Source organism: Rhodopirellula sp. MGV, from assembly GCF_002251265.1.
Taxonomy (GTDB): domain Bacteria; phylum Planctomycetota; class Planctomycetia; order Pirellulales; family Pirellulaceae; genus Stieleria; species Stieleria baltica_A.
In genome coordinates, this window is the sequence record NZ_NPDI01000063.1 from 1 (window position 1) to 57671 (window position 57671).

Annotated in this window: 48 protein-coding genes and 1 pseudogene (1 of these 49 running past the window's edge); 30 read left to right on the forward strand and 19 right to left on the reverse strand. The window is 55.7% G+C overall.

Translation table 11 applies throughout. The annotated features are described in order from the left end of the window. Positions 1–463 precede the first annotated feature (463 nt). Both CGZ80_RS21690 and CGZ80_RS21695 read right to left on the reverse strand, forming a co-directional pair. Positions 464–3499, reverse strand: a complete 3036-nt coding sequence (locus CGZ80_RS21690; RefSeq protein ID WP_233148578.1) for a PVC-type heme-binding CxxCH protein — start codon at positions 3497–3499, stop codon at positions 464–466. Beyond that, on the reverse strand, positions 3496–5049 hold the full coding sequence (locus tag CGZ80_RS21695; RefSeq protein ID WP_198953761.1) for a hypothetical protein: 1554 nt from the start codon (positions 5047–5049) through the stop codon (positions 3496–3498). Before CGZ80_RS21695 ends, CGZ80_RS21690 begins: the two co-directional genes overlap by 4 nt. Positions 5050–5123: 74 nt before the next feature. On the opposite strand from CGZ80_RS21695, the gene CGZ80_RS21700 reads away from it, so the two are divergent. Together CGZ80_RS21700 and CGZ80_RS21705 are read left to right on the forward strand one after the other, a co-directional pair. Beyond that, positions 5124–6134, forward strand: a complete 1011-nt coding sequence (locus CGZ80_RS21700) for a DUF3500 domain-containing protein (protein ID WP_094417784.1) — start codon at positions 5124–5126, stop codon at positions 6132–6134. A 71-nt stretch (positions 6135–6205) separates the two neighbouring features. Beyond that, the gene (locus tag CGZ80_RS21705; RefSeq protein ID WP_094417785.1) at positions 6206–6766 is read left to right on the forward strand and encodes a peroxiredoxin; all 561 of its coding nucleotides are present in this window, start codon (positions 6206–6208) and stop codon (positions 6764–6766) included. A 25-nt stretch (positions 6767–6791) separates the two neighbouring features. Here the strand turns inward: CGZ80_RS21705 and CGZ80_RS21710 are convergent, their stop codons facing one another. The 4 genes from CGZ80_RS21710 to hpnC form a co-directional block, all read right to left on the reverse strand. Next, positions 6792–9296, reverse strand: coding sequence for an FAD-dependent oxidoreductase (locus tag CGZ80_RS21710; protein ID WP_094417786.1), 2505 nt, complete (start codon positions 9294–9296; stop codon positions 6792–6794). Between the two features lie 221 nt (positions 9297–9517). Continuing rightward, positions 9518–10984, reverse strand: coding sequence for a hydroxysqualene dehydroxylase HpnE (hpnE, locus tag CGZ80_RS21715; protein ID WP_233148579.1), 1467 nt, complete (start codon positions 10982–10984; stop codon positions 9518–9520). Beyond that, positions 10981–11961 (reverse strand): phytoene/squalene synthase family protein, encoded by a 981-nt coding sequence (locus tag CGZ80_RS21720; RefSeq protein WP_094417788.1) that lies wholly within the window; start codon positions 11959–11961, stop codon positions 10981–10983. The genes hpnE and CGZ80_RS21720 overlap by 4 nt, the downstream gene beginning before the upstream one ends. 17 nt (positions 11962–11978) lie before the next feature. Next, positions 11979–12926 (reverse strand): squalene synthase HpnC, encoded by a 948-nt coding sequence (gene hpnC / locus CGZ80_RS21725; protein WP_233148580.1) that lies wholly within the window; start codon positions 12924–12926, stop codon positions 11979–11981. Positions 12927–12955: 29 nt separating this feature from the next. On the opposite strand from hpnC, the gene ispH reads away from it, so the two are divergent. After that, a complete protein-coding gene (ispH, locus tag CGZ80_RS21730; protein ID WP_094417789.1) occupies positions 12956–13885 on the forward strand; it encodes a 4-hydroxy-3-methylbut-2-enyl diphosphate reductase in 930 nt (309 codons plus the stop codon). Between the two features lie 16 nt (positions 13886–13901). On the opposite strand, the gene CGZ80_RS21735 is transcribed toward ispH, so the two are convergent. Both CGZ80_RS21735 and CGZ80_RS21740 read right to left on the reverse strand, forming a co-directional pair. Next, on the reverse strand, positions 13902–15245 hold the full coding sequence (locus CGZ80_RS21735) for a DUF1080 domain-containing protein (protein ID WP_094417790.1): 1344 nt from the start codon (positions 15243–15245) through the stop codon (positions 13902–13904). Positions 15246–15486: 241 nt separating this feature from the next. After that, positions 15487–15705 carry a DUF2945 domain-containing protein gene (locus CGZ80_RS21740; protein ID WP_094417791.1) on the reverse strand — a complete coding sequence of 73 codons (219 nt, stop codon included), beginning with the start codon at positions 15703–15705 and terminating at the stop codon, positions 15487–15489. 222 nt (positions 15706–15927) lie between these two features. On the opposite strand from CGZ80_RS21740, the gene CGZ80_RS21745 reads away from it, so the two are divergent. Further along, positions 15928–16824 (forward strand): PP2C family protein-serine/threonine phosphatase, encoded by an 897-nt coding sequence (locus CGZ80_RS21745; protein ID WP_094417792.1) that lies wholly within the window; start codon positions 15928–15930, stop codon positions 16822–16824. Positions 16825–16916: 92 nt separating this feature from the next. Further along, positions 16917–17249, forward strand: a complete 333-nt coding sequence (locus CGZ80_RS21750; RefSeq protein WP_094417864.1) for a ferredoxin — start codon at positions 16917–16919, stop codon at positions 17247–17249. On the opposite strand, the gene CGZ80_RS21755 is transcribed toward CGZ80_RS21750, so the two are convergent. Next, positions 17246–18433 (reverse strand): sulfotransferase family protein, encoded by a 1188-nt coding sequence (locus tag CGZ80_RS21755; RefSeq protein ID WP_233148581.1) that lies wholly within the window; start codon positions 18431–18433, stop codon positions 17246–17248. The genes CGZ80_RS21750 and CGZ80_RS21755 overlap by 4 nt on opposite strands. A 110-nt stretch (positions 18434–18543) precedes the next feature. Between CGZ80_RS21755 and CGZ80_RS27745 the strand changes: the two genes are divergently transcribed. The 5 genes and pseudogenes from CGZ80_RS27745 to CGZ80_RS21775 all read left to right on the forward strand — a co-directional run bounded on the left by CGZ80_RS27745 (position 18544) and on the right by CGZ80_RS21775 (position 24676). Beyond that, positions 18544–18762: a hypothetical protein gene (locus tag CGZ80_RS27745; RefSeq protein WP_143544085.1), complete on the forward strand. Its 219-nt coding sequence runs from the start codon at positions 18544–18546 to the stop codon at positions 18760–18762. Beyond that, complete coding sequence (locus CGZ80_RS21760) at positions 18749–19066, forward strand: MazG nucleotide pyrophosphohydrolase domain-containing protein (protein ID WP_094417794.1); 318 nt, start codon at positions 18749–18751, stop codon at positions 19064–19066. The genes CGZ80_RS27745 and CGZ80_RS21760 overlap by 14 nt, the downstream gene beginning before the upstream one ends. Next, positions 19063–21438: a hypothetical protein gene (locus tag CGZ80_RS21765; RefSeq protein ID WP_094417795.1), complete on the forward strand. Its 2376-nt coding sequence runs from the start codon at positions 19063–19065 to the stop codon at positions 21436–21438. Before CGZ80_RS21760 ends, CGZ80_RS21765 begins: the two co-directional genes overlap by 4 nt. Before the next feature lie 21 nt (positions 21439–21459). Next, a pseudogene (locus tag CGZ80_RS21770) lies at positions 21460–22397 on the forward strand (ABC transporter ATP-binding protein). Positions 22398–22480: 83 nt separating this feature from the next. Next, a complete protein-coding gene (locus CGZ80_RS21775; protein WP_094417796.1) occupies positions 22481–24676 on the forward strand; it encodes a suppressor of fused domain protein in 2196 nt (731 codons plus the stop codon). A gap of 34 nt (positions 24677–24710) precedes the next feature. On the opposite strand, the gene CGZ80_RS21780 is transcribed toward CGZ80_RS21775, so the two are convergent. The 4 genes from CGZ80_RS21780 to CGZ80_RS21795 all read right to left on the reverse strand — a co-directional run bounded on the left by CGZ80_RS21780 (position 24711) and on the right by CGZ80_RS21795 (position 28456). Continuing rightward, positions 24711–25748 carry a hypothetical protein gene (locus CGZ80_RS21780; RefSeq protein ID WP_094417797.1) on the reverse strand — a complete coding sequence of 346 codons (1038 nt, stop codon included), beginning with the start codon at positions 25746–25748 and terminating at the stop codon, positions 24711–24713. A gap of 4 nt (positions 25749–25752) precedes the next feature. Then, positions 25753–26874, reverse strand: coding sequence for a hypothetical protein (locus tag CGZ80_RS21785; RefSeq protein ID WP_143544086.1), 1122 nt, complete (start codon positions 26872–26874; stop codon positions 25753–25755). 99 nt (positions 26875–26973) lie between these two features. Next, a complete protein-coding gene (locus CGZ80_RS21790; protein ID WP_094417799.1) occupies positions 26974–27324 on the reverse strand; it encodes a hypothetical protein in 351 nt (116 codons plus the stop codon). 106 nt (positions 27325–27430) lie between these two features. Next, positions 27431–28456 (reverse strand): YheT family hydrolase, encoded by a 1026-nt coding sequence (locus CGZ80_RS21795; protein ID WP_158222806.1) that lies wholly within the window; start codon positions 28454–28456, stop codon positions 27431–27433. Positions 28457–28528: 72 nt separating this feature from the next. Here CGZ80_RS21795 and thpR point away from each other — a divergent pair, with 72 nt between their 5' ends. The 8 genes from thpR (at position 28529) to CGZ80_RS21835 (ending at position 34498) form a co-directional block, all read left to right on the forward strand. Further along, positions 28529–29101, forward strand: a complete 573-nt coding sequence (gene thpR / locus CGZ80_RS21800; RefSeq protein WP_094417801.1) for an RNA 2',3'-cyclic phosphodiesterase — start codon at positions 28529–28531, stop codon at positions 29099–29101. A gap of 164 nt (positions 29102–29265) precedes the next feature. Beyond that, on the forward strand, positions 29266–30216 hold the full coding sequence (locus tag CGZ80_RS21805) for a hypothetical protein (protein WP_094417802.1): 951 nt from the start codon (positions 29266–29268) through the stop codon (positions 30214–30216). Then, on the forward strand, positions 30213–31259 hold the full coding sequence (locus CGZ80_RS21810; protein WP_094417803.1) for a type II secretion system F family protein: 1047 nt from the start codon (positions 30213–30215) through the stop codon (positions 31257–31259). Before CGZ80_RS21805 ends, CGZ80_RS21810 begins: the two co-directional genes overlap by 4 nt. 13 nt (positions 31260–31272) lie before the next feature. Further along, positions 31273–32328: a type II secretion system F family protein gene (locus tag CGZ80_RS21815; RefSeq protein WP_143544087.1), complete on the forward strand. Its 1056-nt coding sequence runs from the start codon at positions 31273–31275 to the stop codon at positions 32326–32328. Beyond that, positions 32328–32753 (forward strand): hypothetical protein, encoded by a 426-nt coding sequence (locus tag CGZ80_RS21820; RefSeq protein ID WP_094417805.1) that lies wholly within the window; start codon positions 32328–32330, stop codon positions 32751–32753. Before CGZ80_RS21815 ends, CGZ80_RS21820 begins: the two co-directional genes overlap by 1 nt. After that, complete coding sequence (locus CGZ80_RS21825; protein WP_143544088.1) at positions 32750–33280, forward strand: type II secretion system protein J; 531 nt, start codon at positions 32750–32752, stop codon at positions 33278–33280. Before CGZ80_RS21820 ends, CGZ80_RS21825 begins: the two co-directional genes overlap by 4 nt. Further along, on the forward strand, positions 33277–33672 hold the full coding sequence (locus CGZ80_RS21830) for a hypothetical protein (RefSeq protein WP_094417807.1): 396 nt from the start codon (positions 33277–33279) through the stop codon (positions 33670–33672). The genes CGZ80_RS21825 and CGZ80_RS21830 overlap by 4 nt, the downstream gene beginning before the upstream one ends. Continuing rightward, positions 33659–34498 (forward strand): DUF1559 domain-containing protein, encoded by an 840-nt coding sequence (locus CGZ80_RS21835; protein ID WP_094417808.1) that lies wholly within the window; start codon positions 33659–33661, stop codon positions 34496–34498. Before CGZ80_RS21830 ends, CGZ80_RS21835 begins: the two co-directional genes overlap by 14 nt. A gap of 34 nt (positions 34499–34532) precedes the next feature. Here the strand turns inward: CGZ80_RS21835 and pyk are convergent, their stop codons facing one another. Further along, entirely contained in the window at positions 34533–35960 is a 1428-nt protein-coding gene (pyk, locus tag CGZ80_RS21840; protein WP_094417809.1) for a pyruvate kinase, read from the reverse strand. Between the two features lie 242 nt (positions 35961–36202). Between pyk and CGZ80_RS21845 the strand changes: the two genes are divergently transcribed. The 5 genes from CGZ80_RS21845 to xylA all read left to right on the forward strand — a co-directional run bounded on the left by CGZ80_RS21845 (position 36203) and on the right by xylA (position 44900). After that, the gene (locus CGZ80_RS21845) at positions 36203–37030 is read left to right on the forward strand and encodes an SDR family NAD(P)-dependent oxidoreductase (protein ID WP_094417810.1); all 828 of its coding nucleotides are present in this window, start codon (positions 36203–36205) and stop codon (positions 37028–37030) included. A gap of 400 nt (positions 37031–37430) precedes the next feature. After that, positions 37431–39977 carry a secretin N-terminal domain-containing protein gene (locus CGZ80_RS21850; protein ID WP_094417811.1) on the forward strand — a complete coding sequence of 849 codons (2547 nt, stop codon included), beginning with the start codon at positions 37431–37433 and terminating at the stop codon, positions 39975–39977. An 18-nt stretch (positions 39978–39995) separates the two neighbouring features. After that, a complete protein-coding gene (locus CGZ80_RS21855; protein ID WP_094417812.1) occupies positions 39996–41864 on the forward strand; it encodes a proprotein convertase P-domain-containing protein in 1869 nt (622 codons plus the stop codon). 126 nt (positions 41865–41990) lie between these two features. Then, entirely contained in the window at positions 41991–43412 is a 1422-nt protein-coding gene (locus CGZ80_RS21860; RefSeq protein ID WP_199180691.1) for a sulfatase, read from the forward strand. A gap of 168 nt (positions 43413–43580) precedes the next feature. Continuing rightward, complete coding sequence (gene xylA / locus CGZ80_RS21865) at positions 43581–44900, forward strand: xylose isomerase (RefSeq protein ID WP_094417866.1); 1320 nt, start codon at positions 43581–43583, stop codon at positions 44898–44900. Positions 44901–44990: 90 nt separating this feature from the next. Here the strand turns inward: xylA and CGZ80_RS21870 are convergent, their stop codons facing one another. Then, positions 44991–45959 (reverse strand): ROK family protein, encoded by a 969-nt coding sequence (locus tag CGZ80_RS21870; protein ID WP_094417867.1) that lies wholly within the window; start codon positions 45957–45959, stop codon positions 44991–44993. Between the two features lie 218 nt (positions 45960–46177). On the opposite strand from CGZ80_RS21870, the gene CGZ80_RS21875 reads away from it, so the two are divergent. The 6 genes from CGZ80_RS21875 to CGZ80_RS21895 all read left to right on the forward strand — a co-directional run bounded on the left by CGZ80_RS21875 (position 46178) and on the right by CGZ80_RS21895 (position 52224). Beyond that, positions 46178–46759, forward strand: coding sequence for an RNA polymerase sigma factor (locus CGZ80_RS21875; RefSeq protein ID WP_094417813.1), 582 nt, complete (start codon positions 46178–46180; stop codon positions 46757–46759). A gap of 37 nt (positions 46760–46796) precedes the next feature. Further along, complete coding sequence (locus CGZ80_RS21880; RefSeq protein WP_094417814.1) at positions 46797–47312, forward strand: hypothetical protein; 516 nt, start codon at positions 46797–46799, stop codon at positions 47310–47312. Next, a complete protein-coding gene (locus CGZ80_RS21885; RefSeq protein ID WP_094417815.1) occupies positions 47305–47964 on the forward strand; it encodes a hypothetical protein in 660 nt (219 codons plus the stop codon). Before CGZ80_RS21880 ends, CGZ80_RS21885 begins: the two co-directional genes overlap by 8 nt. 54 nt (positions 47965–48018) lie before the next feature. Next, positions 48019–50643 carry a DUF1549 and DUF1553 domain-containing protein gene (locus tag CGZ80_RS21890; protein WP_233148583.1) on the forward strand — a complete coding sequence of 875 codons (2625 nt, stop codon included), beginning with the start codon at positions 48019–48021 and terminating at the stop codon, positions 50641–50643. A 5-nt stretch (positions 50644–50648) separates the two neighbouring features. After that, positions 50649–50810, forward strand: a complete 162-nt coding sequence (locus CGZ80_RS28815; protein WP_233148584.1) for a hypothetical protein — start codon at positions 50649–50651, stop codon at positions 50808–50810. Positions 50811–50919: 109 nt separating this feature from the next. Next, positions 50920–52224 carry a DUF1501 domain-containing protein gene (locus tag CGZ80_RS21895; protein ID WP_094417816.1) on the forward strand — a complete coding sequence of 435 codons (1305 nt, stop codon included), beginning with the start codon at positions 50920–50922 and terminating at the stop codon, positions 52222–52224. Positions 52225–52659: 435 nt separating this feature from the next. On the opposite strand, the gene CGZ80_RS21900 is transcribed toward CGZ80_RS21895, so the two are convergent. The 4 genes from CGZ80_RS21900 to CGZ80_RS21915 all read right to left on the reverse strand — a co-directional run bounded on the left by CGZ80_RS21900 (position 52660) and on the right by CGZ80_RS21915 (position 57341). After that, positions 52660–53424, reverse strand: a complete 765-nt coding sequence (locus tag CGZ80_RS21900; protein ID WP_143544089.1) for a hypothetical protein — start codon at positions 53422–53424, stop codon at positions 52660–52662. 181 nt (positions 53425–53605) lie between these two features. After that, entirely contained in the window at positions 53606–56245 is a 2640-nt protein-coding gene (glnD, locus tag CGZ80_RS21905) for a [protein-PII] uridylyltransferase (protein WP_094417818.1), read from the reverse strand. A gap of 59 nt (positions 56246–56304) precedes the next feature. Beyond that, the gene (locus CGZ80_RS21910) at positions 56305–56643 is read right to left on the reverse strand and encodes a P-II family nitrogen regulator (RefSeq protein WP_094417819.1); all 339 of its coding nucleotides are present in this window, start codon (positions 56641–56643) and stop codon (positions 56305–56307) included. A gap of 122 nt (positions 56644–56765) precedes the next feature. Next, complete coding sequence (locus CGZ80_RS21915; RefSeq protein ID WP_094417820.1) at positions 56766–57341, reverse strand: cob(I)yrinic acid a,c-diamide adenosyltransferase; 576 nt, start codon at positions 57339–57341, stop codon at positions 56766–56768. A 174-nt stretch (positions 57342–57515) separates the two neighbouring features. On the opposite strand from CGZ80_RS21915, the gene CGZ80_RS21920 reads away from it, so the two are divergent. Further along, positions 57516–57671 carry the start of a bis(5'-nucleosyl)-tetraphosphatase gene (locus CGZ80_RS21920; protein ID WP_094417868.1) on the forward strand. It continues 300 nt past the right edge of the window, so 156 of the gene's 456 nt are visible here — the first part of the coding sequence; the start codon lies at positions 57516–57518; its stop codon lies beyond the right edge, outside the window.

The window sequence follows — 57671 nt, forward strand, 5'->3', positions numbered from 1 at the left end:
TTTCGGCAATGTCACCACAACCGATCAGTCCCCAACGTATCGCCATCACTCTCAAGTGGGTTGAAATGAAAAACACAAAGTGGCATCCGCCAAGAATCAACGCATCATCCGCATCAGCCGAAACGCGATAGCGTGCGGTTAAGTGGTCCATCCAGCTCGAAAACACCTAACCGCTGGCTAGCGCCAATGCGGCTGATTGAAACTCAAACCAGCGTAGCAAAACCCATCAGCCGAAACGCGATAGCGTGCGGTTAAGTGATCCATCCAGCTCGAAAACAAACAACCGCTGGCTAGCGCCAATGCGGCTGATTGGAACTCAAACCAGCGTAACAAACCCCATCAGCCGAAACGCGATCGCGTGCGGTTAAGTGATCCATCCAGCTCGAAAACAAACAACCGCTGGCTAGCGCCAATGCGGCTGATTGAAACTTCAACCAGCGTAACAAAATCACACAAACGCTACCTATCGCGATGCGGCGGTTAAAAATGCGATCAGGTCTGCCATCTGTTCTGGGGTGATCACCTTCTCCAACCCCTCTGGCATGATCGACACGCCTGTGTCACGTATCCACTCGATCTCGTTTCGTGGTACCGTTTGCTCAACCGCTTCGGCAGCTCGCAATGTGATGCTCGCCGAATTCTCCGCCGCGATCATTCCCGCAACCGTTCGCCCGTCCGACAATAACACGATGTAATTCCGATACTGCGGATTCACTTCGCGGTTGGGATCCAAAACATTCACCAAGATCGATTCGCCGCCCCGTGTTGCCGCCGACGACAAACTGGGCCCCACCGCGTGCCCGAGCTGCCCCACCTGATGACACCCGGCACACTGTTCACGAAACACCGCCCTGCCCCGCTCCACGTCGCCCTCATCATCCAATTCGGACTGATATTGATCGATCACCGACTGACGCGGCTTGGATTGAAACTGCTTGACGACTTCCTGTGCCCTCCTAGAAATTGACTTATCGCGACGTTCGGCCAGAATCCGCCACTGTGCGATCGGAAACTCTTCGACGTCACAACGCCCTTCGTCAATCGCATCAAACACAACCAGCGTCTGCGCTGAATTCGAAAACAACACTTCACACGCCACTGCACGCAATCGTGGACTCCATCGTTTCATCCGCGCAAGAATCGTTTCAATCACTGCCAACGATGCGTCGTCTCCAATGGCCCGCAACACCGCGGCGGTTAACGCTAGCGATTCGTCGCCTTCGATGATCCCCAATAACTCCAGTTCCAATTCGCGTGTCGGCGTCCGCGAGAGCTGCTGCAATGCGGCCAGTCGATCATCATCAGGTAACTCGCGATCGCCAAGTCGCCGTGATGCGGCGAGCAACAGTCGCTGCCTCTTCTCATCAAATTTGACCGCAAGAACCGAATCCATAGCAGACACCCAACCTGCGTTTCTGACCTGCTCGATCAAAGGCAGCCAAGCGGTATCGTCCGCCGCATCCACCAACGCCTCAACGATCGTCTGCGATGACTCGCGAGTGGGATCGGGCGTTGACGCCGCCAAAAGCGAATCGAACACCGGCATCAAATCTGAAATCAACTCGGAATCGTCAAGGCCATCGAGCAATCGCAGCAGCAGTCGCTCCGCCGTCTTGTCGTCACAGACGGCAACCGTCGACATGATCGCCGCCTGCATCCACCGGTCACTCGGGTTCCGCATTAAGATCTTCCCCAACCACTCGGGCCGCTCAGCGATGTCGAAAACGGCCAGCGAAAAAGCAAGTTGATAACGGACATCAATCGACGCATGTTTAACAAGCGGCGCGAGCGACTTCACCACTTCCGTATTATCTGCAAACGATTCCGCCAACCGAACGGCATGTCGAACGACTTGCGGATGCGAATCTGCAAGTCGCGCGCGTACGTCATCCGCCGCCAATGCCGAGAGCCCATCGAGCGCTACCATCGCGTGCAGACGCCCAAGGCTTTTCAGTCGCCCCGGATCGTTGTCACCAAGCATTTTTCGCAGCGATGGCACGAGCGATTGATCCTGTCGCTCGAAGATCAGACGCGAGGCGGTTTCACGATGCCATGCATTGGGATGCGACAGCAATCTTACCAGCGTCTCGCCGTCAGCATCTTGCAAATTCGGCGTCAGACGATGCCGGAAGCCTTCCGGTACCACCCGGTACAAGCGGCCACGATCTCGCCCCGCGGTTAAATCGAGATGCCGTTTAATATCGGGCGGCAAACTCTTGGGATGCTCGATGACTTCACGGTAAACGTCGATCACCGTCAACGCCCCGTCAGGGCCACAAGCGAACTGGGCAGGCCGAAACCAATTGTCAGTCGATGCGACAAACTCGCGTTGCTGATCGATTCGACTTCCAACGAACGGCAAGCCAGACGGCGAGGCCGTACCGGTGACATTCGCGACTGATGACTGGATTCGATGCAGCCGTTTACTATGAACCAAATTGCTTCCCACATCACCGATGATCGCGATCATCTCGTCTGGGTCGCCGCGTTCATCTCGCGTCCAAGCGTCACCGCGATAGATCGTCACACCGGTTGCACCAGTGAAGTATCCGGCCGCTCGCCCGCCACCTTCGACAGGCCCACCCACCAGACCTGCAACACGCAATTTCGTCCGCAAGACACGCCAAGGTTCGACCGGACTGATGCGAAAGACTTCCGCTTGAGGTCCGTCGTCGGCGATTGAGACTCGCGCTGCTGGCATGGCGTAAGACGTTGTCCCACTGACATACCGATCCTCATACATCACCTGTTGCAGATGATCGCTATTGGAGCAAACAAACTTGCGTCCCCAATCGTCGAAACACATCCCGTGCTGGGCACCGCCGCTGGTCCGTTCAAACTGAAACGTCTCGGGATCAAACGCCAGATCAAATCCACGAACCGAAACGGCAGCGGATTCGGGCTGATCAGGGCGCCGTACTTTGCCGCCAGCCGTACCGACCGCGACGTGAATCCGATGATCCAATCCCCAGCGAAAGGAGTTCAACAAGCCCTGCACATTGTCTGTCGAAAACCCAGTCAACACGATGCGCTTTTGGTCAGCCACACCGTCATCATTGGTATCAGACAGGCACCAAATATTCGGTGCATCCGCGACAAACAAGCCGTCACGATACGGAAAAATCGCGGTTGGCCAAAGCAACCCGTCGGCGAACACGATCGCTTCGTCATACACGCCGTCCTGGTCAACATCGGTCAAACGCGAGATCCGAGAGAGCCCCGCCTCGCGGTCTTCGCTGTAGCCTCGCATCTCGCAGACGTACAACTCACCCGATGCCGACCATTCCGCGGCGACAGGACTGTTTATCAAAGGCTCGCTTGCGATCAGTTGAATTTCGTATCCGTCGGCAACCTGAAACGTATCCATCACCTCCGACACCTCGGTCGGCTTGATTCGTGGCAACAGATTCGCGAAGTCGTCAGCCAAGGCTGGATGAACATTCCAAAACATCACGCCAAATAATCCGCCGCACGCAGCCAGCGCTCGCACAATGCTCATCGCGAGTCTCCTTTTGCGGCGTCGCTTGCCCGATCGTGCGACGGCCCGAGTAGCAATTTGATCGCATCCATCAAGACTGACTCGACTTCCGGAGCCACACGTGACGCCCGAGCGCTCGTTTCATAGCCGCCCTGCCCGTAAGCGACTTGCGTACCGATGTATCCGGGACCGTAATCACCATACGCGGCCATGGCGACCGACAAATCCTTACGCATTGCCTTGGCAGCCAACTGGTATTCGACAAACAATTCGCCCGGCAGGTGCAACACTCTTACATCGCCGATCGTCAAACACCCCAGTTCGACTTGGTGCCCTGCCTTGCAACGAAGCAGCCACGCCAAATCTGCTGGCGCCGTTTCGATCACCTCCGGAGTCGGACGCGTCAACAGTTCTCGCAACTCGTCTTCATGCAAGTGCGCCGCTGGCGGCAGCGATACCTTGATCGTATTCCAACCGCAGGAGGAAGCACTGACTGGAACACGCTCGGCCGAATCGAACGCTTTTTCCATCGCGTCCGCAACGCGATTGGCCAACGTTAACCGGTTCGACTTGTCACCATCGTTGTACTTTCCGGCGCCGATGTTTCCGCCCGCACCATTGAAATGAACATGGAACGCTTCGGGGCGATCCTGAGACCGAAAGATCCTGGCGATCCCTGGAAAGTCGGGGCTGGGAACACCGGTTCGATAATAGCTTTGTGGGTGACAGGCATAGTAAGTCAGCGAAACGATTGGCTGGTCGCGTTCATAGAACACCAGACAACTGAGTTCCGGATCGATGATGCCTTCCGGTGCGGCACGCAACTTCGGGTCAGTACAGGTAGTGTAGCGTGTTGCGTAAACCAAACCGTCCGGCCCTTGCAATCTTCGGTTGCTTGCGACTCGGTCTACATTGGCTGTTCCAAACCCAACGTGTGTGATAGGCCTGGAGCGATCCAATTGTGCGGCGACTTGGCTGGCAAGCTTCTTGATCACCTGGCGTTGAAATGAACTTTCGAATGGCCCCAAATTCGTCGCCCCGGCGTGGTGCAGCAACCGCTCCGCCGTAAAGTCACAACGCGGTGCGTCATGTTGATGAAGTGCATGAACGGCAACATGAGAAGGATCCGTTTCGGCGGCTTCAGCCAATGCTTGCCGGAACTGGTCATGTGCCGCATTCGAAATACCGATCCAGTCGATCGCGCACAACACAACGGGCTTGTCCATTCCGCTGATCACGATCCCGCGACAGCGCAGCCCCAACTCACCCTGCCGGCTGACCACGTCATACGCCATCATTGATCCGACAGGTGGTGTCACATCCAAATCAAACGTCGACACGCGCAAACCGGTGCTTTCATCGCCGCTTTCATCGCGACGTGTAACAGCATCACTGGCGTCAGGCTCCTTCGCCACAGCAAGACAGCCGTACAGAACAGTTTGAAGAACACTTTGCAGCGCAAACAGCAACACCATGCGGCAGGCCGTTTTCCAAACCAACCTCCGCTTTCCCGATCCGCCAGATTGCGGGGATTGGGAGGGAATGAATCTGTCGCAAAGTTGATCGATCATTTCGTTTTCCCTGGGCAGAATCCGGTAGAATCGATTCCATCATAGCGTCAACCTCCCCTCCCCAAGGCAATGCAATGAACTCGCAGCAGCATTTGGATCGTCGCTCGTTTTTGAAAACTGCTTCCGCAGCCGCGGCGGCGACCTCGGCGATCGGCGGCTTGGCGTCATCGCTTCATGCCGAATCGGCCACGACTGGCACCACTGCCGAATCGCTCGTCGGCAAGCTGTACACAACACTTTCAGACAAGCAGCGCAATGACATTTGCTTTGACTGGAACCATCAAGATCCCAAACGTGGATTGCTGCGTACGTTCGTCGCGAACAACTGGAACATCACCTCACACGAAATCATGGATGATTTTTACAGTGATGACCAACGTGACCTGATCACCCAGATTTTTGAATCGATCGTCCATCCAGATTGGCATGAACGCTACTACCAACAACTCAACGATGATGCCGGTGGCTTTGGTATCGAACAGTCGATCGCGATCTTTGGGAAACCCGGCGAAGGCAAATTCGAGTTGGTGCTAACCGGTCGGCACATGACGCTTCGCTGTGACGGCAACTCCGCCGACCATGTCGCGTTCGGCGGACCGATTTTCTATGGCCATGCACCAACGGACAACGAATCGGCAAATCACACCGACAATGTGTTCTGGCATCAGGCGGTCGCCGCCAACGGCCTCTACAAAATGCTCGATGGAAAGCAACGAAAAGAAGCTTTACTCAGTCGAACGCCTCGCGAACAAGCTGTCGCGTTCCGAGGTCAACAAACCATCCCCGGACTGCCAGTCACGGAGATGTCTTCGGACCAAAAGGAACACCTGCAAAAAACGCTGGGACTGTTGGTCGAGATGTATCGCGAAAACGATCAACAAGAAGCGATGCAATGCTTGAAAACCCAAGGCGGTCTTGATGCGTGCTCACTGGTGTTCTACCAAGACTCCGACATTGGCAACGACGGCGTCTGGGACAACTGGCGTCTCGAAGGCCCGTCGTTTGTGTGGCACTACCGTGGCAAGCCACACGTTCACGTCTGGGTCAACGTCGCTGACGATCCAAACGTCAAATTGAACACCTAATAGCACGCCGTGTTCGGCTGTCGCCTATCAACCTTGCTCCCCCTGTTACCTCCCTCTCCATCGTTCCCACCATGAAAACATTGCTGGCCGCATTGGTCCTTTCCCTCAGTTGTTCTGTCACCGCTTCTGCAATCGACGTCGGCGATGCGGCACCTAAGTTCCAGGCGAAAGACGACTCCGGTGAAATCTGGAAATCGGAAGACCACGTCGGTAAAAAAATCTTGGTGGTGTACTTTTACCCGGCGGACATGACGGGCGGCTGCACCAAACAGGCCTGCGGTTATCGCGACAAGATGAAAGACTTTACCGACGCCGGCGTGGAAGTCGTCGGCGTTAGTGGCGACACGGTTGAAAACCACAAAATTTTCAAAGAGGTCCATGACTTGAACTTTGCCCTTCTGGCTGACACCGAAGGCAAAGTTGCGAAAGCGTTTGGCGTGCCGGTCACCGTCGGCGACAAATCGGTCGTCAAGATGATCGAAAATGTAGAGAAGGAATTGGTTCGCAAAGCTACTGCGAAACGCTGGACATTCGTCATCGATCGCGAAGGCAACGTTGCCTACAAGGATTCGCAGGTCAACGCGGCGCAAGACCCCGAAAAGATTGCTGCTGTGATTGCGAAGCTGAAATAGCCAGCTCGCCAAGTAACGCAATCGCTCAGACAAACAGCCTTGGCTGTGAAGCTCGCCCCGCACGTGCTGCGGGGCGATCGATGGTGTAGCGTCTCAGGATCGAACCGGCCAGCGCAACACCGCTGGTAAACGCCGATTCCAATCGTCGCCCGCTGCACCAATCACCGCAGACGCCGATCCCGGTGGTGAAATCGAACAAGCTATCAACGTCCAGCGGTTCGATCGCTTCACTGTCGCTCCAATAAACCGCATCGGCAAATTCGACATCTTTTAAAGGCCGATCGATCACGGACGCAAACGCGTCCAGCAAAGTCTTCATGACTTCGTCTTTCGGCGTATGCGAATGACGCAGTGACCAATCGGCAGACGCATGAGCAATCCAACGTCCCGAGTGCGGACGTCCCGGCTTGGCACCATCCGACGCAACCCAAGCGATCGGGCCGCCTTTGACGAACGCCGCGTCGTAAACCATATCACGCAAGGTCGAATCGGCAACCATCAGCGCCCAACACGGACGCATCACCGCTTTACGAACTTTTTCTGCCAGCGACGTTAGACCGTCGACCAATTTCATCGCTGCTCGGGGCGGGCAATTGCAAAGCACCAAATCGAAAGGTTCGCTTTCGAATGTCGCGGCATGCGTCCCATCTGAAACACTCAGCCGCCATCGCTCCGCATCCGAAACCAATTGCTCGACCCGATGCCCCAACCGAACGTCCAGGTCCGCTGCCAGGTGCTCGGTGATCGCATCCATACTCGGCACACCGACGTAGCGTGGCTTGTCGCAATGGCGGTCAAGTACAGTGCCCTGGCCGCAAAGCGAAACGACCTTACCCAGCCAAGGCTGCACAATCCCATCGTGAATCCAACTATTCACGTGACGACAGAATGTCGGCCCACACGCGGTAAAGTACTGCGCACCATGGTCGAATTGGTACGAGGCGTGAGAGCCGTTGTTTGAATCAGTCACCGACATCGCATGATAAGTCGCGATCCGCCCGCCTACCTGCTCCGCCTGTTCGAACACCGTCACATCGATACCGTGATCTTGCAAAACACGTGCGACGGAAAGACCAGCCATCCCGGCGCCAACAACGGCAACTTTGGGCAAGGTTGCGGCAATCGGCCGATCGACTTTTGCCCCGAAGTGCTTGACGTCTAAACGCTCCGCATGTGTCGACAGTTCACGCGTTCGAACGGTTCCGTAGATTGGCTGCTCGGGTTTGAACGGTCGATCAAATTGGCCGAAGCACCACAGTACGCCACCATACGACGACGGGTTCCGGCCATCGAGTGCATAGCGATGATTCAAATCAAGCGTCAACTGCAACGCTCGGTCGGGGCTGCCGGTCCAACTTAAGAACGCCTTTCCCCAAGTCATCCGAATATTGTTGTGAAGCTCGCCGTGCTTGATCAGGCTGCGTTGTGCCGCGTTCCAAAGCGGGTGATCCGCCTTGGCTCGCGCCAGCGTTTCCCAACTGCAATCGCTCGAGCGTTTGTCAGATTCATGTTCGTACAGAGTTTTGCAAGCCCAGTCCGGAACGGCGTCCAACGAATCAATCAGATCCGTGTGGTGGAAACAAAAGTGAAACGCCAGTTCGCGCCAAGTCAGCAGCTCGTCCAAATACTTCGTCGCGCCGAATTCGGCAGCTTCACGAGCGATCCGAAACGGGCTGACCATCCCGTAGTGCAAATAGGCACTCATCCGGCTTGACCCGCTGGGGTTCAACGGATCGTTTCGCGTTAATTCATAATCGGCAAGCCCCGACGCCTTGAACGCTTCCCAACGTGCGTAGCCGGCCTTTGAACCACCAGGCGTATCGGCAACCGGCGCGACGGAATGATCAATACGACATTGACCGATTAGCGATGCCAAATCGGCATCTTGAAGCGACAGTGGGTGAAGCTGAAATTCCTGTTGCAAGAATTCCAAGTCACACATCGCGACATCGACTGGCTGTTCAACATAGGGTTGCTGCAGTGCTTGATCATGAACCGACTTCACGGCATCACGAAACTCGAACGCCCGAGTCCACGCGTGATCAAATTGCGGCACCGGCGCCAAGCAAGAGCAATCGACGGATGCGATTGGCGTTTTGCAGGTCGCACTCAGACGCTCCATCCAACCCAAAATTGGCTGAACCGGCATCTCTTCGGTTACAAGGACCGCAGCACTACGTGCCAGATTGCGCAGGTAAGGGCCGCGCTGCCCATGCCGTTGCAAATGGAACGCGGCAACAATGCCGCGATCATCCAATTCGCGTTGCACGTCCCGATGGCCTTGCAACATGAATGCATGGTGCCGATCGGACGCATACGGATATTGTTCGCTAAGCCCGTGATAGACCAACAGCGGCAGTCCATTTTGCCGCGCAAAACAGATCGCCGTATCGAGTGCGGGGTTCTCATGTGCCCGCAGCGCATTGTGCATCCAGTACAGAACAAACTGACCGGGACCGCCGCAACAATCACTGGGCGCCTGCACCCAGCGAAGTCGTTGTTGAAGGTTTTCCGGAAGCGAAATATCCACGCTAGGTAACTCGTTGCGCCAAGAAACAGACGTGCCATTGATCGTAGACGGGCGGCAATCCACCAGCCAGTCGCCACCGACGAATGGGTGGTCTGTCGCAGTCGACTTGTTGATAACGTCTCAGCCGTCGCCATCAATCCTGCGATCGGCGTTCAACGGTGACGACATCACCTGATCTTTCCTGATTGCGATAATGAAAAGCAAATGCAAGCTTTTGCCGCCTATTTTCGAATCAAAAGCTTGGCCAACCAGCCCGGACTTTGCCCCCGCGGGATCGCTTCGTCAGCCTGAATCCCCAACTGCCGCAGCACCCCTGCCGCCGCCATCCGGCCGCTGATCACCGCCCCTTCCATCGTCGCCGGCCAACCCGTTTGCACCCAATCACCGGCCAAGAACAACCAATCGAGAGCGGTTCGGGACGGCGGTCGCTTCGCATCCATTTCGGGGGAAATCGAAAAGACGCTTTCTGGGTCCGTCACCACGCGATAGCGCAGCAGATTGGCCGAGCGGGCGTCAGGAAAAAATCCCCGCAGTTCGTCCAACACCTGACTGACTAAAGCCTCCTTTCCAATCCCAATCGCATCGGCAGACGCACTGATGATGACTTGGTAGTACCAACCCGAATCGCGTTGGTCTGGCCGAGATTGTTCGCACTGCGGTGAATCGCGGAGCTGTGGCTCGCGGAGCAGACGCGGATCACGAAACAGCCACTGGGAAATCGTCCCCACCATCACGGCGTGGTCAAGCTCCGTGATTGGGCGATCGAACCACAAATGGATCCCCGTGATCGGCGAACTCGGAAACTGATCGAAGGATGAAAGGTCTGGCAAAGACGCTCGCGTCATTTCATCCCAACCGCCGAACAGCGACTTCACGCGAAACCAAGGCACCGCACTGACCACCGCTGACGCGGTTACGAATTCGCTTTCACAACCGACTTGCCGCAACAACACGGTCCGATCCGGCCGTATCTCTTCGACTCTCGTTTCCGTCAACAGCTTGATGCCTCGTTGCCGCAGCACCTCCGGCAGTCGCTGCCCAAATAACTCCGCCAGCGGCAACATTGGGATCAGTACATCGCTGGCACCGCGAGCGATCGCGAACCCGTCGATCAACACCTTTCGCGCCGCCGCCATCGAAACGCGATCACACTGTTCGCCCAGCGCACTGACCAGAATCACGTTCCAAAATGATTGGATCGTTGTTTCGGTTTGCCCCACCTTGCGCAGCCAATCGGTCGCAACGACACCGGACAAAGCATGACTTGGCGTTCGCGCCAATTTCACCAAACCCGAGCGAATCTCACGGCGTTCTGAATGCGACAGGAACTTCAGTGCATCCAAGAAAGGCAGCATGTGAAACGGTGCCAGCAACCACGGGTGTGGACGAAATCGACTTGCCGCGACGCCGGGATGCAAGAACGTGAGCGATTGATCGCGATGCCAGTGTTGCAGTAGCGATGTTCGCTCCATCAAGTCCAGCAGGTTCCCACAACATCCCATTGCGACGTGCTGACAATAGTCGACTTGACCACCTTGGGGATCATCGAACGAACCGGCCCGACCGCCGGTCCGCCGCTTGGCTTCGACCAACGTAACCGGAACGTTGGGCGCAAGCCGGGAGATCGACTCGGCAGCTGCCAACCCGGCCAAACCGCCACCGACGATCACAACAGGCTCCACCTTCACCGGCGAACCTCGGCAACTTCCAAGGGCGGTACAGGCAAACGTCGGAAAAGTGGCGGAAAGAAGTGCTGCGAAACGAGGCCCATCCGTTCCTTGCGCGACAAGCGAATGCGTTTCGTCGCGACGGCACGCGGGTCGTCGGCAATCCGATCGAGTAGTTTTCGATACGTCCGCCACATCATGGAAAACATTGGACGACCGTCTGGCCCCAAGGATTCCCACACCCGCCATCCGCTCGCGTAAAGCACTTTGGCGCGGCGAATTTCGTCTTCGACCAAACATGCCAACCGGTCATCGGCCCGCGGCCGCAACAAGTCATCTTCGGCCAACCCATGCTGCGAAAAGTGCTGGCGAGGCAAATAGATTCGGCCGCGCCGAGCGTCTTCGGAAATGTCACGCAAGATGTTGGTCAACTGAAACGCCAGACCACAATCGATTGCAGCTTCGGAAGGCAGCGGCTCGTCAAACTCCCAGATGTGCAAGCACGCCAACCCAACCGCCGATGCGACCAAGTAGCAATAATGCTCAAGCTGTTCGTAGGTATCGAAACGGGTCTTTTGTTGGTCGGCCAACACGCCGTCAACGATTTCGAGCAGATACCGACTTGGAATTCGAAACCGATTGACGGTGTCATGGAGTGCCGGAAAGATCTGCCGAGCTCGCGCGACCAAATCGATCGGCCAATCGGCGGTGCTCTTGGGAATCCCTGGTGCGAGCAGGACTTCGTCTTTTGGCTTGTCGGTGATCAGATTCAGTGCCGTCGTTTGCCGCCACCAATCCAGCCACCGGGTACGCAGCGCTGCGGGCTCGTTGCAATCGCCAATGTCATCGGTGATCCGCGCAAACGCATACAGTGCGCACATGGCATTCCGCTTGCCCCGCGGCAACAGCCAGAACGAGCGGTAGAAATTGCTTCCGCTGCGCCGCGCGATTCGGCGTACGTCGCGATAGCTGGTCGTGATCTGTCGCGTGGACTGCATCGGTGCAATTGAACTGGTTAAAGCCTGCCAAGAATCGCCATCAGGACGAGCCGGCCTTGTGTAATGGGCCCGACCTTGGGCCTTTTCCGCAACACATCGAAATCGAAACGCCGGACGGCCGCCAACGTTTCCAATCCGCCGTGGATGAACAGTTTAATATCGGCGGCAAGCCACTTTGGGACTTCATCGGCCAGTGGCATCCCACGATCAAAACAGCTTTCGGCGAAATCACAAAACTCACGCAGCAATCGACGTAGTCCGTCGGGCGTCGTTTTCTGGGATAGCATCTCCGTCGTGACGCCGTGCCGCTGGCACCAATCGGAGGGTAGATAAACACGCCCGATCGAATAATCTCGCCCGACATCCTGGGCAAAATTTGCCAGCTGCAGCCCCGTACAGATCTGGTCGGACAGTTCCACTCGGCGAGCGTCTCGGATGTCCGCCAACTGCAACACCAGGCGCCCGACGGGATTTGCCGAGCGAGCGCAATAGTCCAGCAATTGCTCCAAAGTGGCGTAGCGTGTCACGGTCTGGTCCTGGCGAAACGCCGAGATCAAATCGAAAAACGGCTCCTGCCGCAAATTGAACGTTGCCACGGTATCCGCTAGTGCGGGATAGAAATCGTCGGCCGGCGGGTTTCCGGCGAATAATGCATCCAAACCCTCCGCAATCCGGTCCAGCCCTTGGAGGGCGAGGTCTGGGCGTCCTGACTCGTCGGCGACATCATCGGCAGTGCGACAAAACGCATAAATGTTGTAAAACGGTTGGCGCAATCGCCGGGGAAGTAGAATCGATGCGACCAGAAAGTTTTCGTAGTGGCGGCGAGCCAATTGGCGGCATGCCCGCTCGCTTTGGCGGAGAATTGACGCAGAATGGGCACCAGCCAACGCGTCGCGGGCAGGCGATTTTCCCGCGAGTTGCTCCCCAAGTGGCTGTCTGGACGCTAATTCGCGATCGGCGTGCATTCTGAGAAACGAAATACAGGTTTGAACTGATGAAAATTGTACTGGCGGCCCCTCGTGGATTTTGTGCCGGAGTCAACATGGCGGTCGACTCGCTCGACCTGACACTGAAGCATTTCGGGGCACCGGTCTATGTGTATCACGAGATCGTTCACAACCAGTATGTCGTCGAAATGTTCAAATCCAAAGGTGCGGTCTTCGTCGACTCCATCGACGAAGTCCCCGAAAGCAGCGTGCTGATGTTTTCGGCACACGGCGTTTCGCCAGAGATCCGCAAAGCCGCCCAGGCTAGGAATTTAACAGCTTTGGACGCGACCTGCCCGCTGGTCACCAAAGTCCACCTCGAAGCGATCAAGTACGCCAAGGCGGGCTACACAATCTTCTTGATCGGACACGAAGGCCACGACGAAGTGATCGGCACCATGGGCGAGGCCCCCGAAGCGATTATCTTGGTCGAAACCGAAGAGGACGTCGATTCGCTGTCGGTCGCCGACGAATCCAAACTGGCCCTGCTGACCCAAACGACGCTTAGCGTTGATGATGCCAATCGCATCATCGAAAAGCTGCGATCCCGCTTTCCCAGCATCAAGAGCCCACCCAAAGGCGACATCTGCTACGCGACCCAAAATCGACAAGACGCCGTCAAAACACTCGCCGGCGACGCCGATAAAGTCGTCGTACTTGGCAGCCAAAACAGTAGCAACAGCCGACGCTTGAAAGAACTTGCCGATGAAAACGAACGTCGTTCGTTTTTGGTTGATGGGCCGCAAGATCTCTCAAAGGATGACTTTTCCGCCGACGATGTCGTGCTGATCACGGCCGGAGCCAGTGCCCCAGAATCAGTTGTCCAAGAAACGATCGACTGGCTGAAAAGTCAGTTTGATGCGACCGTCGAACTGGCGACCGTTCGCGAGGAATCGGTCGAGTTCCCGCTGCCCAAGCCACTGCGTTCGCTGGTCTAACGAACGCAGCCGATGGTCACTGCATCGCTTTGATTTGCATGTTCCGGTACAGCACGTCCGTTGTCGGATCGTGCCCTTGGATCATGATGCTTCCCGCGTCGTCACGTCGCCCGCGACGTGGGTTCGCATCGGGCTTGCGAGTGTCTTCCCAATCGCTGACTTGAATCCCATTGACCCAAGCGGCAATGTGGTTCTCGTATGCCTGGAGCGTGACGGTTGACCAAGTTCCGTTGTCGCCCGCCACCACGCGTGCGTCCTGTCGACGAAAGATTCCGCCAGTACCGCAGTCGGCCGGTGATAGCCTGGAATCGTCTTTAAAGTCGTTGTTGACTTGGCACTCATACCCCATCATCTCGTCACCGGGGATACAGCGGAAGAATAGCCCCGAGTTCATGTTCGGCTTGTCGATTTTGTACTCGCTCACCAAGACAAAATTTGCATAGCGTTCGCGGGTTTCGATCTGCGTCTTGCCACCGTCGACGTGCAGCTCGCGGTCCGCGTTCACGGTGAATTCACCCTCCATCTCGGGATACTTTTTCCACTGCGACAGTTCGGCATCGATCATCGGTGTCATACCGAGTGCACGAATTTGGACATCGCGAAATGCGACGCGACCGGAGTTGTGCTGAAGACCGATCCGTCGCGGTGCGAGACTCGCTGGGTCCTCGTACTGGCACACGACCTTCTCGTCCAATGACACAGACACGGTTGCGCCTTCTGCGACGATCGTCATCGTTCGCCATTGGCCTGGTGTTTGCGGACCAGCAGCTTCCGCGTCGACCTTTTGCCGCTGCACGATGCTGCCGGTAGGAAAGGGATTGTCATCGGGCGCGATGTTGATTTCGTAGCAATCCGACGATGGATCGCTGGGCGACAATGGGGTCCGGACAAACACGCCGCTGTTTGTCTGCTCATCGGCGTTGAATTGAAGCGTCAATTCAAAATCACCCCAAATCGTCGTCGTACAGATCAGGCCTTGCTTGCCTTCGTCAACGACGATGGTTCCCTCTTCGACGCGAAAGTTCGCTTCGCCACTGTGCTGCCAACCGACGAACGTGTATCCGTCGAACAACCGCACCCAACCTTGCGCCGCTTTGTCCGCTGGCAATCGTGCCGCCAGCAATTCGTCCGCACTGACTTCATAGATTTGACTCGCCGCCGCATTTTCGATCTGCGCCGCCTTCGCTTCATTTCCAGCCTGCGCAGAGGGCTTCCGGTTTGCGGAGGGCTCCCGACTTGCAGACGATTCCGCCGTGATATCGCTCGTCTCGCCGGCTTCTTTTTTGGCCCCGCAACCGACCAACAATCCGGTCAGCAGCAACATGCAATTCAACGAGATGAAGGGAGTTTTCCATGCCATGGCGGGTGCAACAATCCTGTAGGGCCTTTGACGTATTCAACTTGCCAAGCATTTGACATGCGTCCCCGATTGTAGCGTGATCAATGACAATCGTGATCTCCCCTTCGATGGTGCAAGCTCACGTCGATCGGATCCCCCAAAGTTACAGCGGTCCATCTCTGATCGCACAGCAAACTCTAAGGCATTACGACCTGAGGCACAGAAGCGAACAGAGTGGGAGAATTCCGACCAACCGGCACCCTCAGGCTTTTGACAGCTCCGATTCACTTTTCAAAACCCGATCGCCGTCGTCTTGCTTGATTAGATACGCAGGGTTGTCTTCGTCGGCATTTCGAGTGACTTCGTTGCCTTTGATCGTACGTGTGACTTTTTCTTGATGGGACTCGATGATTTGCCCGGTGGCTGTGTTCCCGGCGTGATTCCACTGGACATATTGGTTCACGCGAAATTTTTGAGCCATTTCCCACTCCTGTGATCTGTATGTTTGTCAGTCTTGCGAGTGCGATCCCGTTACGCAAAGATTGCGCCAACAGAGAATTGCGTTTCCAATTCGGCTTGCGATTGGTGGCAGCGAGTGGCGGGTGCAAGACCAGATACCGGTCATCAGCACAACATTGGCACGAGAGTTGAATTTCAAAACGTCCACGGCTGACACAGACTTTTCACTTTTGGATCCTGACCGATGTTACACCAACCGCCTGACACAACGATCGATCTGGATGAGTTCGATGTCCTCTCATTGGCAATCGCCGGACGATCAGACGTCGGAAAGAAACGCAGCGAAAACCAGGACCATTATTTGATTGCGGACCTCCGTCGACAATTGACAATTCGTGATACAGATGTCGATCACAGCGACTGCGGCAACGAGTTATTTGGGTGCCAAGAAGGCCACCTCTTGGTTGTTGCTGACGGCATGGGCGGGCATGCCGATGGAGAAAAAGCAAGCCGCATCGCCGTCGAAGCATCGGCACGCTATGTCCTCGACATGATGCACTGGTTTCTCAAGTTGACCGTGTCGGAAGAAGACGACTTCGTTGACGAACTGTCGCAATGTCTGATCGCGATTCAAGAAAAGCTCTGGTCTGAATCAACCGATGGCATCCGCACCATGGGCACTACCGTAACGATGGCTTACATCTTGCCGCCGAAGATGTATGTGGTGCACGCGGGCGATAGTCGATGCTATTTGATTCGCGACAAAGAAATTCAGCAGCTCACCACCGACCACACCATCGCACAGCAAATGATTACGGACGGCGGTTTCGAAAAAGACGATCCGTCATTGAGACACTGGCGACACGTCCTTTGGAATTGTGTCGGCGCGAGCGACAAACTCGTTCGCCCTGAAGCGATTCGTACGGAACTGAAAGCGGGCGATCGAGTTCTGCTTTGCAGTGACGGGCTGTCAGGCGTCTTGAACGACGAAACGATCTTGGAAACCGTGCTCGAAGCGGGAAGCTGCGAACAGGCCAGCGAAATGCTGATCAACCGAGCAAACGAAGCCGGGGGGCCAGACAACATCACCGCAGTGATCAGCGAAGTTGGTAGCCACGAATCAGACCCCTGCGAAAAATGATTTCACTTCGGTAACAATCGCGGCACGTTTCCTGCATCGTGCCCCTTGCATCGTCAAAGCACCGAATTTGATACGCGATGGAGGAAACTTGGATGGCTACCGCAACCGATTTGAAATCAGAATGCATCGAAAACTGCCACAAATGCTTGACCACACTCGGTGACATGTTCACGTCAATGTGCCTGGACCAAGGCGGAGAACATGTCAGCAAACAACACACCAAGCTGATGCTCGATTGCATCGCGTCCTGTGAAGCATGCGTCAGCTTCATGAGCCGCAATAGCTCGTTCCATTCGCATTACTGCGACGCGTGCGCAGAGATCTGTGCCGCGTGCGCGGACAGTTGTGAACAAATTGGCGGCATGGATGAGTGTGTCCGCTGTTGTCGCGAGTGCTACAAGACCTGCTCGGCAATGTCCGCCTAGACGTATCCATAGGCATCGAAGTAGTCACGCCACTGCTCGCGAATCAACGTTTCATCGTGATCGCTGAGCTGGTGGCGATTAACTTTATAGGAGCGGTGTTCGCTCTCCGCCCATTTCTCGATCGTCGGCCGGACCGATTCAAAGTCACTGAGCCGTAGTCGCTGATAGATTGAGTGCAGCGACTCGACCGGATCTGCGATCAGATCTTCGTACTTCAGTTCAACGATCCGGCTAGGATCGATCTTCGACCGATCTCGCAAAAACGCAGCGTACATCCGCCGAAAGCAGTCGATGACGTATTGCTTTTCTGGCGTCGTCGTCTCGGCGTCTTCGACCGGCTTGTAAGGCCTCGGAACTTGTAAGCCCTGAACGTCTGCCAAGCTATGCCAAAGCCGACATGTCGACGGGAACAACGACCTGGGGTCACGAGTGACGTGGATAAAACGTGCATCCGGAAACGCCTTCGCCAGTTCGGCGATCCGTCCGGTATGTGTCGGACTTTTGATGACTAACGGCCGTCCGGTGACACTGCTGACCCCGAGCAAGAACCGACGCAGTCCGGCAAGCCAGCGATCACGATCGGTTCGTGAGACGCCTTCAAAATCCAGATACTCCAGATCGCGTGGAACTTGTCGCGGAAACGCGATGTGACGATAGGGCGAAGGCAGCCCCAAATTCATCAGCGCGAATTCGTCTTCCTGAGGGCGGTCCCAACCGGTCGCCATATTGTCCATCGGGCGTTTTCCCGGCAGCAACCAGCGGAAGAATTTCTGAAACACCCACTCCGAAATCAGGAAGTGATGTGGCGCGAAACACTGGAACGTCGATGGACTGCTGTAACGTTCGTCCAGAACCATCAACTCGTGCAGCAGGGTCGTACCGCTTCGCCAATGTCCGATGATGAAAACAGGTGGTCCATGAAGTTCCGCTGTTGCCAAACGCCTGCCACAGAGGACCTGTTGCAAGCCGGCTAACAAGGTGTTGAACGGAACCGCCAGCGAAACACCCAAAACGTGGCTGATCCGACTGGGATGGATCTGTCCTGATCCCTCGCGAAGCAGCCCCAGCCAAGTCAACGGCCGCATCCCGTGCCAAAAGCGAGGGGCGTAAAACGGGTACCGATGAAAGTCGGCCGGGCGATCCGCCTTGCGAGACGCGGGCGGCAGGGGCTCTGAATTTGTCAACGACTGACGTGGGATAGAAAGAGCGAATCAAAAGGGCACGAAGCCAAAACATGAATTCTCAGACATTTCGCTCGCCAAAGGGGAACCAAAACCGGTCGCGCGCTGTACGAATGCCTATTCGAAATCTGGAGATTAATCTAACAGGCGAAGCCTGGTTGCGAAAGCGTTTCCTGGGAATCTCTGACGGACTGTTAGCCCCCCGCATGTTGCTGAAAGGGATTGCAACTCTGGCGATCTTTCCGCCGGTCGCGGAACAAGACCTCGCCCCCTACAATTCCCCGCAGAACGATTTTTTCCGTCTGTATCGACCCGACCATGAGCAAACCTAACGAGCTTTCGATCGCCGATCTCCAGCGGCACATCCACCAGATGTACTACGAAAAGGACGTCGCCCGTGGGGTGGAGGGCACGTTCATGTGGCTGATGGAAGAAGTCGGCGAGCTCTCATCGGCCCTCCGTGGCAACGATCGAGAAAACCTTGCCGAAGAATTTGCCGATGTGATCGCTTGGTTGGCGACGATTGCCAATGTTGCCGACATCGATCTGAATGCTGCACTGGTCGCAAAATACGGTAGCGGTTGTCCGGGTTGTGCCAAATTGGTTTGCGAGTGCCCTGATTCGGAGAAACCATGACGTACCGCTCGCCATGCTCCACGATCGTATGCGTCGTATTTGCTTTTGTCTCCGCGATCGCATTCGGCACTAAACAGTTGCCTGCCGCGGATAGCGATTCCCCCGCTACCGATTCCGCATCGTCCGAGATTGTGTCCACACGGTCGCCGCTCGAATTCGGCATCAACGGACACTATCGACTCGGTCACATGACAACGGTCCGAGTCACCGGCTCGGCAGCCGAGACGGCGTTGAGTGAATCCTCAAACGATCTTGTTCTCGAAACGCTGGATGGTGACGGCGTGCGTGTCCGCTACCACAGCCACGGATTGCCCAAGCATTCAGGAACTGCCGCACCGACACGAAACGCTTTAGAAGTCGGCCTGATCATTGCCGGATCCGAGGCGGCTCCGGTCGAAGTGCGCCGTACGGTTGATGGCCAATTCGACTCCATTGCGAAAGGGCGTCTACCGGAAGCTGGAAACCCGGCCCGCGGCCCTGCGTTCATTCCGCCTGACACCCCTTGGGTTGTCGCCATCGGTGACGCTTTCGGGATCGACGAGCTGGGCACATCCAACGTGCTCACTGATAAGCTCGCTCGCATCGCTGTTTCGAAAATCCAGTCTGCCGAGACGTTGCCTCATCATCAACTCGGCTACGACGGCGTTAACTTGGTCATCATCAACCGAGCTGGTTTGGATGTCATCGAAGCGATGGACGACCGCCAAGCCGACGCACTTGTCGGTTGGATCCGCAACGGCGGTCATTGTTTGATTTCGATGGGCGAAGCGTCCGAACGTCTTGCCGCAGCCGCCCCATGGCTGCTCGAACTGCTTCCGTTCGAGTCAGTCGAACTGAACCGTTACGATCCCGCCGCCTTAGAGACCTTCACGACCAGTCAAACCCCACTGGATGTCTTTCAGGGGATCAAGCTTCCTCGTCGTTTAGGAAAACCCATCTTGCTTGGTCGTACAACACGCCGTGTTTCGGCGGTGTTGATTGCCGAGTATGTCAACGGCTTAGGAAAACTAACCGTTGTCGCAGCCGACCTTGATCAGCCAATGTTTGCCGAATGGCCGGAGCGTTTGAGCTTGGTCACACAATCGCTTGGCGAACTGCTGGCCGAAGAAAACAGCCTGAACGCGGCCGGCGATGGGGCAACGACGTTTAACGACTTGGCTGGCCAAATGCGTGGCGTCTTGGACCAGTTCCAAATCAAAAAGCAGTTCGACTTTTCCGTGATCTCGCTGATCGTGCTGATCCTGATCGCAGCGATCGGGCCACTCGATTTTTTGCTGATCAACCGCGTTTTAGGAAAGCCACTTCTGGGCTGGGTGAGCTTCCCAATCTTTGCGATCGCTCTCTCTGCTTTCCTTGTGACCCAAGCAAGACCGCGAACAGAGCTGTCTCTTGACAACAGTGACTTGCCTGAAGGTGGGAATTCGGCGATGCACTTGGTCCGCACCAATCAATTTCAAATCACTGACCTGGATTTGGTTGATGGCGTCGGGCGCGCATTCCGTTGGTCAGCGATTTACGCACACGACCCAATTCAAGCAGATGTTTTGGTCAAACCGTCCGATGCATTGGCCAGCATGGTTGCCCCAAACGCAAGCAACGCAGGCTACTCGGTAAGCTATCCCTTTGGGTATCCCGGTCGAGTTTTTGGTGGAATCCAGCTAGCCGGCGAAAGCGATCGCTTGCTGCCGTATGACATTACGGCGAACGGTTCTCAATCGCAGAACGCTGGCGAGTTCACCGGATCAACGTCTACGATTTCAAACCTGACAATCGCCCCGCGAAGCAGCAAATCGATCGCGACTCAAAAGTACTTTGCTGCCGATCCCAGCAAAGGGCAAGAAATCATTCGCCGTCCGGGCAGTGACCTTCTGCGAGGCGATTTTGTAAACCCGCTGCCGGTGGACCTGCTCGACGCCATCCTGATTTATCAAAACACGGCGTATCTGCTGCCGACACGTGTCCAGGCCAACGCGACACTGGCATCCATCGAAAACGTCCGTCAACGCAACTTCCGCTGGCGATTGACTCGCAAAGTGTCAAGCGAAGGCAGTGGTACTGAATCGACGCCTTGGCTGGCGAACGATTTCAGTGACATCTCGCGCGTTGCCGACATGCTGCTGTTCCACGATGCCGCCGGCGGCAAACTTTACACCGGGCTGCGTCATGACATCCTCGATGAACTCGATCTGTCGGAAGTGCTTTCGGAGAACCGCTGCATTCTGATCGGTCGGACAGAAGAACCATTGGTTCAAATGCAGATGGCCGATCAATCGAGCGGAGCTGAATCTGAACCATACTCCGTTTCAACCGAAAAAAGCTTGTCGATGGTTCGTGTCGTCCTGCCTGTTCGTTCGACGCTGTTGACCCCCTGAGATTGCCCTGAGTTAGAACCCGTGATCAAGACAGTCGATTTAACGAAAAAATACGGCGACGCTTCGCAATCAAAAGCATCGACCTGGATCTCGAACCAGGCGACTTGTTCGGATTCATCGGCCCCAATGGTGCCGGAAAAACGACCACCATGCGGATCATCGCGACGCTTTTGGAACCAACACATGGCGAAGCGTACGTGTGCGACCATTCCGTACACACCGCTCCCAAAGAGATCCGACGTTTGGTCGGCTACATGCCTGACTTTTTTGGCGTCTATGACGACATGACCGTCGTCGAATACTTGGAATTTTTCGCCGCCGCCTATCGGATCAAAGGGCAACAGCGAAAGAATCGTGTCGACGAAATGTTGGACATCGTCGATCTGGATTTCAAACGCGATGCCTTTGCAAACACGCTGTCTCGCGGGCAAACCCAACGACTCGGCTTGGCCCGGACCCTGCTCCATGATCCGCAAGTCCTGCTGCTGGACGAACCGCTAAGCGGCTTGGACCCGCGTGCACGAATCGAAATGCGCAACTTGCTTCGTAAGCTCGGCGAGATGGGCAAAACGATCATCGTCAGCAGCCACATTCTGCCGGAACTGGCTGACGTCTGTAACAAAGTCGGCATTATCGACCGAGGCGAATTGAAACAGAACGCGAAGGTTACTGAAGTCATTCGCATGGTTCGCGAACACACCGTACTGGTCGTCACGCCACACCGCCCCGATGACATGCAACGGGTGATTGATCTGCTCGCCGGACACGACAAAGTCCAAGATTGCGAACGTGGCGACGCAAGCGTTCGCGTGGTCCTGAAATCAGATGTCGAAGACTACAGCGATCTGCCAAAACTGCTGATCGATAATGACATCTTGCTACGAGGATTCAACGAAGAAGAATTGGATCTTGAATCTGCGTTCATGGCGTTGACCAAAGGAACCAGCACGCGAATGTAATCACGATCACTGCTATATTTGGAATCTCACTTCGAGTTCTCGTTCGCAATTCATCGATCGAAACCAGCAATTCCGGATAGGCAATGTCAGATCAGTGGTACATCAAAACCAAGACCGGAAAACGCGGTCCGTACTCGATCGCCCAACTCCAACGCTATGTCGATGCGGGGGCCATTCGCCCCAACGCAGGAATCGGTGACGGCAAAAACGAATGGGTCGCCGCGGCAACGATTCCAGGGCTTCTCTTCCCCGAAGAAACACTTCAACAATTCCGCGCGTCTCGTTCCGCCGCATCAGCATCAACTTCTGGCGAGACATCACGGTCGACCACCAGATCACCCGACGTCGATTCTCAAGCGGCCAAAGAACTCGCCCAAAAAGCAGAACAGCTCCGTCAACAAGAAGACGACTTAGGGCAACGTCAAGCCGAACTTGAAAACCGACTGCAAGCCGTCCAAGAATCCGAGCAAGCGTCGCAAGTTCACGAACAGAACTTGCATCAATTCGAGATCAACTTGCAGTCTCGCAACGATTCACTGGATGCTCGAGAACAGGAACTGCTCAGTCGCCAAACGCAACTTGAGCAACTCACCGAACAGCTGAAACAGCGAGAACAGCAAATTGAATCGCTGAGTGTTCAACACCAAGACGCTCAACAAGCATTCGACGCACGCGAAAGCCAACTTCAACTGACCGAGCAAGAACTGAAATCCCAGCTTGAATCGCTCGATCAACGTGAGCAAGACTTGCACGCTCGGAAAACCGAGCTGCACGAAACTGCAGAACGTCTAAAGCAACAAGACCAGGAATATCAAGCCCGTCAGGCCGAACAACAATCCGAGCTGCAATCAGAGAATGATCAACTAAAAGATCGGATCAACAGCCTCGAACGAGAACTTGAGACGGCACTGGCAACCGCACCCATTGATGAAGCATCATCCGAAGAACGTGATCACGAAGCGGAAAGCGACAACGAACTGCCCAGCATCGCCGCCGAACAAGTGGCCCCCGATGACCTGTCGGTCGAAAAGAAAAAGCTGCTCTCGGAATTTGCCGCCCGTCAAGATTCACTGTCGCGGCGCGAGGCCGATCTGATTCGTCGCGAAGACGAATTGCTGAAACGCGAACTGGAACTCGCCGAACCTCCTGCCTCGCCGTCCAGATTTGTCGCCTCGACTCGCAAAAGCCTGCCGGTTAGTACAAAGTCTCGCCAAGTCACTGCCGCGAAACCTTATACGCCGAGCCTTTCAGAAACGGTAAGCTCGCCAACCGTCACACCGGAGCCAGAGAGCATCGCCCAAGAGACCTTTACCGACGACGTCTTGTCAGTTGGCAATCCAGTGTCCGAACCGCCAAACGTTGACACCGTTGCCCAAGATTGGAGCGAGTACCTCTCGCCATCAACCGACGAGCCCGAGGTTTCTGACCAAGCATCGACGATCGAACCAGAAGATAGTCCATCCGAGGACGCAGACCCTTCCAACGACGAAACGCCGGCGTTGCAGGATGGGAATCTGGAAGTCAACAGCTGGGAAGACATCTTCGGCGATGGGAGACGCGAAGACGCGCTCGATGATCCCGTGGAGGCCGAGATCGGCGACGACGCGTTTGAACTAGAGGAGGACCAACAAAGCGAGGAGATCGAGGACGCGTCACGTTCGGGTGTGCTGTATGACCACGATAAAATCGTCGCCTTTCGAAAACAACTGTTTGAAGAGAAATTTGGTCCGTGCATTCGATATGACAGGGACATCGATCCACACATGCCGATCGATGTGCTTATCCATGGACCGCACCAGTCACGTGACTACACGACGCTGGTCACGAGCGGGATGAGCGACCATCCGATCGAAATGCCAAACGGTCAAAAAACGGTTTGTGCCGAACTCGTGTTCTATGCCGCCCACGTTGACGAAACGGCAATTCAGATTTTGCGAGCGGCAGCTAAAGTACCCTACCAACGCAACCAACCATTATCGATTGGGGCGACCGCGACGCTGAATCACCTCAAGGACGTGATGTCAGGCAGCCAACAAAAAGACGCTGTCTATCTTTTGCCCACTGTCCAATCGGACTCAAAACCGATTGCGGTGAAAGAACAACTCGGCCATTCGATCCAATTGTTTTGGCTAGTTACCATCACGGAAGCGGAACGAAAGCTGATCGAAACCAGCGGGATCCACAAGTTTCTTTCCCTACTGCAAAAGAACAAACACGCCGTCTACTTTGACCTGATGCGAGATTGCTACGTCAAACGCAAGGGCTGGTTCCGCCGCTAGGTTTCGCCCCTTGAGTCAGTCGCGATCTGCGGAGTCAATCGCGATCTGCAACTTTGCCATCAACCACATTTCCGGCTTTTTCACCTGCCATCGCAGGATCGCCCCGTTGAGCGTGAGTCAGTTTGGTGAACACATACAACGCGGCGAACGCCACGCCGAAGGCAAGCACGGCATAGTACAGCGGCTGAATATATCGATCCGAAACGTGCCCAAGTGCTTTGCCACCTGATTCCATGGTCCGGCCGATCAGCCCCGCTTTGGTCACAACGATCGGATTACCATCGGCATCGAATACGATCTCGTCGCCACCTAAAATGCGGTCCGACTCGGCCAGGACGATCGTCGTGGTTGCGGCGGTAAAGAGTGTCTTTCCAGGGTTAGCAGCGGCAAAGCGTCCGAGAAAGCCAACCATTTTCTCGGCATCTTGATGAAGCAACCGCATCACACCTGCGCGCTGCGTGGCGGGAAGCGCTGCCAGATCATCGGCGTGTCTTGCGACCGCGATCGCCTGGTCCGTACTCAGTTCACCAGCCAGTTTTGCGCCATCATCGCCTAATGATCGAGCGAGAAAACCGCCGACACCGGGATGCCGCAATTCGCTTTGCAAAACTTTGGATCCGTTCTTGGCAACTGCTTCGGCGAGTTCTCGACCGCTCGCGCCAGCCGACAATCGCGCGAGTGCGGTTTTGACCTGTGCCTCCGGCAATTCATCGAGCGCCGATAGCAGCGGCCGGATTTCTGGAGCGTTATCGAGAGCTTTCAGTGCGTCGGGTCCATGCTTACTGACGAACAACGCGACCTGTTCGGTGGTTTCCTCGCCGCCTTCACGCAAAGCGGTTGTCGCGACCCGCTCAGCCAGCTCCCGGCCGCCGCTACGAGCGAGAAACTCCGTGGCTTCTTCGGCGCCTTCTTTGCCAAAGTATCGCAGCACTGCGCGTGCGACCGCGGCACCGCTAAGCATGCTTGGCGAATATGAAAAGTTTGGCCAGTAATTCGCGTGAGCCGAGTTAGAAATCGTGACTCCGATGGACAAAACCATTGCCAGCGACACGCTACGCCACAAGAGAAGCATTCGATCAGTCTCCAAAGATTGGATTCGTCAGGACAATGGCCTCGAAAAACCGATCACGGTAGGCCCACTGCAATTGTTCACAAACGCTGGGGAGCGCTGTCGCCAAGCCTTCGCGTGACCGAGACGAACCGCCGGTCCGATCGGCATGCTCGCCGTTGATTAACGCCCCTTCCAGTTCGTTCAAGTAGTTGTGCATTTGCGCAGTCAACTTTGCTTCGAACTTCTCCGTCATCCACCAATCAATAATCAACCCGACGGCCAAGCCAACGCCAAAACCGACGGCGGTTCCCACCGGTCCGCCAAGCGAACCGCTACCCGCGCCTGTTGCCGTTGCCCCGACGGTCGCACTCGCACCTGCCGCGGTGCCGATCGCGATTGACGGTGCGAAGCGTGCCAACAGCCCCGCGACAAGCGACTGCGCGGCGAACGCGCCGACTTCGCCGACGACGAATGCTCCGATCATCAATTCCACACTCGCAGTGCCTTGGTGGGCCGCATATTGGCTGAGCGGCCCCGACAGATCACCGAAAAAATTGTCGCCAAGATCGAGCTCGGTATCTGGGACGTCCGCCGTACTCAGCGACGCTTGGATCTGCGACAACAACGAATTCTGATTGGCGATGATTTCGCTGCGGAATTGCATCAACGGGTTCGAGACATCTTCGACCAACTGATCAGCCGAAAACAAATGCTGTTCGAACTTCTGTTGCACATAGGTTTCGACACGGCCGTCGCTTCGCCACCAATCGGCAGGCATGCGTTTGATGATGCCGAAACGCGTGCTGATACTGGTCATGTCTTTCACAAAACCGTCGACGCCGCGGTGGTAATCCTGCAGCACCGCGTGAACGCGTTGGACACAACGATCGGCCGCATCACGGTTATCGTCGCCGATTTCGGCAAGCAACGGTGTGACGCTTGATTCATAGAACTTTGCCCTCTGCAACCGCTGAGCCGACTCAGCAATTCGGGCCTCGTCTTCTACGGTGAGCTCACCCTGGGTCGCTTCGGTACGTTCGACGCGTCGATGCGCATCCCAAGCGGTCACGCCAAACGTCAGCAGCGCGATCAGGACCGCGCCGGCCATTGGGAATCGAAGTTTGCTGCGGCTGGATGGATTGGGCACCGGACCGCTCACCAGTTCAATGCGGTTGGGTTGTAACGACGTCCCACTATTTTAGCGGAAGACTGTCCCAGGCAACCGCGACTTCGGCGGCGGCGGTCATCACGACGCCCAGAACTTCCACTTAAAGCGTTTCTTTGGCGGCGTTGGCTTGGCAGTCGCACCTAAAACGCCCCACTGCTTGGTATCGCCATCGGAAATCTCTGCGACGCGCAACAAGGATGCTTCGCGTAATTTCAAGATTAATCGCGTGTTGCAATCGGTCTGGATGACTTGGACACGTTCTTGGAACTGTGCCATCGCAGACATGATGGCCGAAAGCGCCTGACGCGCGGTCGTTTGTGAACCGAAGTCTTCGATCAAGAAAACGAACTCATTCTTCGGTCGACCGACAACATCGGCAAAACGCCAGCGATCGCCTTCTTGATCCCAGCCGTGATACTCACCGCTCATTACACCGCCCTCATTGTCGCCGAAGTTGCGGCCCCAGACCAAATCTGGTTAACAGCTTACACCAAGTGAACGGAAGAACTCAAAGTGAATCCGGCAAGTCGGCCGGTCAATTTGGCAATCGGCGTGATTCGGCCACCTGGCCGTTTTCGGCGACGTTGCTGGCGACTTCCAGCCATCCATAGAGGCACTCGTCGAGCCAGGATCCGCCGAGCCGATCGACAAACCCGGCGTGCCCCCCGGTCGGTGTCACCAAAAGCTGCGTCGTCGACGGCAGAGCCAATTCCGCAAAACAACCGACCGGCACAATCGGGTCATCTTCCGACGCAATCAACAACGTTGGCCAGCGGTTCTGCGACAGCACGCCGATTGAGCTGCACCGCAGGTAGTAATCGTCAGCGTTTTCAAATCCGCTCAGCGGCGCTGTCAGCCGGTCGTCTAATTCGTAAAGCGTTCGCGGCAGACGGCCGGCAATCGCTTTTTGAAAGTCGCTGCGATTGCGTACCTGATCCGGCAACCCGCGCAGTAACGCTCGAATGAAATAGCGGTTGTAGATCCGCCGTCCGGGACGCAGCATGTTCTTGCAACAGCGTGCGAGATCGATCGGCGGACAGACGGCGGCGACTTTCGCAATCCGGTCGGCCCACTCAGGAGTCGTCTTGTCGTCGGATGGCAGATGCCCCAGCATCCGCAGCAACTGGTTTCCGCCCAGTGAAACGCCGATCCCGTGCAACAGCGCAGACGGGTGACGTTCGGCGACAAATTCGAATGCCGCCTGAACGTCCTCGCTGCGACCGGCATGGCTGATCCCTCGGGCGAGATCGCGGGCATCACCGCACCCCCGACCATCCACCCGGTACACCGTCCATCCGGCTTGGTAGAATCGACTCGTCCAACGAATCATGTAGGGCGACTGATGACAGCCGCTCAGCCCATGAAACAACAGCAGCGCTTTACCATCGCCGTTTCCCGACTGATGCAACACGATCCGATCGCCGTCGGAAAGCGGCAGCTCATGCTTCGTCGAACTCGGCGCAGCGATCGCTGGTCTCCTCAACGAGGCGACCGTCTGTAACGCGCCTCCCCGGTACCATCGGCTGGGAAAAAACGGCGGCGGGTCAAAGTAAGCCATCATTTCCCCCCTGTTTCTGAACCAACCGGCTGTCGATACTGGGCCCATCGATCCTCAAGAATCTTCATTCTCATTATGCAAACGATCCGAAGTTTTATCTCCATCCCCATCACTCCCGGCATTACTTCCGCGGCGACGAAGATCATCAAGGCGCTAAAGCCGGTCGACAGTGGAATCAAATGGGTGCCGCTCGACAACCTGCACCTCACACTGAAATTTCTGGGCGAAGTCGACAACGTCGAAGTGTTCGATGTCTGCACCGCGATTCGCAGCGTCACCAGCCACATCGAACCGTTCGAGTTGCACTTCACCGGGACCGGCGGATTTCCCAACCTCGACAAACCACGAGTGCTTTACGCGGGCATCGAAGACCCTAGCGGGTTGTTGGTCAAAATGGTTGGCGAACTGGAACTGAAACTCGCTGATCTAGGGTTCAAACCCGAGCCACGTGACTACCGCCCCCACCTGACACTTGGCCGAGCTCGCAGCAAAGGCGGTCTAGTCAGCGAGGAGTTGTCCGAAGCAATGCAGCAGTACAGCGACACCCACCTGGGCGACATGGTCGTTGATGAGGTCAACCTGATGGCTAGCTTTTTGGACAAGCAAGGCCCTACCTATCAAGTCATGGACACAATCGACCTCGCCTAGCCCCCCACGCGAGACAACGTTGTAGGGGCAGAATCGCTGTACGGGAAGAATCGTTGCAGGGACAGAATATTTGCGGGCGTGTTTAGATAAATGCGTACCGCTCGCGCATCAGTGTTGCGTCGCTTTTCGACTGAAATGCCGCACCACACCCAATGCGTTCTAACATGTCTGATTTTCCAGCTGATCGCCTGATCTCGCTCAACCGGCAAGCGATCGAAGTGATCCAGCTTGGGATTGAGCTCGATCCGGGGCTTGGCGAGAACCCGATCGACGCCCTTCGGGAGATCAACTCGCGGCTCGAGATCTTTTCCGGCCGCGATACCCTGCCGGAAACTCTGCTCCGTGAGGTTGAGCTCCCGGAAGGCTATCGGCCATTCGCCGAAGCATTGCTGGCCACACGCAACCCGGCCGCCGTGTTCGAAGCGATGGCCATTCGGCCGCGGGCGAATGCTTCTGCCACATTGCCGATTCGCACCATCGCGATTGAACCGGCGCTCATGCTAGTCCTGGGGTTCGTGGTCGTCATGATCCTTTGCAGTTGGTCGGCCCCAGCCCTGATGGCCGAATACGCAATGGAAGAGGCCGAGCCTCCTATGCTGACCAAGCTGCTGGCCAAAGCAGGCGCGGCGATGCCATTCATCGCAACGTTTTTCGTTGTAGCACTGACCGCGGCGTGGCTGATCTGGCGAAAGGCCGTGCCACAGCTGGCCGCGACATTGCCCGGTGCGGAACAACATCAACAGCTGCTCATCCGCCAGGTCGATACCCAGATGACATTGGCGTTGATCGATTCTGGTGTCGATCAAGAACTCGCGAGTCAGCTGACCGAAACCAAACGCGAAAACGCTGGCCTGACAAACGATTCGGTTAACAAATTCGAAAGCGTGACCCACATGGCCAAGCTTTACGGATTCCTGGCACAGTACACACGCGAAGCCACACTGCCGCGTTTCCCAAAACTCCTTGGGATGACACTCTCTGCTTTGATCGTGCTTGGCGTCAGTTTGCTGCTGTTTATCCCCTGGACACAATCGTTCTACTCGTTGACCGACGTCCCGCTCGAGATTTTGCAGCTCTCGGCCCCAACAAAAGAGTTGTCGGAGGTTTCCCGATGAGTTCGTCCGTTCACGGAGAATCGCCAACAGCCACTTCATCGCTGCTCGGTCGAATCACAGAAATTATCAACAGTGACCCGGCGTGGGCACAGCGGCTGGATCAAATCGCATCCACGATCCCCGACCAGTCGATCCGACGGCGTTTGAAATCATTGTCTGCAGCACTCGACCGACAGTGTTCGCCAGCCGAACTGGTCCAACGTTTTCCGAACCTGTATTGGCTGTTGACGCTTCGTTCCAAATCAGCCTCAGCCGACGCGACCACGCTGATCCTGGAACAGACGGCCTACCAATCCACGACAACGCATCGTCGGATGCAGCACCTCGCTTACCCGATCGCGGTTGCGACGTTTGCAATGTTGATCGGGATTGCAGTTCTGTACTTCATTGTGCCGAACTTTGAAGACATGTTTCTAGAGTTCGACTTGCAACTCCCGCCAATTACTCGTTTCGTGATTTCCGTTTCCGGCTTTGTTTCGGCGCACCCAGCGTACGCCATTGGACTTGGGATTCTGGTCGTGATCTCAAGCGTCGCCGCCATCGCGGGCCTGAAACATGGACTCACACAGTCTCAACTGGTTTCATTTTCAAATTGGAATGACATTCCTGATCGACACGAACTGGCTCGACTTGCAATTCAGCTTGCCGAACTGTTTGACGAAGGGGTGCCGTTTGAAGAAGCGATTCGTATTGTCAGCGACTGCGTTGCACATCCGGGGCTTCGACATAGCCTTCGCGCAATTGCGTATCAGGCAGCGAGTGTTCCTCCGTCCCAATTGAAACTCACCTCCCGTCAATTCGAAGGGCTACCACCCAACTTCGCCTTGGCGATCGAGATGGGTGGCGGTTTAGAACTGGCGAATCGTGACACGACATTGTTGCGAACACTTTCTGACAACTACCAAGAACTTGCCGTGACGCAGTCCAGCCTGCTGACACTGGCGTTCGGCGTACTAACGATCGTCGGTATTGCATTCTTTGTCGGCTTCACCGTCATCGCGATGTTTCTGCCTTTGGTGTCCCTTATCAGTGCGTTGTCCTGAGGTTGAAGTCGAAATGAAAGGGAAACGACGCTTGCTGCCGAGCGGTCTCATCGACGATCCGGTCGCCACTAAACAACGATCACTTTTGCGGTTGCTGTGGGTTGCGTACAACCGCGCTGTACCGCCCGCAACGCTGATCGAAAACATGGCGTTGGAACATCCGGGGCACTACGAAAACAAACTCAAACGCTTGTCGATGTGGCTAAAAGCGGACAGCCCGCTGGGCTCAGCGCTTTCCCATACGCCTGGTGTCATAAGCGAAGACGACACATTGCTGATCCGATGTGGCGCCGACGTCGCTTCGAATGAACAAGCGTTGAAATTCTTGATCGACCACGATCACCATCCACTCGTCGAACGTAGTCGTCCACGAATCATTCATTCGATCGGCTACGCAATCTTGATGCTGTTCATTGCGATGATGATCCTGTTGTTTTTGGGAACATTCATCCTGCCGACGTTACGGCAAATCGTTGAAGAACTTGAAATCAGACCTCCCGCCGCGTTGATGTGGTTGGACTGGCTGATCAATGGTCTTTCAGGCATTTGGCAACTCGCCATTTTTCTGACAATGGGATTTGTTTTCTCGCTTCTCTTCGAAGACGTCCGGCAATTTCTGAAAAGTCGTCCAATCGTTCGTCGTCTGTTTCATTACTCCGCCGACGAACACGCGGCATTGCTAAAACTGTTTGCCTTTCCGATTGGTTTTCAACTGTCGCTCGCCAAAACAATGACATCGGCGGCACAACATCATCCGAACCGCACGATCCGCGCAAAACTGCTCCGCGTGCGCAACCAGTCATCGGACGACGCAGAACTCTGGCATTCGCTCGCGCGACACCGCCTGATCGCCCCGTCCGAAGCACAACATCTGTCACAAATCAGCGACTCTGGCGTGCTTTCTTGGACGCTCATTCAGTTGGCAAATCAAAAGAAAACACGGACGGCGTTTCGGCGTGATCGAATCATCGGCGTGCTGCAGTACCTGCCAGTCTTTTTTGTTGCCGTACCCGTCATCGTCAGTGTCTTGGCGATCTTTATGTCACTCACTTCAATGGTGACTCTCTAATGAAATCACCAACCAACCCAAACAAGCAACGGCGCGATGGCTTCACCGTTTTAGAAGCTCTCGTCGCGATGGGGCTGGCTGTCGCAACGCTCGGCGTGTTTGCACCGATGGCGCTGCGTTCGGCAAGAACTTGGAAAGAAACCACTCAGTACCAGCTCGCCACCGACGAACTGTCCGCCATGCTCGATCGATTGATCGTGCTGGATGACGATCAACGCTCCGAGGCATTGGAATCACTAACTGTTCGAAGTGAATTATCAAGCAGGCTTCCCGGCGCAACCCTCCAGGGCAAAGTGATCGTCGTCGATGACGAACGACGATTGGAACTGAAACTCAACTGGCAGCGAATCGGAAATCCGCCGCCCGTCAAATTAGTTGGCTGGATCACAGCTAACCCGTCCCCCGAAACGCCGGAGGAATCATGATGCGACACAAACGGCGGCGACAAGGCGGGTTCACACTTCGTGAATTGATGATTGCGGTCTCGCTCTGTTCGGTGATCACGACGATCACCGTCGGAACAGTCCACCAAGCATTTCGTTGGTCGAGCACCAATCACCGGCGTCTCACTGACGACCAAACGTATTTCAACTTGGCATCGCAACTGCGTCGTCACATTCACGAATGCGACCGGGTGATCTCCACCGACGAATCGAACGACACCACGAGTTTGCGACTGCATCTGGTCGATGGCAGTACGGTCGAGTACGCCGTTGATGAACAAACCATCAAGTTCGCACAACTGCGTGACGAACAGGTTGTGGCAAGTGAACAGTTCCGCTGGCGGATCCCACGTCACTCTCATTTCGATTGGGACATCACGAACAACGAAGTCGGTCTGGACATCACGACCGTGACACCCTTTGCCGTCTCTCAAACGCCGGTTTGGCGATCGTTCCGTGCGACATGCGGAATTCGAGTTCGCTACCTCAACCAGGAGCTGGACTCATGAATCAAAACAACAGCGAAAATCGATCCCGTCGTGGGACGATTACCGTGATGGTCTTGGCGTGCATGGCAGTGGTCACATCACTGTGTATGAGCATGCTGATGTCGGCCAATCGCTCACGCCATGAAACGAAGCTTCGACACCAGATGTTGCAAACCGAACGTTTTCTTGATGCCGCAGTCGCACGCGCCGCCCGGAAATCGCGGAATGACTCCGAATACCGTTCCGAAACCTGGACAACAGAACTCGAATTTTTTGGCCGCAAGTTACCAGCCACTGTGCAGATCGAGATTGACGAATCAATGACGATCAATGTGTCCGCAACGCTGGGCATATTCCCGAACATCACCACACAGTCCTATCATTTTCAACTGAGTCCCAATGATGAAACGTAACGCATTTACCTTGGTCGAATTGTTGGTCGTGATCGCGATCATCGGAATACTGATCGGACTGTTACTGCCCGCAGTCCAAGCGGCTCGCGAAGCCGCGCGACGGATGTCCTGTTCAAATAACTTGGTGCAGGTGACCTTGGCCGCCCATCACTTTGAGTTTGCGATGGACCACCTTCCTAATGGGGTCACCGACGACAGCGGCCCAATCCGCAGCGAGATTAACGGCGGTAAACACATCGGCTGGATGACGCAGGTTTTGCCCTACATCGAGCAACAAACCGCTTACGGCAAGATTGATTTTGACAAAAGCGTGTACGACGAAGCGAACGCAGAAGTCCGCAACTATCGCATCGCGACATTCCTCTGCCCATCGAACGGATATCGGTTACGCGATTTTGGCAACGAAGCCGTCGCAACCAGCAACTATGCTGGCTGCCACAATGACGTCGAGGCACCGATCGATACCGACAACACGGGCGTTTTCTATCTCAACAGTGCCACGCAATTTTCGGAGATCACCGATGGCACGACCAACACAATCTTGCTCGGCGAAACGCTCGGCGATCATGATGGCTTAGGTTGGATGAGCGGCACACGAGCCACGTTACGCAACACGGATCACTTCGAAGCGATCTCTTTGCAAGATTATCTTGATCAAGAGTTAACGGCCAATGATGTCGGCGGATTCAACAGTCCTCACACCGGCGGCGCAAATTTCGCTTTGGCCGATGGGGCGGTTGTTTTCTTGTCCCACGGAATCGATCCCCAAATCTATCAATACATGGGGAATCGATCCGACAATCAACTGTTACAAGAGAGGGAATAGAGTCGTCTCTTGCCGAACTTGCAAAGCGGCGATGTTACTCGACAGAGTGAACAACAACCGAGTTGTGCGCTTTCTCGACGACACCGCTGCCGGTGACGAAGACGATTCGGTCACCTTTTTTCAGCTGACCATGCTCCTTGCCCCATTTGCAGATCTGTGCGCGAATGTCGGCTGGGCTGGCCATCTTTTCGATACCGACGGGCCGGATCCCCCAAAACAATTGGATCCGTCGCAGGGTTGCCGGGCAATCACTGACACCGAGGGTCGGAATCGAGCTACGTGATTTGCTTTTCACCCAAGCGGTCCCGCCCGACCGTGTAGCGATAATAATCATCGCCGCGTCAATCGCTTCGGCAATACTGATTGCCGCGTTCGTCACCGCAGTCGTGATCGGATGCACGCAGTGGCTGACTGAGTGATTGATTTCGTGCACCAAGTTGCTTTCCGTCACTCGCATGATTCGGCTCATCACTTCGACCGCCTTCACGGGGTGATCGCCGACTGCGGTTTCGCCACTCAGCATACAAGCATCTGCACCGTCCAAGATCGCATTGGCGACGTCACTTGCTTCGGCCCGTGTTGGTGTCGAATTGTGGTGCATCGACTCCAACATCTGCGTCGCGACGATCACAGGTTTCACCTTCTCTTTGCAGACCTGGATGATTCGTTTCTGCGCCATCGGGGTTTCGGCGACATCGATTTCGACACCCAAATCCCCCCGAGCGACCATGATGCCGTCGGCCGCATCGACGATTTCTTCAAGCTGCTCAAGCGCTTCAGGTTTTTCGATTTTGGCGATCACAAAGGCTTCACTTTCATGAGCCTGCAACAGATTCTTCAACGAATAAACATCTTCGGCGCTGCGAACAAACGACAAACTGATGAAGTCGATTCCGTTTTCGGCAGCCCACATCGCGTTGCTGATGTCGTTGCGTTGCAAGCTCGACACAGAAAGCTTGACGCCCGGAAGGTTGATTCCTTGTCGGCTACGAACTTCACCGGCAGCAGTCACACGGCAGACCGCGCGATTCTCGGTGACCGATTCGACAACCAACGCCACCATGCCGTCGGCCAACATCACCGTGTTGCCAGGTTCTAATTCCGCAATCAGCTTGGGATAGTTTGCCGTGACTTCGAATTCGTTCTCTGGTTCGCCTTCACGAATAAAGGTCAACTCTGCCCCGACATCCAGCTGTAACGGTTCGGAAAGCAATTCACCCAATCGGATCTTCGGTCCGGCGAGGTCCAACAGTACCCCTGCGGGACTGCCAACCATTTCCGACGCTTTGCGGATCGCATGCAGTTTTTGTTCGTGGTCAGGGATCTTGCCGTGCGCGGTGTTAATTCGGAAAACATCCACACCGGCTCTAATCAGTTCGGCCAATCGTTCGGGGGTGTCGCATGCAGGTCCGACAGTTGCAACGATCTTGGTACAGGATTGGTGAATCGCGGGCCGCGCCATCTTTCAAGTTTCCAGTGGGAATAGACAAGTGATCGCTGCAAGTTTTACCTTGAGCATCACATTTCGCAATCGTCACCCACCGCGCCAGTCGACGACGGAAACTTGATCGCCACGGTTGTTGGCGTAGAGGGTAGCTGACATGCTTTCGTGGCTCCCCAACATCCTTGCCGCACGCCTGAGTTATTTTCCAACCCACCCTGCACTGCCTCTCTCCCCCGCCCTTCACCGCATCCTCATCTTTCATGACAAACACATCGATCAAGCCTGTCAAACCGGTCGCGATGGTCACCGGTGCTTCCGCCGGACTGGGGCTCGTCATTGCGACCGTGTTTCACCAACGCGGTTATCGGGTCATGCTCGTCGGCCGTGACAACGATCGGCTGCGTGCTGCTGGGAACAGCATTAGCGATGACAACGACGCTGTGATGTGGTGCATGGGTGACGTGACACGTCCCGATGATTGCGCGGCGATTCGAGACGCCTTGACCAACAGTTGGGGACGATTGGATGTGCTCGTCAATTGTGTCGGCGCAAGCGATCGTGGCTTGACGATGGAATTGGACGCCAATCGATTGCGTGAGTTGATCGATGCGAATGTGATCAGCACTTTGGTTTGCACACAGGCGATGCAACCGCTGCTCGGTGAATCCGGCGGCGCGATCGTCAACATCGGATCGCTAGCTGGAAAAGTCGGCGCCCGCTACCTCGGTGGTTACAACGCCGCCAAACACGCGCTCTCGGGACTGACCCAGCAAATGCGTTTAGAACTTCGTGATCAAGGAATCCATGTCGGCTTGGTCAGCCCCGGACCGATCCGTCGTGCTGACGCTGGACAACGCTATTCGGAACGGACGGGTGGGGCACTGCCTGCGAGTGCCGCGGCGCCAGGTGGCGGAACGAATTTCAAAGGTCTGGATCCCGAACGTGTTGCGGACGCCGTCTTTAAAGTCGCGACGCAACGCCTGCCCGATTTGGTTTTGCCGGGATACATGCGTCTGCTGATCACGATCGGCAATGGCATTCCCAAACTCGGTGACTGGCTGCTGCTGAAATTCACCAAGGGAAAATAGTGCTGACTCGTCCGGGCATGAGCGAACGACGGCAGACGCACCAAGAGAACGTCAGTCGCCCCCAAATCGGACGATGAACGGTTGATAGCAACCGCGACGATTAAGCAATCCGTTTTTGGCTTTGTCGATCATCAAGGTCGCCAGATTCTTGGCAACCGACTATACTCCGGGTATCCCACCTGCGGCCCCCATTTAGCCGCACCCACCCCCACCTGCCAGCCAACGGGCTCCGGTTTGCCGTTGGACACCGATTAGCGTTTGCGACTTAAACGCGACGTTCACCCTGGTGAACGCTCAAGGTGTTCACCTAATTGGTTCTGTCTGGCATGACCCTCGTTGTTGGTCATACTCGGTCGCACATTACGTTCGGCTTTGTTTCCTCACCCCCTATCGCAACACAATGCATCGCATCAGCATTTTGTCAGCCCTCGCGTTTAGCCTTTGGGTCGCTGCCCCGATCCCATCCAATGGTCAAACGGCTCAGGAACAGACAACGCAGCAACAAAGCGAACCCGCCGCAGATCCTGCGGTAGTGCCAACGCAATCCGAAACGGTGCGATTCTCGTTCAACGGGGTCGCATGGCGTGAAGTGATCAATTGGATCGCCGAAGAAGCTGAACTTGCGTTGCACGTCGATTCGGTCCCCGCTGGTAGCTTTACCTACAGCGACCCGAAAGCTTTCACGCACCAAGAAGCGATCGACCGAATCAACCTATTCTTACTACCGCAAGGACACACGCTGGTCCGCAGCGGAAACCTGTTGTCGGTGATCAACTTGAGCGACCCGCGCAGCTTGCAACAGCTTGATTCGCTGGCCGAATTGGTTCGACCGGACGCATTGCAATCGCGTCCCAAGCACGACGTGGTCAAATGCCTATTCCCGCTGGGTGCATTGTCCGCCGGAGATGCCGTCGAAGAACTCTCGGCAATCAAGCTAATGATGCAACCGGCCGTATTCAGCAAGACGAACCAATTACTTGTCACCGACACGGTTGGCAAGCTGAGCAGCGTGAAAATGATTTTGGATTCGTTTCAGCCAACGACCATGGACAACGGTACCGTCGTCAAGAGTTTTATGCTGGAACATGTCAACGCCGAAGACATCTTGACTGTCGCGCGACCGCACCTCGGTTTGGCAACCGGAGAAATGATTGGTATCGATGTCAGTTTGTCCTCCGACGTCCTTGGCAAAAGCATCTTTGTCACCGGGGTCGAAGACAAAGTCAAACTGATCGAGCGGTTGGTCGAATCGATCGACGTGGCCGATAAAACGGAGGTGGAAGAAACGGGCAACGCGATCCTTCAGGCGCACGCGGTCGTCGGCGGAAATGTCGACTTGGCCTACGACGTGCTACAGACGCTTTTGGCTGGACAGAGCATTCGCATTTCAAAAGATGAAACCGCCGGGACGATCGTTGCCTTGGCACCACCCAACGTCCAGAAAGACATCGCCGAAGCAGTCAACCAATTGGCCGCCGATGTCGCGACCTTTGAAGTGATCTCGCTGACCACGGTCGATCCTTATGTGGCGATTGGACTGATCGAAGAGATGCTCGACCTATCGACGTTTTACGATGACGACGAAGATGAAGACGTCGCGCGACCAAAGATTGATGCCGACCCGGAAAACCGCCGTCTGTTCGTTCGTGGCAAACCGTCACAAATCGAAGAAATCCGCAAGATCGTCGAGGGTCTGGACAACAAACCAGCCGCCACCGCTGACAACTCCAATGTCAGACTGCTGCAACTGACCGGCGCACACGCACGTCAAACCCTTGCCGCGGCAGCCCGATTCTGGCGTTTGCCCAACCCAATCCTGCTGTTCGAATCCGAGCAGGCGTCCAGACCTGCGGAACGTGTTGTGTTCAACACTTCCGAGTCCGAACAGACCAACGAATTGCTGGACATTCTGGAAAGCAAAACGCCAGATCACTTTGTATCCGCTGGTGGCCGAGCCAAAATCTTGCAAAGCCCCAAGACCGACGTTTCTAAAACTGCGATCGAATGTCAATTGACCAGCCGCGGCTTGATGATCCAGTGCGATGATGTGACCGTGCTGAACCAATTCCAAGCTCACTTAGAAACACTTGCCGGGCCGCAATCATCGGCAACCGACGAACCGATTGTGTATTACCTGAAGTACACACGACCGGTCGACGCGATACGCATGCTTGCCGAACTGCTCGACGGCAGCGCCGCGGTCAGCACCGATTCATTGATCAATGCCACGGTCTCGTCCCCGGGATCGGTGCTCGGCAGCCTGATCACCAACCGCGATGGCACTGTCACACTGATCGCGGGAACCGCAACGATCGTTGCCGATTCACGACTGAATCGCTTGATCGTACAAGGCACCAGCAAAGACGTCGCCAAGGTCGAAAAGTACCTGCGGATCATCGAAAAGGAATCCAGCATTACCGAGATCGAAACTTTCGGCCAGTCACACATCATCGAACTCGCTAATACGAGAGCCACGGAAGTCGAAAAGGCGATCCGCCAAGCGTTTGCCGGACGTGTCGTTGCTGCCGTTTCCCCAGCCGCAGCGGCCGGCGGCGATGGCAATCGCCCCCAACAACAGCAACGTCCCGATGACAATGGTGGACAAGATCGTGACCGCAAGTCGGACAACAAGAAACAACCCAAGTCGGCATCCGGGGAAGCGATCGACTTGGAACCGAAGATGACATTGGCCGTCCACCAGCCGAGCAACTCGCTGATCGTGACCGCGCCGGATCACCTGTACCAACAGGTCGAAAACTTGGCCCGCACGATCGATCGACGCGGCGAACAAACCGTTCAGGTCTTTTCGCCCAGCAACGACGAAGTGATGGGAGCGATCCTTGAAGAGTTGTTCGAGGGCGGATCCTCATCCAGCTCACGCTCCTCGTCACGCGGCAGCTCTTCGTCGCGTTATTCGTCATCGTCCTCTCGCTCGCGCGACCGATAAGCTTTTTCAGGTACTCCGATGTTGGCAAACCTCATCCGACGATGCGTCCTCCTGTCGAGCGTTTGTATCACAGGTCTGATCGCGCCCGGCTTGGCGTACGGCCAAGCCGGCCTGCGTGAATCGCTTGAACGCCTCGACCGCAACGGTGACGGAACAATTGATCCGGACGAGATCACGCCGCTGGCGCGCCCTTACTTGGAACGCGTTGCCGAATCGAGGCGGATGTCACTGGATCGCCCAAACCGAATCGACAAACTTCAGGAAGCGGCTCGGATTTACTATGCGATGAAGAACGGCTCCGACCGTGACAGCGTTCGCCCCAGCCGTGAAAACACCTTGAAAGACTTCGGCGCTGGCGATGACGACTTTATGGTTCCCGAGTTTGGGCTGCCGGTCGTCAAGTATCCCTACACCGCCGATGACCTGGACGAAGCGGAAGACCAAATCCGCCGCTACGATCGCAACCGCGATGGCTACCTGGATCGACGCGAGGCGTCACGTGGCCGCTGGACCAACCTCGATCCCTTCACGATGGATTTCGACAACGACGATCGACTGAGCCGGCTGGAACTTGCCCAGCGCTACGCCCGCCGACGAAACCTTCGCGACGACAGCGACCAACTGATTCAACGGGCCCGTCGCGTCGGAAATGGAATCACTTCTTCGGTCTCCAGTGATGACAGCCGATCACGCGAACGCGAACGTCGCGAGTGGTACCGCAGCGGTGGCAACCGATATTGGCTAACCGCTTCAATCCTTGAACGGTTCGACGAAAACAAAAACGGTCGCCTGGAACAAAACGAAACCATCGAACTCGGCATTCCCTTTGGCGCGATTGATGCCAACTCCGACGGCGAATTGTCACGCGAAGAACTGTTCGCCTACCTAAAAGACCTTCAAGATCAAACCGGCGATCTGATCGAAGGCTTACCCGGATGGTTTTACGAACTGGACACCAACCGTGACGGACAAGTCGACCTCCCCGAATTCGCCGTCGAAATGACAGACCAACGTGTCGACGAATTCGTGCGTCTTGATGCCAACGGCGACGGACTGTTGTCGGCTCAAGAAATCATCTCGTCCAAATCGATGACCGGCGGCGTTTTCGAAAGCGTCGAAGCCGAGATGCTGCCGCCTCGCAAAACGATCGTTTCTGAGATCGAAATCGATGAATCGTTTGTGATCGCTGACTTGAATTTGAAATTGGAAATCACGCACACTTCCGTCGAAGCTCTCGATGCCTATTTGACCGGACCTGACGGAACTCGCATCGAACTCTTCACCGGCGTTGGCGGCCGTGACGACCACTTTGAAGACACCACCTTTGACGACCAAGCCTCGACACCGATCAACAAAGCTCGTCCACCGTTTCGCGGATCTTTCATCCCCGAGGGTGTTGTGAAGCGGGGCCCAGGACTGGGCGTCTTCAACGGAAAACCGATCACGGGAGTTTGGCAATTGACCATCCGCTGTTCACGCAGCGAACGTTTCGGAATGCTACACCGCTGGTCGCTGATCGCACGTCCTGATGAAGAACAGCTGATCGGCCAACCCTTTGAAACCGAAACATCAGGTGAACCTTCAGCCGTACCAACTGCTGAAGAAGTTTCGGCGTTGATCCGCCCGGAGGACCTCGGCCTTCCTACTGCTGGCAACGCGATCGCAAGCGATTCGTTTGACAGAGAATCTCGTCGCGACCGTAAAATTGCCACCATCGAGCTTTGGACCGCCGAACAACGAGCTGAAATCGCGGCGAAGCTGCGCAAGCCTTCGCCTGAACAGTGGGCCCAAATGAGCGACGAGGCAAAGCAACGCCATTCCGACGAACGCCGCTCGGCGATCGAGCAGTACAAGCAAGCCCTAGGTAAGTCCGGCAAAAGCGAATAGCAGAAGAGCGCACCCGCAGCGGCCGTGCCTGCTAGACTGAAGGCCACTCACGACGCGTTGGTTGCTGACCAATCGCGCCCGGAGTGCTCCCCACCTTCGTCTCCTTCCTTTTCCCGGCGCCTGATCATGTTGCGTACGCTGTTGCTATGTCTGGCCATCACTTGCTTGATGGCATGTCCTCGCCTTGCTTCCAACGCCAATGCTGCTGACGGCGACGCGGTCGATCGCCCAAACTTTGTAGTGATCTTTTGCGATGACCTTGGCTGGGGCGACCTGTCTTGTTATGGGCACCCCAGCATCGCCACTCCGAATCTTGATCAGATGGCATCCGAAGGCACTCGGATGACACAGTTTTATGTCGCCGCGAATGTCTGTACGCCCAGCCGCGCCGCACTGTTGACGGGACGCTATCCCGTTCGCAACGGCATGTATGGAAATCGACGTGTATTGTTCCCCGACTCCGTTGGCGGGATCCAAGACAGTGAGGTCACGATCGCCGAAGTCTTGCACGATGCCGGTTACCGTACGGGGATGGTTGGCAAGTGGCACTTGGGACATCGACCACAGTACCTGCCAACGGAACATGGCTTTGAAAATTACTATGGCATTCCCTACAGCAATGACATGGACAAGGTGCCCGGCAAAAAAGGACGCCAAGTCTTTGCCGATCCGGACTACCACGATTTCAATGTCCCGTTGTTATCCGGGCCTCGAGGCGACGTGAAAGAAATCGAGCGTCCCACCAATCAAAACACAATCACACGTCGCTATACCGAACAAGCGGTCGAGTACATACGTGAACACGAATCGGAACCGTTCTTCTTGTACTTGGCGCACTCATTGCCGCACGTGCCGCTGTTCCGTGGCGAAGCGTTCGAAGGACACTCACTGGCGGGCCTTTACGGCGATGTAATCGAAGAGATCGACTGGAGCGTTGGTCAGATCCTGGAGCAGATCCGAAAGTCAAACATCGATTCCAAGACGATGGTTGTCTTTACAAGTGACAATGGCCCCTGGCTAACCTTTGGCGATCATGGCGGTTCAGCTGGCCCACTGCGAAACGGCAAAGGCACCACGTTCGAAGGCGGACAACGCGTGCCCGGTATCTTTTGGATGCCAGGTTCGATTCCCGCAGGCAAATTGCATCACGGCTTGGCAAGCACGCTGGACTTGCTGCCAACGTTTGCATCAATGGCTGGAACCGAAATCCCTAAGGACGTCACACTTGATGGGTACGACCTCAGCCAAACATTGACTGGCGATGCCGCGTCGCCGCGGGAAACGTTTTTCTATTACCGCGACAGTCGGCTGATGGCGGCGCGGATGGGACGCTTTAAAGCTCACTTCAAGACCCAAGACAGCTACACCGCCGACAGCAAGGTTGTTCACGAACACGACCCGCCATTGCTGTACGACTTGTTGATCGACATCGGCGAGAAACGCAATGTCGCGGCAGACCATCCGGACGTCGTGCGAGCGATCTCGGAAGCCGTCAAACATCACCAAAACGGCATGGTCATCGCACCCAGTCAATGCGACCGAAAGTGATAAAACACAACTGGCCGGTGAAATAATTACGGTAACGGCATTCTGGCTGAATTACCGTCTTTTTACGGCCAATTGCATGGCATTACCTCCTTGCATTGGCTCTCGGTAGTGTCGAAACTTCGCTGTGCAAATCGCAACTTCCCTTCACTATTTCCCCGCTTCCTTGCCATGACTGCTTTCCCAGACATCCCCAAGATCGAGTACGAAGGTCCCAGCAGCGATAACCCGCTTGCGTTTCGCTGGTACAACCCCGACGAGGTTGTCGAAGGCAAGTCGATGAAGGATCACTTCCGATTCTCCATCGTCTATTGGCACACATTCCGCGGCACCGGCAGCGACCCGTTTGGCCCCGGCACCGCCGTACGTCCTTGGGACGATGGCAGCGAGTCGGTCGAGAACGCACAGAATCGCGCACGTGTCGCATTCGAGTTGTTCGAGAAACTGCAAGCGCCGTATTACGCGTTTCATGACCGTGACGTCGCACCCGAAGGCGACTCGCTGCGTCAATCGAACGAGAACTTTGATGCGGTTGCGGACGTGTTGTTGGAAGAACAACAACGCAGCGGAATCAAATTGCTGTGGGGCACGGCGAACATGTTCTCCAACCCGCGTTTCATGCACGGTGCCGCGACCACCTGCAACGCAGACGTCTTCGCGTATGCGGCCGCTCAGGTCAAAAAAGCGATGGAAGTCACCAAGCGTTTGGGCGGCGAGAACTATGTGTTCTGGGGCGGACGCGAAGGCTATCAGAACCTGTTCAACACCGACATGAAACGAGAGCTCGACCACTTGGCCAAGTTCTTCCACATGGCGGTCGATTACGCCAAGGAGATCGGCTTCACCGGTCAGTTTTTGATCGAACCAAAACCCAAAGAGCCGACCAAGCACCAGTACGATAGCGACGCGGCGGCGTGCTTGAACTTCTTGCGTGCGTATGACCTGAAAGATCACTTCAAGCTGAACCTGGAAACCAACCATGCGACGCTTGCCGGTCACACGATGATGCACGAAATCGACTACTCCGGTTCACAAGGTGCGCTGGGCAGCATCGATGCCAACACCGGCGACATGCTGCTGGGCTGGGACACCGACCAATTCGCAACCGATTACTACCTGACCACGCAGATGATGTACTACATCCTCAAGCACGGTGGTCTGGGCAGCGGCGGTGTGAACTTTGATGCAAAAGTTCGACGTGAATCGTTCGAACCGATCGACCTGTTCTATGCACACATCGGATCGATGGACGCCTACGCCAAAGGCCTGAAGATCGCCGCGGCCATCCGCGCCGACAATGCTTTGGACGGCTTCATCAAAGATCGCTACAGCAGCTTCGACAGTGGCATCGGTGCCAAGATCGAATCGGGCGACGTCGGTTTCGCAGAACTGGAAACCTACATGCTGGAAAAAGGCGAAGTCACCGCCAACGTCAGCGGCCGCCAAGAATTGCTCGAAAGCGTTATCAACCGCTACATCGATCGCGTCTAAGTTCGAGCCAAAAAGAGATTCGCACCAACGTGCGTTATGGGACTCGCCACGCAGGCGTCGCTGCTGGCGAGTCCTTTTATTTTATCGTGACTACTCGTCCAATTCTCGACGAGCCCAGGCGGCGGCCCCTTTCACGCCGGCGTCATCACCCAGAGTTGCGGGGACGACTTTGAAGCGATCACGGTAAGGACTCATCACGTGCTTGCGCGCCGTCTTTGCCACGGTGCCAACTATCAGGTCTTCCATCGCTTCGACCAATCCGCCCCCCAGAACGATCGTATCAGGGCATAACAAGTGGATCGTGTTGACGACCGAAATGCCGATCGATTCGCAAGCCTCTTCAACCAAACGCCGAATCACCTTGTCGCCGTTGTTGATCGCGTCGGCAAGCGCACCGCTGCGAATATCGGCAAGGTCTGTTCCGACGGCCTCCGCAAGCGCCGGTGCGTCACCACGAAAAGCTGCCTTCGATGCTTCTGCGGCGATCGAGAGCCGGCTCGCCTCCGCTTCTAATGTTCCAGGCAGTTCGTAGCCGCTGCTGCGCGTGCTGCTGCTGATTCGGGTATGGCCGATTTCCATGCAGCTGATGCCGTCGCCCTGCAAGATCCGGCCTTCATAAACACAGGCGCCGCCGATTCCGGTGCCTGGGAAAATACCCACCGCACAGCGTGACCCTTTCGCGGCACCAAACTGGTATTCTCCGTACAGTCCGGCATCGACATCGTTCAGCACGACCGTGGGACAGTTGAACTGTTTCGTTAAATAACTGCCGACATCGACGTCATCCCAGCCCAGGTTTGGGGTAGTCAGGATGCGACCTTTTTTGAGATCGATGGGCCCTGGACATCCGATCCCGATCCCGCGAATCCTCTTTCCTTGCAGTTCGTTTTCCTCGATCAATCGTTCAATAGTTGACCCAATTCTGGCGATCCCGCTATCGCTGCCTTCGCGACCTTTCGTTTTGCGGCGGCGGCGGCCAAGGACGTTCCAATCGTTGTCGTAGGCGATTGCCAACATCTTGGTTCCCCCAAGATCAAACCCCACCCAGATATCATCCATTTGGTCAGCCATCGTTACTCCGGCATGTCGTACTACGTTCTTTCCTGCTGCACATCATCGTGCCCAACGCTAGTTCATGGCAGTGGTGGGGGCCGAAATTCTTTGCCCCCGCAGCATTTTTCGCATGCCGCTTGCACCGCAAAAAAGTTGCCAAAATCCGCAAAGACAGAAAATAAATGGGGCTCGCGGCGCAATGAACTATCTGACGCCGGCAAAACATGAGCGAAAACACGCCCGATCAAGGCGATTCCGCCCCCAGAAGACTCGATCCAGAAAGCGATCCCCCGCTGACGGACGATTCGATCCTGTGGAAGCAGATTTTCGCACAGTCCGAAAATGGACTGCGTAAATTGCTAGCATCAAAACTTCCCCAACCCGCAGACATTGACGATTGTTTACAAGCCGTACGCCTCGCCGTCCTGCAGAATAGCACCCCGATCCCTGTGCCCGCTCGTCGCGCATGGCTCTTTCGGGTGGCAAGCAACGAGGCAGCATTGTGGTGGCGGCGGAAATCACGGGCGGATCGAGTGATGGAAGCCGCGCCAGAGAGCAGCTATGCAATCGATCGTCCGCCACCTGCCCCCATCGAACAACAAGAAACCCAAACCCGAATCCGCCAAGCAATCGAGCGACTACCGCGCGAACAACGAGAGGTCGTTCGCCTGCGACTGATTGAAAGTCTCTCGTTCCGCCAAATCGCAGATCAACTTGAAATCCCACTTGGTACCGCTCTGACCCGAATGCGTCGAGCGATGGATCAGTTGAGATCCGACTTAGAGGACTTTCGAGATAGCCGTTGAGCCCCCATTCCGTTTCCAACCACTCCAACTGCCTGAAATGAATCGATCTCCCGAACCAACCGCAAATGACCAGCAACAACGTTGCTTGGCGTATCTGTTGGGGGAAATGGATGTCGCCGAATCACAAGCTTTCGAAGCCGATCTGGATGACGAGACCTTGCAAGCGATCCTGCTGCGGGAAAGCGAACTGCTGTGTCAAATCGCGACCAGCCACTCCGCCTTTACACGGCACTCACTTCCAGAACCGTCACCCCCGAAGAAACGCCTGCTTGCCATCGTGGTGACCCTGGCGGCAACTGGCTTGTTCGCCGCTTCCATTGCCATTCGGCAGTCGCCGACGAACGAAGACTACGAATTGCGATTGGCGACCGTTTGGGCAGAGCGTCTTGAGACTTTGCCGGGCGAAGCAGACATTCATCACGATTCGGCAATCGCGATGAACCACCTTCCTGAGACCAACGATGGCGATTTGAATTCGGGCGACGACTCAATTGATTGGATGGTCCTTGCGATGGAAGCCGGTTTACTGGAGGGCGAGCATAACGATGGCTAGTTTCGCGAACCTTCGCACCGTGATCGCTTTCGCCTGTTTCTGGTCCATTGGCGAACTGCTCTGCTCGTCATCAGCACTGGCTGTGGATGCCAAACTGTTGGGTCAATCAGCGCTATCGGCAAGTCCGACTAAGACACCTGCAGAGGACGCGGGCAGGGCATCCCGGATCGATAAAGAGCTTGAACAAAACGTCTTGGAAATGGTTGATCGCCATCTGCCGGACGTCAAAAAACTGCTTGACCAGCTACGCAAGAAAGCGCCTAAACAATACGACGTGGCGATTCGTGGCTTAGCACGCTCGGCAAAGCGATTGCAAGCGGCTGAGAAACGCGGCGAAGAATCGTTCGAGTTGGAATTGCAAATCGTTCAAGCACAGTCGTCGTTGAACCTGTTGATCGCCAAACTGAAAATCCGCGATAGCCAGTCAGATCGCAAATTGCTGGCCAAGGTCACCGAGCAATTGGCCAAGGCAGAGCTCGCGAAAATGCGGCATGAAGTTGCTTTACTGAATACGCGTGTCGCCCGGATGCAGCAACAGATTGCCGAAACCGAATCGAAGATTGAAAAACGCGAGTCCGACTTCGCGATCAACGTCGAAAAAAACCTCGAAGCAAATTTACGCAAAGCTGGTCGTAGCCAGCCCAAGCGTTGATTCGCCGGAACACTCCCATCCCTGATTTCCCCTCCGTTTGACGAAGCTTTTGTGATGAAGTCTTTTTGGCAAACCCCACAAGGACGTCGAGTTTTCGGCGTGCTCGTTCTATTCGGAATTTCATCGGCGGCGTATGCCGAGTCGGTCCCCGCACCGACAATCGACACGCGGTTCGCTGTTGGGGACACCAAAGAAGTCCCTGATTTTCAAAAACATGTGATCCCGTTGATGGGCAAGTTGGGCTGCAATGGCCGATCCTGTCATGGCTCATTCCAAGGACGCGGCGATTTTCAATTGTCACTCTTTGGTTACGACTTTGCGGCCGATCACGAAGCGTTGCTGGCCCGCGGGACCGGCCGAGTGGATACGTCCGACATCGATGAAAGTTTGATCCTCGCCAAGCCCTCTGACGCCGATCTGCACGAAGGCGGCAAGCGTTTTGATCAAGGCAGTTGGCAATACAACGTGCTTCGTCGTTGGATCGCGAGCGGCGCCGCATACAAAGAATCCTCCATCCAAGAATTGGACCGCTTGCAGATCATTCCGGATGAAATTCAATTCAAATCGGACGGCCAGCAAGTCAGCTTAAAAGTGGTCGCACACTGGGAAGATGGTTCCGCAGAAGACGTCACACCGCTTTGCCGCTTCAGCAGCAATGATGATGTGATCGCTGCGGTCACGGAAAACGGCTTGGTCCAATCCGGTGACTCTGGCGACACCCATATTGTTGTTTCCTATGACAAAGCCGTCGTTCCGATTCCGGTGATTCGCCCGATCGTGACGCCCGCTACAAAACAAGGCAGTGTGGCGCGTTCAACGCCAACGAAACCGATCGATCGCTTGATCGATCAGAAACTGCAAAAACTCGGTATCGTCGCCTCGGATCGGTGTACCGATGAAGAATTCGTTCGACGTGTTTCCCTTGATATCACCGGCGTGCTGCCGGCGTCCGATCGAGTCGAGTCATTTCTTCAAGACAACGCCTCCGATAAACGCGAACGCTACATCGATGAGTTACTCGACTCGCCTGCTTATGGCGCCTGGTGGGCGACTCGAATGAGCGATTGGACCGGCAACAGTGCCGAACAGCTCAACAATGTTCTGCCGGTGCGAAACGTCAGCAACAAACTGTGGTTCAAATGGCTTCAAAAGCGACTCGATGAAAACATGCCCTACGACGAGATCGTCTCTGGGATTGTCACCGCAAGCACGCGTGAAGAAGGCGAAAGCTATCTCGACTACTGCCGCGAAATGACCGAGATCTGCAACGGAGATCTCGATCGCTATGCCGAACGCCGTTCGCTGCCTCTCTTCTGGGCGCGTCGCAATTTTCAAAAACCGGAAGAGCGCGCGATCGGATTTGCGTACGCTTTTTTAGGTGTGCGTATCGAATGCGCACAGTGCCACAAACACCCATTCGATCAGTGGTCAAAACAAGATTTCGACGACTTCGCACAACTGTTTACGACCGTCCGGGCAAGCAACGCCAATGTCGTCTCGCCACAATCCAAAGAACTGCGTGATGAACTGAATGCGAAGCTTACCGACGGCAAGGAACTAAAAGGCGGTGAGTTGCGAAAAGCCATCCAAAAGGCTTCCCAGAACGGCAAGGTCGTGCCATTCGGAGAACTATTCGTTACCAAGCGGAGCCTTACCGAACGTCAAAAACGGCAGCGAGAACTCGCCAGAAAAAAAGGCAGAAAGCCACCACCGGCACGTATCCCGGCAGGAAAAATCCTCGGCGAGAACGACGAATTTGAGCTTTCCCAAGACCCGCGACCGGCCTTGATGCAGTGGCTTCGTGATGAATCGAATCCATACTTTGCCAAAGCTCTCGTCAATCGAGTGTGGGGCAACTATTTCGGGATTGGGATCGTTGACCCGACCGATGACATGAACCTGGCGAACCCGCCGAGCAACGCGGCACTGCTCGATCACTTGGCATCGGAATTCATGCGTCACGACTTCGATTTAAAGTGGCTGCATCGCGAGATCGTCACCAGTGACGCCTATCAACGAAGTGCCGAAACGAATGCGACCAACATCAACGATCGGGCGAATTTTTCGCATCATCTGCCACGTCGCCTCCCCGCCGAGGTCGTTTTCGACATGGTGATGCTGGCGACCGGGTCGACCAAACAGGCAAACGAATTGCGAACGGAACTGGACCAAATGGCGATCGCCGATGGACAAGGTCGGACACGCAACAATTCGAGCTTTGCGTTGGAAGTGTTCGGTCAATCCATCCGCGAAACCAACTGTGATTGTGACCGCAGTGATTCCCCCAGTTTGTTGCAAGCGATTTACCTGCGCAACGATGCCGAGATGCATGAACGCATTGCCAATCGGGACGGTTGGGTCAGCGAAATCTGCCGTCAACTGGAACTCGATGCACCGCAATCGGGAACCGACAAAATGTCGTCTCGCGAGCGACAAGACGACAAGCTCCGTCTGAGCGTCCTCTCGCGAGTAAAGCAATACAACAGGATGCCGCCCGCACGTCAGGAAAAGATGCTTCAAACGGCGGAAAAGCAATACGTCCGAATCGCGGAACGACTTGGTGACCGTTACGAAGTTCCGAGCCTAGAAAGCTTGATCAAAGATCCGACTTGCTGGCCTTCACTTGTCACAAAGAATGTTGACGAACTGATCGGCGACGACAAATCAAAGCTTCATTAGATGACGTGATCCGGCAAGCTTATCTCCGGACGCTAAGCCGTTACCCCAATGCAGACGAAACCGAAATCGCGACGCAGTATATCAACGAAAGCGATTCACCAACGAAAGGCCTGGAAGGATTGATGTGGGCTTTGGTCAACACCAAAGAATTCATTATCAGCCACTGAACTTTCACCCAAGTGATCCAGGCGGTGACCGTCGCCTGGGTTTGCGAGTTTCCTTCCGCTTCGCCTTTCCACCACCAATACTTTCCCCTTCACCCACTTGGACCGCCCGATGAAATTTCACCAAACATGCGATGGCGTCTCACGGCGTGACCTGCTGAAAATCGGTTCTCTGTCGATCGGCGGATTAACGATGGCAGGATACGATCGGCTCGCTGCGGCTGGTCAAGTCAAATCGGGCTTTGCCGATCGGGCGATCTTCATCGAATTGCCGGGCGGCCCTTCTCACTTGGACACGTTCGATCCAAAACCCAACGCCCCCGACACACATCGTGGTGCGTTCAAACCGATTTCCACCAATGTGCCCGGGATCCAAATATGCGAGCACCTGCCAAAGATCGCTGGGTGCATGGACAAGATCGCGTTGCTTCGCGGCGTCAGCCATACGCTGGCAGCACACCGACTGGGCCAGGAATACGTCAACACGGGCAGCAAACCGACGCCAGCCCTAGAATACCCCAGCTACGGATCTGTGCTGGCCAAGGAACAACCTGCTGATCCAGATATCCCAAGCGCAGTCGCGATCCCCAAAGCAGGTCACGGGTCAGGCTTTCTAGGGATCCGCTATTCCTCGCTCGAAACGAATTCGCAACCGAACTTTGGACGTCCCTACGGTGTTCGCGGGATCTCGCTTCCAGGTGACTTGGCGGTCGACGAGGTGCAGCGCCGACAAACACTGCTACGTAAGCTCGATCGCAAGTTCGCCGAACTCGAAAAGAACGATCAGTTGCTCGAAGGTCTCGACCAATTCGGCGAACAAGCGTACTCGATGATCACCTCCGAACGCGCTCGCAACGCCTTCGATATCAGCAACGAGCCGCAAAGCTTTGCCAAACAGTTTGGCGAGGACTCGTTCGGCCAAAGTTGCATGTTAGCACTTCGCTTGGTGGAGTCAGGCGTTCGCTTTGTAACCGTCCAGCTAGGTGGCTGGGATACACACGCCGATAACTTTTCGCGACTGAAAGACGGCCAACTGCCCAAGCTTGACGCGGGATTGAGCGGGCTGCTGAACGGCCTCGAACAGCGAGGACTGCTACAGCAAACGGCCGTATTCGTGACGGGCGAATTCGGACGCACTCCGAAGATCAACACCCGTTCGTCCGAAGGCGGGCGTGATCACTATCCACGATGCATGTTCATGCTGATGGCTGGCGGCGGCGTTCGTGGCGGACAAGTGATCGGCGAAAGCGATGATACGGCCAGCGGACCACGCCACGAAGCAATCACACCCGATGACGTCGCGGCCAGTTTCTACCACAACCTCGGTGTCGACCCGACATTGGAGTTCAACAGCACGACAGGGCGACCAATTACGCTAGTACGTGATGGCTCGATCGTACAGCAGCTATTCTCTTAGCAGAATCGGAATCACGCCGTAGAAGCGACCCGCTTCATCGTGCGGGTTGAGAGCAGAGAGTTGATCACCACGGTCGAGCGCCCGGGTTGCGATCACGAAGCTCTATTGAATTTCAGCAATGCGCCGTGCGCGATCGCGGCGTTCCGATGGACCGGAAAAGGAGAAGGGCCATGGTGAAGCCCTCCCTGCCTCACCATGGCCCATCAGTGCTGGAACGATGGCACCGATCGTTCCACCCTCCCAATCCATGGTACAAGTGGTATCGGCAACTCCATTGCGACTCCTGTAGTGGTTCCGCGGGATCGTTCGTTTTTTTTTCTAAACACGATTATGCGTTTGCTAGCAAACGTTCGGTCTCCTTCGTTCGGTCACCAAACGCGAAACGCCCGGCGGAACCGGGCGTTTGGAATCGTTCATGAATCGTTCGTTTGACGATTACTCGCAGGACTCTTGCAAGTCACACCAGTTCGCCGGCACTGTGGCACAGCCGTTGTCGCATCCGTTGCAGCCACGGGCGTTGCGATGAATCGACAAATCGATTTTGTCGTGGCACCGGTTCTGATATCCGTCCCAGACATTTGCGTTGCAAGCGTTTGATCGCCAGTACTGGTAAAACGTCGAGGTCGGAAGTTGCGGTGGCATGTAAGGCATGCACGATCCCGCTTGAATGCGGTTGCCGAGGCAGTTACTGAGTTTGTGATGACCGTGATTGCATCCACAAGCGGCGACCGAGTGTCCACCACAAGACTGGCACGATCCGCCCATTGCGACGCTTGCCACAGGCGCGGGAACGGGTTCTGGGATCGGCGCGAGTTGGTCGGCGCCAGTGCTTACGGGCGTTGGCGGGGCGGGAACCGCGGGCAGCGTATCAACGGCTGCTGCGGGCTCGTGCGGGAGCGGCTCGGGAGGCAACTCGAGGCCCAGTGCTGACTGAGCTCCCGCTTCTTCGACGGGAGCAACAGGCGCGATCGCGGCTTCATCGCCCGAGGTGCTCGGATCAGCAAACTCAACTTCGGCAAGCAGTGCATCAAAATCGTCTGCGAAGACTTGATGACCGGCCAAAAACGAACCGGCAACCAGTGCTGCCAGGGCGGTATTCTTTAGCAAGCGGAACTGACGCATGATTAACATCCATGAGAAATGCTTGAGGTGACGGACGACATGTCGCACGACGCCCAAGCGGCGCGGCTTCCATGCCACTGCAGTTCTATCAACCTAAGCTTTCCCGCGCTTCAACAAGGGGGCAAGCAATCGGCCCAAAACTTTTTGCCCTGGCGGGACTAGCCGAATGACTTATCGGCTCGACACTGGCAAGTGATCGATTGGCCAAACCGACCGCAAACGTCAAAGCTTCCCCGATTCGCTTAACCGCGTGTCCTGATCAGTCCTGCTCGCGCTCTTCGGCGATCCCCAGCAAGACGCCACGGATCTCTTGTTTGCGTTGCTCGTGTTCGACTTTACCGCCGTCAATCTCCGTCACATAGAACACGTCGGCGACTTGGTCCAAGTGGGTATCGATTTTTGCGAAGTGGATCACCAGTCCCATTTCTGATAGCGCTGAAGCAATCTTGTACAGCAAACCTGTTTGGTCGTAGGCAAAAAACGACAGGATCGTAAAACGGTCCAGCGTCTCGTTGTCAAAGTCAACCTTGCTAGGCAGGACGTTAACCTTTTCCGGTTCCTTCGATTTTGCCATCGTCCACTTCTGTCGACGCGGCGGCACCGGGACGTCCGGCGAATCCAACAGGTGCGTGACTCGCTCGGACACCTCGTTAATACGTGAATCCGGCGGGTGCTCGGAGTGGTCACGATCATTGACCCAGAATTCATCCCAGACGAGATCGTCTAGCGTGACGATTTCAGCACGCAAAATACTGATGCCGCACGACATGAACGCACCGGCGACGCGGGCGAAGATCCCGACACGCTGCTGGCCTTGTCGATGGATGACGACGTAGCGGCTGGCCGACGGGATCGGATCGTAGTGATGGAAACAGTACGACGTGTTTCCTTGATCCAGCGACTCGGCGACCTGGTCAATCTGCTTTGCCAGAACATCTGGCTTTTCACGACGCAACATCGACAACGGCAGCTGCCGCAGCAAACTGTGACTGGTCGATTCAGGATCCGAATCCGTCAAACATTCACCGACCTGTAACCGAATCTCCTCGGCGAGTGCCTCGTGATCCAGATCGACATCACCGGTTTCGAAGTACCGCCGCGTCCGCAGGTACAAGTCTTCGATCAGTTTCATTTTCCAGTCGGTCAACACGCCTGGGCCGACCGCCGCCAAGTCCGCGACGGCATGAACGATCAACAATTCCAATCGACGAATCGAGCCGACTTCTTTTGCGAACGACAAAACGATTTCGGTGTCATTCAAATCATGGCGGAACGCGACGTTATTGACCGCCAAATGCTTCAGGACCAGCCATTCCAGAATCTCGATACTGTTCGTGTCGAGGTCGAACCGTTCGCCGACTTTACGTGCGATACGCGCGCCGACAATCGAATGGTCTTCTGAGTACCCTTTGCCGATGTCGTGTATCAGCAGTGCCAAATGCAGCAGTGTCTTGTCTTTCAAACGTCGATAGCGGCGTCCCATTGACGATTGATCGTCGGCAAAATCGGTCGCCGCTTCGACCGCCCGAATGGAATGCGCATCGACGGTGTACTTGTGATAGGCATTGAATTGCAGCAGCCCACGAGTGCGTTTGAATTCGGGAATCAACTGTTCGATGATCCGCAATTCATGCAACCGCCGCAGCAACGGTGCCAAGCGGCTGCCACGGCTGAGCAACGACAAAAACGCTCCCACCGATTCCGAATCTGGTGGCGCCGGGTCGCGTTCCTGCATCGCGATGCGAATCGCCTGCCAGGTGTAATGCCCGATCCGACGATTGTTATGGTTCGCCACGCTCATCAAACGCAGCACGCGAGGCAAGCTTTGTGCGAACTCGCGCAGTGCCGGTTGGTCAACCCAAATGTGCGTGGGTCCCATTCGGATTGACTGGTCGATTCGCCGCGACGCAACCCACTCGTAAACCTGTTCGGTCCAAGGTCGACTGCGATTGTCGTCGGCAAAGAACCCCGAAATATAACGCACCGAGCGTGTGACTTCGAAGTACTGCTGCATGAACACTTCGACTGGCAAGACGCCATCATCGCCGTCGTAGTTCCACGACTCGGCGATTTCCAACTGCGTCGCTCGGCTGAGAATGTCCTGGGCTTTGTTTTCGCGAAAATGGAGCTCGTTGCGAAGCCGGATCAAAAAGTCATACGCCTTGCGAAGCAACCGATAATCTTCGCGCGAGAGCGTGTTGAGCCGCAGCAGTTTTTCCAAATCGACTTCGCCATAACGGGCAAAGCCGATCCAACGCACCATCTGGATATCACGTAAACCGCCACGAGACTTTTTGACGTTTGGCGTCAACAAATAACTCGTCACACCCCATTTCGTACGCTCCTCGCGGCGTGCCTGAATCAGATCACGAATCAGTCGAGCGCGGCGAAGGTACGCGCCGTGGCGCAGCGATTGAAAAAATCGCGTGAAGACTTTGACGCTGCCAGCGAGAAACCTCGATTCGGTCAACGAGGTAAAGATGACCGGATCGGACCAGGACAGCGAACAGGCTTCGCGGGTGGTCCGCAACGCAAAGCCGACATCGATTCCGATATCGACCAAATCGCGAGTCAACGACTGTGCGATGCGTTCGGCTGCCGCTGTATTGCGACTGCGCGTGATCAGCATCAAGTCCGCGTCAGAATAGGGTGCCAAGTCACGGCGACCAAATCCGCCGTGGGCGACCAGCGCCAGCCCAGACGGAATTTCACCATCGAAGTGGTCGCGACAGGCCTGGTGGAACACTTCCATGACGATGTCGTCATACAGGTCACTGACCAAGGTCGAAACCTGGATCCCGTGTCCACCTTGAACATGCACACGGCGACAGCGTTCACGTCCCTCGCGTAAATGTTCACGTCCTGACAGGACGACTTCGGAAAGCGAGGGACCAGCCATTACTGTATCAGTACTCGTCGCGACAATTCACGGAAGACACCCCGAACGGGGCAAATCCCTTAAAGGGCTTCCTCGCCGCGTTCACCCGTCCGAATACGGATCGAATCTTCTAGGTTGGTAACGAAGATCTTGCCGTCGCCGATCTGACCGGTTTGGGCGGTTTGCAGAATTGAATCCACCACGGTTTGCAGGTTGGCGTCAGTGCAAATGACTTCGATCTTCACTTTGGGCACAAAGTCAATTGCATATTCGGTGCCACGGTAAATCTCCGTGTGCCCCTTTTGACGGCCAAATCCGCGGACTTCACTGACGGTCATCCCGTGAATGCCCTGATCCGTCAGTGCGTTCTTAACATCTTCCAATTTGAAGTGGCGAACGATGGCCTCAACTTTTTTCACGTCTGTGCCTCGGAGAAAGCGACCTGATGAATTTTCATCTAACTATTACTCTATTGTATACTCCGCCAGCAAAGTCGATCCAGCGGGCAGACGGCGACCGGTTTAGCGATGTTTTTTTTCACTTAAGCCGGTGATTCCGGTCGCGTCCAAACGACGTCGGCAATCCCGGCTTGCGAATTGGCCTCGCGGCTGAGCACAAACAGATAATCGCTCAGTCGGTTCAAATAGACAATCACAGCGTCCGATACTGTCGCACCTTCGATCGCCGCGAGTGTCACGACGCGACGCTCCGCCCGGCGACAAACCGCACGTGCCAAGTGCAAAATCGACGCCGCATGGCAACCACCCGGCAGAATGAACTGCTTCAGTGGCTCTAATCCGGTTTCGTGCTCGTCGATCCATCCCTCCAGACGCTGCACGTGCGATCCGCCAATCACGCGAAGCTCATGTGCGTCCGGGTCAGGAGTCGCGAGCTCGGCCCCGATCGAAAACAGTTCTCTTTGGATGTGCTCCAGCTGACCATCCAACACCGGGTCAAAATGACCGCTCGCCGCCCCGGCCGAACGGACACACCCAAGCGCCGCGTTTAGTTCGTCGATCGTCCCGTAAGCCTCAATTCGGACGTCGTCCTTGCTAACCCTCGGGCCGCCAAACAAACCGGTGCTGCCGGCATCCCCTGTTCTGGTATAAATTTTCATTGCTGTTTTCCGTGGGGTTATCAATGCGTCATGCCGGATTCTGACGACAGCGTCCGAGCGGGCAAGCCTACCAAACCGACCAGCCTTTTGCTAACGTCAGCTCGACGGACAGCCACGCTTGCTGTTCGTTCATTTTTGCCGCCCGTTCGATCATTTGCAGACCAATCCAACGTGATGAATTCTGGTTCTGAACTGCCTGCGGGCCTAAAAGTCAAACATGCGGCCGGCATCTTGATCTTCACCCGTTCGGCACCCAAGCAGTTCTTGCTGATGCGACACACCGATCGCTGGGACCTTCCCAAAGGCCATCGCGATGGTGACGAAACGGAT

Bases quoted from the DNA above. Each gene is read 5' to 3' on its own strand.
- CGZ80_RS21860 (WP_199180691.1), top strand. From the start codon at position 41,991: ATGTTGCGTACGCTGTTGCTATGTCTGGCCATCACTTGCTTGATGGCA.
- CGZ80_RS21720 (WP_094417788.1), bottom strand. From the start codon at position 11,961: ATGCAGTCCACGCGACAGATCACGACCAGCTATCGCGACGTACGCCGA.
- CGZ80_RS21740 (WP_094417791.1), bottom strand. From the start codon at position 15,705: ATGGCTCAAAAATTTCGCGTGAACCAATATGTCCAGTGGAATCACGCC.
- CGZ80_RS21830 (WP_094417807.1), top strand. From the start codon at position 33,277: ATGAATCAAAACAACAGCGAAAATCGATCCCGTCGTGGGACGATTACC.
- thpR (WP_094417801.1), top strand. From the start codon at position 28,529: ATGCAAACGATCCGAAGTTTTATCTCCATCCCCATCACTCCCGGCATT.
- CGZ80_RS21880 (WP_094417814.1), top strand. From the start codon at position 46,797: ATGAATCGATCTCCCGAACCAACCGCAAATGACCAGCAACAACGTTGC.
- CGZ80_RS21695 (WP_198953761.1), bottom strand. From the start codon at position 5,049: ATGATCGATCAACTTTGCGACAGATTCATTCCCTCCCAATCCCCGCAA.
- CGZ80_RS21875 (WP_094417813.1), top strand. From the start codon at position 46,178: ATGAGCGAAAACACGCCCGATCAAGGCGATTCCGCCCCCAGAAGACTC.
- CGZ80_RS21690 (WP_233148578.1), bottom strand. From the start codon at position 3,499: ATGAGCATTGTGCGAGCGCTGGCTGCGTGCGGCGGATTATTTGGCGTG.
- CGZ80_RS27745 (WP_143544085.1), top strand. From the start codon at position 18,544: ATGCCTATTCGAAATCTGGAGATTAATCTAACAGGCGAAGCCTGGTTG.
- CGZ80_RS21825 (WP_143544088.1), top strand. From the start codon at position 32,750: ATGATGCGACACAAACGGCGGCGACAAGGCGGGTTCACACTTCGTGAA.
- CGZ80_RS21855 (WP_094417812.1), top strand. From the start codon at position 39,996: ATGTTGGCAAACCTCATCCGACGATGCGTCCTCCTGTCGAGCGTTTGT.
- CGZ80_RS21820 (WP_094417805.1), top strand. From the start codon at position 32,328: ATGAAATCACCAACCAACCCAAACAAGCAACGGCGCGATGGCTTCACC.
- glnD (WP_094417818.1), bottom strand. From the start codon at position 56,245: ATGGCTGGTCCCTCGCTTTCCGAAGTCGTCCTGTCAGGACGTGAACAT.
- CGZ80_RS21795 (WP_158222806.1), bottom strand. From the start codon at position 28,456: ATGATGGCTTACTTTGACCCGCCGCCGTTTTTTCCCAGCCGATGGTAC.
- CGZ80_RS21705 (WP_094417785.1), top strand. From the start codon at position 6,206: ATGAAAACATTGCTGGCCGCATTGGTCCTTTCCCTCAGTTGTTCTGTC.
- CGZ80_RS21760 (WP_094417794.1), top strand. From the start codon at position 18,749: ATGAGCAAACCTAACGAGCTTTCGATCGCCGATCTCCAGCGGCACATC.
- CGZ80_RS21780 (WP_094417797.1), bottom strand. From the start codon at position 25,748: ATGCTTCTCTTGTGGCGTAGCGTGTCGCTGGCAATGGTTTTGTCCATC.
- CGZ80_RS21805 (WP_094417802.1), top strand. From the start codon at position 29,266: ATGTCTGATTTTCCAGCTGATCGCCTGATCTCGCTCAACCGGCAAGCG.
- CGZ80_RS21850 (WP_094417811.1), top strand. From the start codon at position 37,431: ATGCATCGCATCAGCATTTTGTCAGCCCTCGCGTTTAGCCTTTGGGTC.
- CGZ80_RS21810 (WP_094417803.1), top strand. From the start codon at position 30,213: ATGAGTTCGTCCGTTCACGGAGAATCGCCAACAGCCACTTCATCGCTG.
- CGZ80_RS21745 (WP_094417792.1), top strand. From the start codon at position 15,928: ATGTTACACCAACCGCCTGACACAACGATCGATCTGGATGAGTTCGAT.
- CGZ80_RS21700 (WP_094417784.1), top strand. From the start codon at position 5,124: ATGAACTCGCAGCAGCATTTGGATCGTCGCTCGTTTTTGAAAACTGCT.
- CGZ80_RS21790 (WP_094417799.1), bottom strand. From the start codon at position 27,324: ATGAGCGGTGAGTATCACGGCTGGGATCAAGAAGGCGATCGCTGGCGT.
- CGZ80_RS21890 (WP_233148583.1), top strand. From the start codon at position 48,019: ATGAAGTCTTTTTGGCAAACCCCACAAGGACGTCGAGTTTTCGGCGTG.
- CGZ80_RS21915 (WP_094417820.1), bottom strand. From the start codon at position 57,341: ATGAAAATTTATACCAGAACAGGGGATGCCGGCAGCACCGGTTTGTTT.
- CGZ80_RS21835 (WP_094417808.1), top strand. From the start codon at position 33,659: ATGATGAAACGTAACGCATTTACCTTGGTCGAATTGTTGGTCGTGATC.
- CGZ80_RS21885 (WP_094417815.1), top strand. From the start codon at position 47,305: ATGGCTAGTTTCGCGAACCTTCGCACCGTGATCGCTTTCGCCTGTTTC.
- CGZ80_RS21775 (WP_094417796.1), top strand. From the start codon at position 22,481: ATGTCAGATCAGTGGTACATCAAAACCAAGACCGGAAAACGCGGTCCG.
- xylA (WP_094417866.1), top strand. From the start codon at position 43,581: ATGACTGCTTTCCCAGACATCCCCAAGATCGAGTACGAAGGTCCCAGC.
- CGZ80_RS21750 (WP_094417864.1), top strand. From the start codon at position 16,917: ATGGCTACCGCAACCGATTTGAAATCAGAATGCATCGAAAACTGCCAC.
- CGZ80_RS21870 (WP_094417867.1), bottom strand. From the start codon at position 45,959: ATGGATGATATCTGGGTGGGGTTTGATCTTGGGGGAACCAAGATGTTG.
- CGZ80_RS21895 (WP_094417816.1), top strand. From the start codon at position 50,920: ATGAAATTTCACCAAACATGCGATGGCGTCTCACGGCGTGACCTGCTG.
- CGZ80_RS21765 (WP_094417795.1), top strand. From the start codon at position 19,063: ATGACGTACCGCTCGCCATGCTCCACGATCGTATGCGTCGTATTTGCT.
- CGZ80_RS21815 (WP_143544087.1), top strand. From the start codon at position 31,273: ATGAAAGGGAAACGACGCTTGCTGCCGAGCGGTCTCATCGACGATCCG.
- CGZ80_RS21735 (WP_094417790.1), bottom strand. From the start codon at position 15,245: ATGGCATGGAAAACTCCCTTCATCTCGTTGAATTGCATGTTGCTGCTG.
- pyk (WP_094417809.1), bottom strand. From the start codon at position 35,960: ATGGCGCGGCCCGCGATTCACCAATCCTGTACCAAGATCGTTGCAACT.
- CGZ80_RS21845 (WP_094417810.1), top strand. From the start codon at position 36,203: ATGACAAACACATCGATCAAGCCTGTCAAACCGGTCGCGATGGTCACC.
- hpnC (WP_233148580.1), bottom strand. From the start codon at position 12,926: ATGCACGCCGATCGCGAATTAGCGTCCAGACAGCCACTTGGGGAGCAA.
- ispH (WP_094417789.1), top strand. From the start codon at position 12,956: ATGAAAATTGTACTGGCGGCCCCTCGTGGATTTTGTGCCGGAGTCAAC.